Origin of the sequence: Photobacterium rosenbergii, from assembly GCF_033022775.1 — a bacterium.
Classification (GTDB): Bacteria; Pseudomonadota; Gammaproteobacteria; order Enterobacterales; family Vibrionaceae; genus Photobacterium; species Photobacterium rosenbergii_A.
In genome coordinates this window covers 1-57671 of the sequence record NZ_JAWJZI010000018.1, presented here as the reverse complement: position 1 = coordinate 57671, position 57671 = coordinate 1, and the positions used below count along the sequence as shown (strand labels likewise).

The 57671-nt window shown below is 53.4% G+C and carries 51 protein-coding genes, 2 tRNA genes and 2 riboswitches (1 of these 55 running past the window's edge); of the genes, 20 read left to right on the top strand and 33 right to left on the bottom strand.

The features are described from left to right. A protein-coding gene (locus R2X38_RS23170) for an EAL and HDOD domain-containing protein (protein ID WP_317524725.1) crosses the window boundary here: on the bottom strand, positions 1-1044 show its 5' portion. The gene continues 207 nt to the left of window position 1, outside the view; the window shows 1044 of its 1251 coding nt (coding positions 1-1044); its start codon is at positions 1042-1044; its stop codon lies off the left edge, out of view. Between the two features lie 80 nt (positions 1045-1124). Then, complete coding sequence (rhtB, locus tag R2X38_RS23165) at positions 1125-1742, bottom strand: homoserine/homoserine lactone efflux protein (RefSeq protein WP_317524723.1); 618 nt, start codon at positions 1740-1742, stop codon at positions 1125-1127. A 147-nt stretch (positions 1743-1889) separates the two neighbouring features. Between rhtB and R2X38_RS23160 the strand changes: the two genes are divergently transcribed. Then, positions 1890-2891 carry an alpha/beta fold hydrolase gene (locus R2X38_RS23160; protein WP_317524722.1) on the top strand — a complete coding sequence of 334 codons (1002 nt, stop codon included), beginning with the start codon at positions 1890-1892 and terminating at the stop codon, positions 2889-2891. Positions 2892-2986: 95 nt separating this feature from the next. Further along, positions 2987-3787, top strand: a complete 801-nt coding sequence (locus R2X38_RS23155) for a Cof-type HAD-IIB family hydrolase (protein ID WP_317524721.1) — start codon at positions 2987-2989, stop codon at positions 3785-3787. A 96-nt stretch (positions 3788-3883) separates the two neighbouring features. Here R2X38_RS23155 and R2X38_RS23150 read toward each other — a convergent pair whose 3' ends face one another. Beyond that, complete coding sequence (locus tag R2X38_RS23150; protein ID WP_317524720.1) at positions 3884-4342, bottom strand: EVE domain-containing protein; 459 nt, start codon at positions 4340-4342, stop codon at positions 3884-3886. Positions 4343-4410: 68 nt separating this feature from the next. On the opposite strand from R2X38_RS23150, the gene R2X38_RS23145 reads away from it, so the two are divergent. From R2X38_RS23145 to R2X38_RS23130, 4 genes are all read left to right on the top strand, one after another. After that, positions 4411-5454: a hypothetical protein gene (locus tag R2X38_RS23145; protein ID WP_317524719.1), complete on the top strand. Its 1044-nt coding sequence runs from the start codon at positions 4411-4413 to the stop codon at positions 5452-5454. Positions 5455-5535: 81 nt separating this feature from the next. Continuing rightward, the gene (locus R2X38_RS23140) at positions 5536-6117 is read left to right on the top strand and encodes a tRNA-uridine aminocarboxypropyltransferase (protein WP_317524717.1); all 582 of its coding nucleotides are present in this window, start codon (positions 5536-5538) and stop codon (positions 6115-6117) included. Between the two features lie 93 nt (positions 6118-6210). Beyond that, the gene (locus R2X38_RS23135; protein WP_317524746.1) at positions 6211-7641 is read left to right on the top strand and encodes a coniferyl aldehyde dehydrogenase; all 1431 of its coding nucleotides are present in this window, start codon (positions 6211-6213) and stop codon (positions 7639-7641) included. A gap of 19 nt (positions 7642-7660) precedes the next feature. Further along, on the top strand, positions 7661-8230 hold the full coding sequence (locus tag R2X38_RS23130) for a TetR/AcrR family transcriptional regulator (protein ID WP_317524716.1): 570 nt from the start codon (positions 7661-7663) through the stop codon (positions 8228-8230). A 73-nt stretch (positions 8231-8303) separates the two neighbouring features. Here the strand turns inward: R2X38_RS23130 and R2X38_RS23125 are convergent, their stop codons facing one another. The 5 genes from R2X38_RS23125 to ftnA all read right to left on the bottom strand — a co-directional run bounded on the left by R2X38_RS23125 (position 8304) and on the right by ftnA (position 12647). Next, positions 8304-8843 carry a DUF3332 domain-containing protein gene (locus R2X38_RS23125; RefSeq protein ID WP_317524714.1) on the bottom strand — a complete coding sequence of 180 codons (540 nt, stop codon included), beginning with the start codon at positions 8841-8843 and terminating at the stop codon, positions 8304-8306. A gap of 270 nt (positions 8844-9113) precedes the next feature. Further along, positions 9114-10301: an NAD(P)/FAD-dependent oxidoreductase gene (locus tag R2X38_RS23120; RefSeq protein ID WP_317524713.1), complete on the bottom strand. Its 1188-nt coding sequence runs from the start codon at positions 10299-10301 to the stop codon at positions 9114-9116. Positions 10302-10467: 166 nt separating this feature from the next. Next, on the bottom strand, positions 10468-11595 hold the full coding sequence (locus R2X38_RS23115) for a mechanosensitive ion channel family protein (protein WP_317524712.1): 1128 nt from the start codon (positions 11593-11595) through the stop codon (positions 10468-10470). A 107-nt stretch (positions 11596-11702) separates the two neighbouring features. Next, positions 11703-12041 carry a universal stress protein UspB gene (uspB, locus tag R2X38_RS23110; RefSeq protein ID WP_317524745.1) on the bottom strand — a complete coding sequence of 113 codons (339 nt, stop codon included), beginning with the start codon at positions 12039-12041 and terminating at the stop codon, positions 11703-11705. Positions 12042-12119: 78 nt separating this feature from the next. After that, the gene (gene ftnA, locus R2X38_RS23105; RefSeq protein ID WP_317524711.1) at positions 12120-12647 is read right to left on the bottom strand and encodes a non-heme ferritin; all 528 of its coding nucleotides are present in this window, start codon (positions 12645-12647) and stop codon (positions 12120-12122) included. A gap of 297 nt (positions 12648-12944) precedes the next feature. Here ftnA and R2X38_RS23100 point away from each other — a divergent pair, with 297 nt between their 5' ends. After that, a complete protein-coding gene (locus tag R2X38_RS23100) occupies positions 12945-13367 on the top strand; it encodes a universal stress protein (protein WP_317524710.1) in 423 nt (140 codons plus the stop codon). A gap of 170 nt (positions 13368-13537) precedes the next feature. Beyond that, positions 13538-14413 (top strand): carboxylate/amino acid/amine transporter, encoded by an 876-nt coding sequence (locus R2X38_RS23095; protein ID WP_317524744.1) that lies wholly within the window; start codon positions 13538-13540, stop codon positions 14411-14413. A gap of 223 nt (positions 14414-14636) precedes the next feature. Here the strand turns inward: R2X38_RS23095 and fre are convergent, their stop codons facing one another. The 6 genes from fre to trxA form a co-directional block, all read right to left on the bottom strand. Then, positions 14637-15347 (bottom strand): NAD(P)H-flavin reductase, encoded by a 711-nt coding sequence (gene fre / locus R2X38_RS23090; RefSeq protein ID WP_317524709.1) that lies wholly within the window; start codon positions 15345-15347, stop codon positions 14637-14639. A 9-nt stretch (positions 15348-15356) separates the two neighbouring features. After that, the gene (locus tag R2X38_RS23085; RefSeq protein WP_107298894.1) at positions 15357-15620 is read right to left on the bottom strand and encodes a 2Fe-2S iron-sulfur cluster-binding protein; all 264 of its coding nucleotides are present in this window, start codon (positions 15618-15620) and stop codon (positions 15357-15359) included. A gap of 78 nt (positions 15621-15698) precedes the next feature. Then, complete coding sequence (gene ubiD / locus R2X38_RS23080; protein WP_317524708.1) at positions 15699-17555, bottom strand: 4-hydroxy-3-polyprenylbenzoate decarboxylase; 1857 nt, start codon at positions 17553-17555, stop codon at positions 15699-15701. 178 nt (positions 17556-17733) lie between these two features. Further along, a complete protein-coding gene (locus R2X38_RS23075) occupies positions 17734-18777 on the bottom strand; it encodes a hypothetical protein (protein WP_317524707.1) in 1044 nt (347 codons plus the stop codon). Between the two features lie 225 nt (positions 18778-19002). After that, positions 19003-20268, bottom strand: coding sequence for a transcription termination factor Rho (gene rho, locus R2X38_RS23070; RefSeq protein WP_317524705.1), 1266 nt, complete (start codon positions 20266-20268; stop codon positions 19003-19005). Positions 20269-20464: 196 nt separating this feature from the next. Then, positions 20465-20791 (bottom strand): thioredoxin TrxA, encoded by a 327-nt coding sequence (trxA, locus tag R2X38_RS23065; RefSeq protein WP_107298891.1) that lies wholly within the window; start codon positions 20789-20791, stop codon positions 20465-20467. A gap of 113 nt (positions 20792-20904) precedes the next feature. Here trxA and rhlB point away from each other — a divergent pair, with 113 nt between their 5' ends. After that, the gene (gene rhlB / locus R2X38_RS23060; protein WP_317524704.1) at positions 20905-22209 is read left to right on the top strand and encodes an ATP-dependent RNA helicase RhlB; all 1305 of its coding nucleotides are present in this window, start codon (positions 20905-20907) and stop codon (positions 22207-22209) included. Between the two features lie 17 nt (positions 22210-22226). After that, positions 22227-23717, top strand: coding sequence for a guanosine-5'-triphosphate,3'-diphosphate diphosphatase (gene gppA, locus R2X38_RS23055; RefSeq protein ID WP_317524703.1), 1491 nt, complete (start codon positions 22227-22229; stop codon positions 23715-23717). A 69-nt stretch (positions 23718-23786) separates the two neighbouring features. Here gppA and prlC read toward each other — a convergent pair whose 3' ends face one another. Beyond that, entirely contained in the window at positions 23787-25829 is a 2043-nt protein-coding gene (gene prlC / locus R2X38_RS23050; protein WP_317524702.1) for an oligopeptidase A, read from the bottom strand. A gap of 210 nt (positions 25830-26039) precedes the next feature. Between prlC and R2X38_RS23045 the strand changes: the two genes are divergently transcribed. From R2X38_RS23045 to R2X38_RS23030, 4 genes are all read left to right on the top strand, one after another. Continuing rightward, entirely contained in the window at positions 26040-26879 is an 840-nt protein-coding gene (locus R2X38_RS23045; protein WP_317524701.1) for a 23S rRNA (adenine(2030)-N(6))-methyltransferase RlmJ, read from the top strand. A gap of 176 nt (positions 26880-27055) precedes the next feature. Next, complete coding sequence (gene gorA / locus R2X38_RS23040) at positions 27056-28411, top strand: glutathione-disulfide reductase (RefSeq protein ID WP_317524700.1); 1356 nt, start codon at positions 27056-27058, stop codon at positions 28409-28411. A gap of 300 nt (positions 28412-28711) precedes the next feature. Beyond that, positions 28712-30076, top strand: coding sequence for a YjiH family protein (locus tag R2X38_RS23035; protein ID WP_317524699.1), 1365 nt, complete (start codon positions 28712-28714; stop codon positions 30074-30076). A gap of 317 nt (positions 30077-30393) precedes the next feature. Next, positions 30394-32142, top strand: coding sequence for a hypothetical protein (locus R2X38_RS23030; RefSeq protein WP_317524698.1), 1749 nt, complete (start codon positions 30394-30396; stop codon positions 32140-32142). Positions 32143-32229: 87 nt separating this feature from the next. Here the strand turns inward: R2X38_RS23030 and tatC are convergent, their stop codons facing one another. The 7 genes from tatC to rmuC all read right to left on the bottom strand — a co-directional run bounded on the left by tatC (position 32230) and on the right by rmuC (position 38316). Continuing rightward, positions 32230-32982, bottom strand: a complete 753-nt coding sequence (gene tatC, locus R2X38_RS23025) for a Sec-independent protein translocase subunit TatC (RefSeq protein WP_107301567.1) — start codon at positions 32980-32982, stop codon at positions 32230-32232. Between the two features lie 11 nt (positions 32983-32993). Continuing rightward, complete coding sequence (tatB, locus tag R2X38_RS23020; RefSeq protein ID WP_107301568.1) at positions 32994-33335, bottom strand: Sec-independent protein translocase protein TatB; 342 nt, start codon at positions 33333-33335, stop codon at positions 32994-32996. A 3-nt stretch (positions 33336-33338) separates the two neighbouring features. Then, positions 33339-33593 (bottom strand): Sec-independent protein translocase subunit TatA, encoded by a 255-nt coding sequence (gene tatA / locus R2X38_RS23015; RefSeq protein ID WP_317524697.1) that lies wholly within the window; start codon positions 33591-33593, stop codon positions 33339-33341. 68 nt (positions 33594-33661) lie between these two features. Next, entirely contained in the window at positions 33662-35296 is a 1635-nt protein-coding gene (gene ubiB / locus R2X38_RS23010) for a ubiquinone biosynthesis regulatory protein kinase UbiB (protein WP_317524743.1), read from the bottom strand. After that, the gene (locus tag R2X38_RS23005; protein ID WP_317524696.1) at positions 35296-35907 is read right to left on the bottom strand and encodes an SCP2 domain-containing protein; all 612 of its coding nucleotides are present in this window, start codon (positions 35905-35907) and stop codon (positions 35296-35298) included. The genes ubiB and R2X38_RS23005 overlap by 1 nt, the downstream gene beginning before the upstream one ends. A gap of 7 nt (positions 35908-35914) precedes the next feature. After that, a complete protein-coding gene (ubiE, locus tag R2X38_RS23000) occupies positions 35915-36670 on the bottom strand; it encodes a bifunctional demethylmenaquinone methyltransferase/2-methoxy-6-polyprenyl-1,4-benzoquinol methylase UbiE (RefSeq protein WP_317524695.1) in 756 nt (251 codons plus the stop codon). 98 nt (positions 36671-36768) lie between these two features. Then, a complete protein-coding gene (gene rmuC, locus R2X38_RS22995) occupies positions 36769-38316 on the bottom strand; it encodes a DNA recombination protein RmuC (RefSeq protein WP_411185810.1) in 1548 nt (515 codons plus the stop codon). Positions 38317-38568: 252 nt separating this feature from the next. Between rmuC and R2X38_RS22990 the strand changes: the two genes are divergently transcribed. Continuing rightward, a complete protein-coding gene (locus R2X38_RS22990) occupies positions 38569-39468 on the top strand; it encodes a DMT family transporter (RefSeq protein WP_317524694.1) in 900 nt (299 codons plus the stop codon). Between the two features lie 109 nt (positions 39469-39577). Here R2X38_RS22990 and R2X38_RS22985 read toward each other — a convergent pair whose 3' ends face one another. Continuing rightward, the gene (locus R2X38_RS22985; RefSeq protein WP_317524693.1) at positions 39578-40234 is read right to left on the bottom strand and encodes a GntR family transcriptional regulator; all 657 of its coding nucleotides are present in this window, start codon (positions 40232-40234) and stop codon (positions 39578-39580) included. Positions 40235-40376: 142 nt separating this feature from the next. Between R2X38_RS22985 and R2X38_RS22980 the strand changes: the two genes are divergently transcribed. The 3 genes from R2X38_RS22980 to R2X38_RS22970 are packed head-to-tail and all read left to right on the top strand — an operon-like array spanning position 40377 to position 44502. Beyond that, positions 40377-41732 (top strand): FAD-dependent oxidoreductase, encoded by a 1356-nt coding sequence (locus tag R2X38_RS22980; protein WP_317524691.1) that lies wholly within the window; start codon positions 40377-40379, stop codon positions 41730-41732. Between the two features lie 10 nt (positions 41733-41742). After that, positions 41743-42867, top strand: a complete 1125-nt coding sequence (locus R2X38_RS22975) for a mandelate racemase/muconate lactonizing enzyme family protein (RefSeq protein ID WP_317524690.1) — start codon at positions 41743-41745, stop codon at positions 42865-42867. A 24-nt stretch (positions 42868-42891) separates the two neighbouring features. Further along, on the top strand, positions 42892-44502 hold the full coding sequence (locus R2X38_RS22970; RefSeq protein WP_317524689.1) for a BCCT family transporter: 1611 nt from the start codon (positions 42892-42894) through the stop codon (positions 44500-44502). Between the two features lie 180 nt (positions 44503-44682). Here R2X38_RS22970 and R2X38_RS22965 read toward each other — a convergent pair whose 3' ends face one another. Continuing rightward, complete coding sequence (locus tag R2X38_RS22965) at positions 44683-45879, bottom strand: multidrug effflux MFS transporter (protein WP_317524688.1); 1197 nt, start codon at positions 45877-45879, stop codon at positions 44683-44685. 122 nt (positions 45880-46001) lie between these two features. On the opposite strand from R2X38_RS22965, the gene R2X38_RS22960 reads away from it, so the two are divergent. Together R2X38_RS22960 and R2X38_RS22955 are read left to right on the top strand one after the other, a co-directional pair. After that, positions 46002-46949 carry a LysR family transcriptional regulator gene (locus R2X38_RS22960; protein WP_317524687.1) on the top strand — a complete coding sequence of 316 codons (948 nt, stop codon included), beginning with the start codon at positions 46002-46004 and terminating at the stop codon, positions 46947-46949. 155 nt (positions 46950-47104) lie between these two features. Continuing rightward, positions 47105-48892, top strand: coding sequence for an aminopeptidase P family protein (locus tag R2X38_RS22955; RefSeq protein ID WP_317524686.1), 1788 nt, complete (start codon positions 47105-47107; stop codon positions 48890-48892). A gap of 94 nt (positions 48893-48986) precedes the next feature. Here R2X38_RS22955 and thiH read toward each other — a convergent pair whose 3' ends face one another. The 9 genes from thiH to R2X38_RS22910 form a co-directional block, all read right to left on the bottom strand. Continuing rightward, positions 48987-50099, bottom strand: a complete 1113-nt coding sequence (thiH, locus tag R2X38_RS22950) for a 2-iminoacetate synthase ThiH (RefSeq protein WP_317524685.1) — start codon at positions 50097-50099, stop codon at positions 48987-48989. Between the two features lie 10 nt (positions 50100-50109). Next, positions 50110-50880 (bottom strand): thiazole synthase, encoded by a 771-nt coding sequence (locus R2X38_RS22945; RefSeq protein WP_317524684.1) that lies wholly within the window; start codon positions 50878-50880, stop codon positions 50110-50112. Further along, positions 50881-51099, bottom strand: coding sequence for a sulfur carrier protein ThiS (gene thiS, locus R2X38_RS22940; RefSeq protein WP_317524683.1), 219 nt, complete (start codon positions 51097-51099; stop codon positions 50881-50883). A gap of 7 nt (positions 51100-51106) precedes the next feature. Beyond that, positions 51107-51868, bottom strand: coding sequence for a molybdopterin-synthase adenylyltransferase MoeB (locus R2X38_RS22935; protein WP_317524682.1), 762 nt, complete (start codon positions 51866-51868; stop codon positions 51107-51109). A 10-nt stretch (positions 51869-51878) separates the two neighbouring features. Beyond that, positions 51879-53108 (bottom strand): thiamine phosphate synthase, encoded by a 1230-nt coding sequence (gene thiE, locus R2X38_RS22930; protein WP_317524681.1) that lies wholly within the window; start codon positions 53106-53108, stop codon positions 51879-51881. Continuing rightward, positions 53108-55030 carry a phosphomethylpyrimidine synthase ThiC gene (thiC, locus tag R2X38_RS22925; protein ID WP_317524680.1) on the bottom strand — a complete coding sequence of 641 codons (1923 nt, stop codon included), beginning with the start codon at positions 55028-55030 and terminating at the stop codon, positions 53108-53110. Before thiC ends, thiE begins: the two co-directional genes overlap by 1 nt. A gap of 118 nt (positions 55031-55148) precedes the next feature. After that, a riboswitch (TPP riboswitch) is annotated at positions 55149-55246 on the bottom strand. A gap of 110 nt (positions 55247-55356) precedes the next feature. Continuing rightward, complete coding sequence (locus R2X38_RS22920) at positions 55357-56724, bottom strand: voltage-gated chloride channel family protein (RefSeq protein ID WP_317524679.1); 1368 nt, start codon at positions 56722-56724, stop codon at positions 55357-55359. Between the two features lie 83 nt (positions 56725-56807). Next, positions 56808-56871, bottom strand: a riboswitch (Fluoride riboswitch). Positions 56872-57144: 273 nt separating this feature from the next. Then, positions 57145-57221: transfer RNA gene (locus tag R2X38_RS22915), tRNA-Trp, on the bottom strand. 266 nt (positions 57222-57487) lie between these two features. Next, positions 57488-57564: transfer RNA gene (locus R2X38_RS22910), tRNA-Trp, on the bottom strand. Between the last annotated feature and the right edge of the window lie 107 nt (positions 57565-57671).

The window sequence follows — 57671 nt, the reverse complement described above, 5'->3', positions numbered from 1 at the left end:
CAGGGCCTGGCGGATCTCCGCCTGCAACGGCAATTGGTTCAACAGCTCGTCCAGTGGCTGATCGAGCAAGGCATCAATCAAGGACAGCAACCCGGTCATGAACGCGGGTTTGGCTTCTATCCCCTTGCTGCTGGCTGCCGCGAGAATCTCGCACATCCTGCCACGCTGCAGCGACAGGGCATACAGCTCATGGGGCTTATCAAACGAAGCCTGTGCCGTGGCCACGGCACTGACAAACACTTTGAGCTTTTCCTCTCCGAGGTAAACCAGCGCCTGCCTGAATTCACTGATCGGCACCTTGAGCCGGTCAACCGCGGTATTGACATAGCGCAGCAGCAGGTAGGACAGCGACAGATCCGAGGCGATGATCTGCTCGACCCGCTCAAAATCAACCGACTCCTGGCAAACCTCCTGCAACAGACGCAAGGTTGATAACCGCTCCGGTTTCAAATTGCGGTTTTTGAGCAGCTCGGGACGGCTGAAATAATAGCCTTGGAAGAAGTGGAATCCGGCCTCGTGTGCCCGAGTGTAATCGGAGTGGGTCTCGACTTTCTCGGCCAGAAACATCAGCTTCTTGTCGCGGTTGCTGGCAATAAACTCACACGCCGCTTCAATCCCTATCTTGAGCAGATCGAGCTTGATAATATGGACGAAAGGCAGAAAGCGCTGCCAGCGGGGATCCATATTGAAATCATCGAGCGCAATCATATACCCCAACCGGTTCAGATGACGGATTGCCAGCAGTAGCTCATCATTCGGCTCGCAGGTCTCCAGTACTTCGATCACCACCTGCTTTTTCGGCAGCAGGGTCGGTAACAGGCGGATCAAGCTTCGATGGGGAAAATTGATAAAGCAGCGTTTGCCCGGTTGCGCCATGCCATCGCTATCGGCCATAAAGCTATTGACCATCAAGCGGCAGGTCGCTTTGTTCTCGTCTATATCCGCGGGGAAGGCATTGCTCTCACCGTCACGGAACAGCAACTCATAGCCGGCCGTTTTCTGGTGACGATTGAAGATAGGCTGGCGTGCAACGTAGGAATACATAAAACAGAAAGACTCTCCACAGCAGAGGACAAATACCGCACTGCCTCAGTGGCTGCCACATACAGGCAGCCTTAGTAACCTCAGGCCTTGGCCGTCGCCAACAACGCCCCGCAGCCGATAAACATCGAGCCAAACACGCGGTTTAGGGCTGCCATTATTCTGGCCGAGCGGATATAACCCGCCAGCTGGGAAGCCAGAACGACATACCCCAGCATGACCAATGTATCAACCGCTACCGTGGTGATCCCCAGTACCAGCAACTGAGCCATTTGCGGCTGGGAAGGATCGATAAACTGAGGAAACAGGGCCACCAGAAAGACCACCGTCTTGGGATTGGTCAGGTTGACCAGCACGGCCTGGCGGCATAATTGGCGGGCGGGTACCTGCGGGCTATCGCCGGCGATCTGGAATTGTCCCCGATCACGCCACTTTTGTACTCCAAGCCAGATAAGGTAGCCGACGCCGACCCATTTGATCACCGTAAACGCCGTCGCCGACTGGGCGATCAGAGCGCCAAGGCCAACGCCCACCAGCACGATGTAGACGCCGAGGCCGATTTGCAGCCCGGCAATCGATGCCAGCGACTTGCGCCAACCATAGGTCATTCCGTTACTGATGGAATTTACCGTTCCCGATCCCGGCGCGATGCTAAATACAATTGCTGTCGCCAGGTAAGCCAACCAGATTTCAAGCTCCACAGACCTGCTTCCTTTTCGCTATTCTACCAAAAGCATGGCGCTAGCCGCATAAAAACGCTACACGTTAACAGCTGTTCACACCTTCTGGCAACAGCTGGGATGACATTGGGTTATACTTGCCCCAGATACTGTTAACCGAGATGATGAATGACTGTCCAGCCACCACCTTATTTTGATCTGTCCCAGGAAAACCACTTTGACGAAACCATGGCCGGCCCCGCTGCCGCACTTTGGCAACAACGCCAAGAAGGGATGTTCCAGGGCGTCAACAACATCAACATAGGCTGGGTCTCATTTACCGGCAATAATCCGGACAGGGCCATTATTGTAGTCAACGGCCGGGTCGAGAGCTATTGGAAATACCAGGAGCTTTTCTATGATCTGGTGCGCCAGGGCTATGATGTGTTCTCGCTCGACCACCGCGGCCAGGGGATCTCCGATCGCCTCGCCGAAGACACTGAACTCGGCCATGTCGGCCACTTCGACGACTACGTCAGCGATCTGGACACCTTCATCGAATCCGTGGTCAAACCTAAAGGCTACCAACAGCTGTTTATGCTCGGCCACTCGATGGGCGGCACCATTACCAGCCTTTACCTGGCCCGCCATCCGGACACCATAGATCGGGCCGTACTCAGTGCGCCGATGCACGGTATCAATATCAGCAAATGGATGCGGCCGATTGCCTCACCCCTCGCCCGGGTAATGGAACAACTACAGCGTCAGCCGAGCTATGCCCCGGGGCAGGTTCCCTACTATCCCAAACCGTTCAACAACAATCCGCTGACCCAGAGCAAGGTGCGCTACCAGTGGTTCAGGGATCTCTACGAGCATAAACCGGAATTGAAGATCGGCGGCCCAAGTGCGCGCTGGGTCTGGCAGGGACTCGCCGCCGCCAAAAGCTGCCTCAGCGAAGCGGGTAATATCACGACGCCGCTGCTGCTGCTCCAGGCCAGCGAGGACACCATCATCGATAACGCAGCCCAGCAGCAGTTCCACCAAGCCATGCAGCAGGCCAACCGCGACTGCCAGTTCAAGGTCATTACGGGTGCCCGTCACGAGCTGTTGTTCGAAGCCGATACCTTCCGCACCCCGGCGTTGGCCTCGACACTCGAGCACTTCCGGAAAGCGGAAATACCCAACGCATAAATTAGCCTCTTTTCTCTCGGGGGAACTGGTTTAAAATTGCACTGTTTCCCCAATGCCATCGGCATTGGGCCTCTGTTCCTACCGCGAGAGGTTTCATGTACAAAATTATTGCATCGGATCTGGACGGCACCCTGCTGACGCCAGACCATAAAATTGCCCCATTTACCAAAGATACCCTCAACCAGCTCCACCACCAGGGCAAAGACTTTATCTTCGCCACCGGTCGCCACCACATTGATGTGGCAGGGCTGCGCGAGCAACTGGGGATCCCGGCTTACATGATCACCTCCAATGGCGCACGGGTGCACAACTGCAAGAACGAAGTGATCTACAAGCAGGACGTCCAACCCGAGGTTATCTCCGGCATTATTGCCATGACCAAACAGGATCCGGAGCTGAGAATCCATATCTACCGCAACGATGACTGGTTGTTGAACCAGGAAGATCCCAGCTTGCGTGAATTCCACGATACCTTCAGCTACCAACTGTTCGATGTTGACAACCCACCGCTGGAAGGCATTGCCAAGGTTTTCTTCACCCGCGACGACCGCGACCACGACAAATTGGTCGAGTGGGAAGACAAGATCAACGACCAGTTCGGCGACAAGGCCAATGTGGCCTTCTCGACCCCATGGTGCCTTGAAGTCATGGATGCCAATGTGTCCAAGGGCCATGCCCTCGAAGCGGTGGCCAAAGAGAAAGGTTACGCCCTGGCTGACTGCATTGCCTTCGGTGACGGGATGAATGATGTTGAAATGCTGACCATGGCAGGCAAGGGCCTGGTGATGGGCACCTCTCATGCCAAGGTCAAGGCCGCCCTGCCCGAAAACGAAGTGATCGGCAGCTGCAGCGATGAGGCGGTGGCGCACTACCTAAGCGACCAGTTGCTAAAATAAGCCACTGAAGTAAAAGGCTAAAGTAAGCGTTTTGCAGAGAATGCACAAAAAAGGAAGCAACGGCTTCCTTTTTTAATATCTTTTGCCAATCAGAGATTAAAACTGCCCGGTCATCTGCAGGATTTCCTGCCACTGCGCCTCGGTTACCGGCATGATACTGAGCCGGTTGCCGCGCTTGACCAGCGGCATCTCAGCCAGGGCCGGGTTGGCTTTCATCCGCTTCAATGACACCAGGCGCAAATGACGACGGTACTCGATATCGACCATGATCCAGCGCGGGTTGTCCGGGTCTGATTTCGGGTCGAAATAAGGCCCTTCGGGATCGAACTGGAAGTGATCCGGATACGCTTCGCGCACCACCTCGGCAATGCCCACCACGCCAACATCCTTGCAGGAGGAGTGGTAAATCAGGACCTGATCCCCTAGCTTTATGTCATCACGCATCATATTTCGTGCCTGATAATTCCTGACGCCTTCCCAGCAGGAAACTTTTTGCTGCTTGAGCGTGTCTATCGAAAAGGTGTCCGGCTCTGTCTTGAATAACCAATACGCCATTCTGATACTCTTTTATTTATCTGGTATAACTGACTTTATACCCCAGCCTATCACAACGAGGGATCCCGATGATACGCCGACAACTTCCCCTTGCTCCTATTGCAGCCTTACTGTTGCTGGCAGGGTGTGCCAGTGACCCGTCTTCAGCCCCGACACCGGAAGAAGAAGCGCTCACCACACCGGAGGTAACCACCAGCAGCGGCAAGGTACAAGCCTTTATGCTGCGCGGCCAGGTGATCCTCGGCCACGAAAGCCGCAGTATCCAACCGTGCGGCAGCAACCAGCAGTACTGGCTGCATTTGCCGGCCGGCGCTCTCCCGGCTGCCAACGCGGTCGCCCCCCGTGGCTACGACCCGATCTACGGGGAATTTATCGGCTACCTAGAGCCTGCCCCTGAAGAGGGCTTTGCCGCCGATTATGACGCGCGGTTCAATGTGAGGCAGATCAACCTGCTTTCGGCCGAAATGCGCCAGGGCTGCCAGCAACCACCTCGTAAGACCCGGGCCTTCGGCAATGAACCCGGCTGGAGTATCGAAGTTACAGGAGACACTGTCTCCCTCAACCGGATCAGCTACCCGACCGAGCAGCAAACCATCACCAGCCGTGATATCCGCTCCGGACAACAGATCTACAAAGGGCGTGATTTCACCCTGACCATGACCCAGGCCCAGTGCAACGACACCATGAGCGATGCCCTGTTCGGCTGGCAATCAACCCTCACTTGGCAAGGCATCGAATACACCGGCTGTGCCACCCTCGGGGCAACGGATGTCACCCAGCATTGGGTCGGCAGTTACCAGGGCCACAGCGAGCTGGGTACAACAGTGCTGACGACCACGTTGAACCTGCTGCCGGATCACTCGGCAGTGACCGAATACAGTTACAGCGACGGCCAACCGGGCCTGCAAGAAAAAGGCTTCTGGCAGCAGGCCGGCGACGGCAAGGTGAAGGTGACAATGGCCCAGTACCAAGGCCGGAGGCTGATCAGCGAAAGGTTATTTACCCGTGGGGATGGCCAGCTCACCACCCGGCAGGAAGTTATCAATGGCGAGACTTACGAGCTGGGCGAAAGCGGCCTGACCCTGGATAAACAAAGCCCTATTCAGGACTAGGTATCAAAATGGAAAGCCTTCCATTTTTGCGCCGGGTTATGCCACACTGCGTGGCATAACCCACAGGCCTGACCCAGTACCATGACGACACCCTGCCCGCGCTGCGGCTTTAAGCACAACTGCATATGCCATGCCGAGCCTGCTCTGAGCTGCCCGCACGCCTTTATCCTGCTTACCCACCCCAAGGAAATGGGCAAAGATACCAATACCGGCCAGCTGATGGAGCGCAGCCTGCCACATTGCCAGCGCCAGATGTGGGATCGGGTCAACCCTCCACAAGCGCTGCTGGATTTGCTGGACGATCCGCAATACCAACCCTGGTTGCTGTTCCCCGGCGATGACACTATGCCTGCCAAGCCGTTCCGGAACGAACCGGACAAAATACCCTTGTTCATCCTGCTCGATGCCACCTGGCAGGAAGCCCGCAAGATGATCCGGCGCAGTCCCTGGCTGGCTACCTTGCCTCGGCTAGAATTAACCCCGAACGCCGATTCGTCTTACGCTCTGCGCCGCAACCAGCAACCGGGCAACCTGTGTACCTGCGAAGCCGGGATCGCCTTGCTGGAAACTGCAGGTTTCCATCAGGAAGCCAGCCAGCTTCAGCACTATTTCAACCGCTTTATCGATGTGTTCCATGCCGAGAAAAGCGGCCACAAGAAATAAAGCACAAAATACCAGCTCACAGACAGGTAAAGTCCTCTATACTAAGACCGACTGACTAGTCGGTTTTAAACATAGGGAGACCAACCGATGACCGTGGCCGAAAATATCCAGATCCAGCCAGAATACTGCACAGAGATGGATCGCATGCTTCACACCCAGCAAGTCGCGTTTTTAGAAGCGCCCATGCCTTCGCTTGACGAGCGCAAAAAGGCATTAACCGCTCTAAAGCAAGCTATCAAGCAGCATCGGGAGGCACTCTGCCAAGCCCTCGCGGATGACTATGGCCAGCGTCATCGCCAAGACTCCCTCGTAGCCGATATCGTTCCCTGTATCAACAACATTAACTACAGCCTGAAAAGGCTCAAGCGCTGGATGAAGCCTTCGCGCCGCCACGCCGGGTTGATGCTTTCCCCAGCCAAAGTAACGGTTCACTATCAACCTGTGGGCGTGGTAGGTATCGTGGTACCGTGGAACTTCCCGGTGATGCTCAGCCTCGGGCCGCTGATCTCCGCCCTAGCGGCAGGCAACCGGGCAATGATCAAGCTCAGTGAGTTCACCCCAGCGACCAACAAGGTGCTACGCAGCCTGATCGAAGATACATTCCAGCCCGAGCAGGTCGCCGTTTTCGAAGGCGAAGCCGATGCCGCCGCCCATTTCACCCAGTTGCCGTTTGACCACCTACTGTTTACCGGATCCACCGCTGTCGGCCACCACGTCATGCGGGCAGCCGCCAGCAACCTGACCCCGGTCACGTTGGAGCTGGGTGGCAAGTCGCCGGTGATCATTGCCGAAGATATGCCCATCGACTTAGCCGTAGAGCGTATCTTGTTCGGCAAATGCATGAACGCCGGCCAGATCTGTGTCGCACCGGACTATATTCTGGTGCCCAAAGGCCAAACCAAGACCTTTATCGACAGCTTTATCGCGCAGTTCAACCGCCATTATCCCAATGGCGTCGACAATCCCGACTTTGCCTCGGTGATCAACCCTCGCCAGTACCAGCGCCTATGCCAGTGGCTGGATGAAGCCAAGCAGCTTGGTGCCGAAGTCTTCCCGTGCCACGACAATGCCTGCAGCGATGACCGCCACCGCCTGATCCCCCACCTGCTCAGCAACGTTCCGGAACAAGCGACGCTGATGAATGAGGAAATTTTTGGCCCACTGCTCCCAGTTATCGAGTATGACCAGATAGCGGATGCCATCCGCTTCATCCAGCAGCGCCCGCGCCCGTTGGCTCTGTACCTGATGAGCCAGGATCCGGCTGTCCAGCAGCAAGTCCGGGATTGCACCATTTCGGGCGGTATGGCTATCAATGAGACCCTGCTCCAGGTGGCAGCCGACGATGCGCCGTTTGGTGGCATAGGTCCATCGGGTATGGGGCACTACCATGGCAAGGAGGGCTTCCTGACGTTCTCCAAGGCAAAAACCGTCCTGACCCAGCACAAATACGCTACCACCGGGCTGATCAAGCCGCCGTATAACCGCTGGTGGCAGAAACTGATGCTCGGCTTCTTCATGCGCTGAGCCCAGTTCAAGGAAAACCATGAAAAGACAACAATTGCTCGATACCGCCCTGACCCTGTTTGTCACCAATGGGGTACAGGCCACATCAACCGCCAGCATTGCCCGCGAGGCCGGTGTCGCGACCGGCACTCTATTCCACCACTTTCCCAGCAAGCAGGATCTGGTCGATACCCTCTACCTCGAGGCCAAACAGGATCTGGCCCAGACTCTCGCTACCCCACCTGACAACGGCTCATTGCAAGAGCAACTACAGCTACTGTGGGGCAAGGCACTGGCCTGGGCCACCGCCCACCCCAACCAACTCAAACTGATGCTGCAGCTCAATCACGATCCGGCCTATACCATTAGCCGCCATCAAGATCTGATGCTGACCACCATGGGGTTTATTGGCGACCGGGTCGAGCAAGCCCAGCAACAGGGTCTGCTGGCCCCCTTGCCGATGCCATTAGTACTAAGCTTTTTCCGCCAGCACTTTCTCAGTACCGCCCAATTGTTTATCGAACAACCCGAGCTTGCTCAGCAGCCACACTACCAACAAGGGGCTTTCCATATCCTCTGGCAGGGCCTGCAGCCAGCCAAACCTGAATGAGCAACAGGCAACACGCATAAAAAACGGGAGCCAACTGGCTCCCGCTTTACTTTCGTGCAGTCCGAAGAGGCTACTATGCCTGATTGCTGGCGTACTGGCTCAACTCATCAATGCCGACTGCAGCAACAAACTCACCGTCTAGGTAGAAGTTCACATCGTCGCCGGCACGCTCACCGCGCAGCACTGCCTGCTCACCGCTCTGGTAAACCACGTTCATCTCCAGCGTGCGCTCGTCAATCTGACGGAAGCTCGCCGCAAAGATGTCGCTGTTCTGCACGCTGGCCAAAGGCACAGTCGTCAGCGATGAGTCAAGCTGACCATTTACTTTGAAAATCGCATCAACAGGGGTGTCTGCTACCGCCGGAGATTTGCCGGTGATCGGGTTCTTGCCGGTCCAGAACTCAATGGTGTTGAAGATGAACAGATCCGCCGTCGCCGCAATACCGTACACAGGACCAAGCAGGACAAACAGGCCGGCACGGCCGTAACGGTTATCTACCGCACTCAGGTTGGCTTTTGTTACCAATTGAGAGGTACCCATTTGACCAATACAACCAGAAAGTGACGTCGCAAGAAGGGTCATTACGATCGCTTTTGATGCGATTTTTTTCATTTAAGCTCTACTCCGCTAAGAGATGATGATAATCATAAAAAAGTGCGCGGATTATAGGCATTTTTAGGCAACTTGCTAGCAAAAAAAGCAAAAAAATGTCGCCAACTTGCAGACGTGAAATCAGGGTAAGAATGGGGTAAATAAATGGTTAACCATCAATAGGCCACAGAATCATAAAAACCTAAAACAATTGATGGGATAATCAATCGAGGAGCTACACAGCGGTGCTCTTCACCGCTGTGTTTTGGCTATTAGAACGGCATATTGGGATCAGGCATACTGACCGGCAACAAAGCCCGAGCTCCATGCCCATTGGAAGTTATAACCACCCAGCCAACCGCTGACATCCATCACCTCGCCGACAAAGTACAGCCCCGGAACCTGTTTCGCTTCCATGGTTTTCGATGACAGACCATCGGTATCAACCCCACCCAGTGTTACCTCGGCGGTGCGGTAGCCTTCGGTGCCGTTAGGCGCAATGGTCCACTTATGGAAATAGTTGGCCATCGCCGTAATATCTTTCGGGTTGAACTGCTTGAGCGGCTTATCGACCAAATCACCCCGCTCGATCAGCACTTCAATCAATCGCTTCGGCAACAAACGGGACAGCGAGTTTTTCAGGCTCTGGTTCGGGTGCTTATCGCGCATCGCATTGAGGGTCTCTTCCAGATCAAGATCCGGCAGCAAATCCACCGTGACTTTCTGGCCCGGCGTCCAGTAAGAGGAGATCTGCAAGACCACAGGGCCCGACAGGCCGCGGTGGGTAAACAGCAGATTCTCGCGGAACGTGGTACCGTCTTCGGCTTCCACCACCGCCGGGATCGCAATGCCCGACAACTCGGCGAAGGCTTCCTTATCTTCCTTGTGCAAGGTGAAAGGCACCAAGCCAGCCGTGGTTGGCACCATCTTCAGACCAAATTGCTCGGCAATCTGATAACCAAACGGGGTGGCACCCAGCTTTGGCATCGACAGGCCGCCGGTTGCGACCACCAACGATTCACACTCGACTTGTTCGGTATTGAGCTTGAGGCTAAAGCCGCTCTCGGTCTTGGCAATATCATGGACATCCACCTGGTAGCGTTGCTGTACCGTCGGCAGATCGCACTCGGCCAGCAGCATGGCTACGATCTCTTTGGCAGAATCTTCACAGAACAGCTGGCCATGATCACGCTCTTCGAAGGCAATACCGTGCTTGGCGATCATCGCGATGAAGTCCCAGTTGGTGTATTGCGACAGGGCCGATTTAACGAAGTGCGGGTTACGGCAGACATAGTTATTGGCGGCCACGTCGTAATTGGTAAAGTTACAGCGGCCACCACCGGAGATCAGGATCTTGCGTCCCGGCTTCTTGCCATGGTCAACCACCAGCACAGAGCGCCCGCGTTTGCCTGCCTCAGCCGCACACATCAAGCCTGCGGCCCCTGCGCCAATAATTACTACATCGAACTTATCTGCCATATCTCTACCGTTAACGACCCGAGCCAAACGAACAAAAAAGGGATGCGGTAACCTGTGCTGGTCTGCATCCCTTATCAACGCGGCTATTCTACCCACCTACATCACGAATAGAAATAGGAAAAATATGCGAATATTGACCACCCGGCCCATATCCTAGCCACAAGATCTAAGCGGTCAACCTCGCCTGCTCCCCTCTCCCACTAACACGCTCTAACTGGGTATGATCACCCTGGAGACTCTCCTCCATGCGAATGGTCGTTGTCGGGAAAGCAAAATCAGCCCCGTGGCGATGGACAATCTTCACTACCTCCAGCATTACATCCTGCTGGATAGCCTTGTACTCCACCCATCCGGTGGTTTTGGTAAAGGTATAAATCAGGATGTCCAGCGAGGACGGGCCATAGTTATCAAAGCTGACAATCAGGGTCTGGCGGGTATCGACATCCGGATGGGACGACAGCATGGCCTTGATGTCCTCAACGACATTATCGATCACCCCGGCATCCTGGTAGCGCAGGCCTATTTTCTGCTTGATACGACGGTTGAGCATGCGGGAAGGGTTTTCCACCACGATAGAACTGAATACGGAGTTGGGGATATACAGCGGGCGCTTGTCGAAAGTACGGATCACCGTCATGCGGAAGCCTATCTTCTCGACCACGCCTTCGATTTCCCGATCCGGGCTGCGGATCCAGTCGCCGAGTTTAAACGGCTTGTCGAAGTAAATCATGATTGCGCCGAAGAAATTGGCCAGCAGATCTTTGGCCGCCATACCGACAATCAAGCCCCCCACACCACCGAAGGTCAACACCCCGGACAAACTCAGGCCAAGGTTCTGCATCATGGCCAAGCCACCGACGACCAGCACAACCAGACGCAGGACTTTCGACACGGCGTTGATACTGGTGACGTCCTTGGCGGTCAGGCATATCGCATTTTCGGCATTGGTGATAAGGCGCAGCAATACCCAGGTAAACGTCCAAACCAGCATCAGATGCCTGACATTGGCCAGAAAATCACTGGAGTAGTCCGAGGTATTGTCGATAATCACCCCGAGGGAAAATGCTGCCGGCCACAGCCAGATCAGCCAGCTGACCGGTCTTCTTATCGCACCGATTAGCGCATCATCCCACACTAGACGGGTTTTCTCCGCCGCCACCGACAGATGCCGGGTTACCAGCAGCCATGCCCCCCACAGACACGCGCTGAGCAGCAGGAGCAAGCCGACATTAGACATCCAGTCCTGGCTAACGCCTCTTTCCAACGCATTCCACCACTGATAAATATGATTCATAACAACCACCTAGAACAAACACGGTGGGTAAATTAGTTTCATATTTATACGTTGGCAATATTAATGAGTAATTTTATGCCTCTAGTGCTGGTTTTATCGGCTGTTTGTTATAAACCGAGGTACGCCACCACAAAGATGGAGACAAAGAACACCATCAAGTAAGTACTGGCAAGGATAAACAACCGCCGCACCTTGGAGCACTTTTCCATGAATACCGGATCATGGTGGTTATGGTACTGATGGCTGCGGATATAGTGAAATAACCGGATTTGTTTGGTGACATTGCCCTGAGATGAGAAAAAACCTCGGCCGTCGACCTGCTGGTAGAGAAGAGGATCGCATTCGCGCATGACCGCCAGCAAAGTACGCAAGGTACTGACATAGCGGGAAACATTCACCACAGCGACCAAAAAAAGTGCGAGTAAGATTGCGTCACCACTCATAATATAGCCCCCGAACAACGTGACTGATCAGCTGGCCATACTCTGGTGAGAAGGGGGCATGGCGACATGCCCCTCAGCTAATTAGCCAGCTGGTGTATCCATAACTGATGTCGATCCAGCTTTCGCCATTTGGGCGAGATCTTTGTCGAGGAAGAACAAGGCTTTGCCGTCTTCGCCAACCAGCTCGATCTTGTCAAGAATGCCTTTGAACAGTTTTTCTTCTTCGTGCTGCTCTGCCACATACCACTGCAAGAAGTTAAACGTTGAGTAGTCCTGGGTAGTAAATGCAACATGTGCCAACTTGTTGATCTTATCGGTGATCAGCTGCTCGTGTTCGTAAGTTTCACGGAACACGTCACCCAGAGATGCAAACTCGTGCTTTGGTGCTTCGATGGCGCCAAGGATTGGCAATGCACCGGTTTCACTGACGTAAGTGAAAAGTCGCTGCATGTGCTCCATCTCTTCAACGGCATGTTTGCGCAGAAACTCTGCCGCACCTTCAAAGCCCTTGTCTTCGCACCAAGCACTCATCTGCAGGTACAGGTTGGAAGAGAAGAACTCTAAGTTAATTTGCTCGTTGAGTTTATCGACCATTGCTTGAGCTAACATCGCACTACTCCTTTCTATTCTAGTGTATACCAATCTCATCGGGTGGTATGAAAACGCTGTTGTCACCATTGTCACAATGCAAAAGTGAGAATGCAACTCATCGTGCCCAGCGGCAAACAATCTATGACATGTTTTCGTCAGTCCAGCGAATTAAGTTAAAAAGTTTCAATAATTCAACTAATTCCACTGCTAAAATTATTTCGTAAAACAGCAGAACAAGTTGCGATCCCGGTAATATTTTTTCCTAAAATTAGGTGCTAGCATGAAGCAAAGCCCCTAAGTCAAGGAGTGAAAACTATGGCTTACAAACATATTCTGGTTGCTATCGACCTGTCCGATGACAGCCACGTTATCGTCGGCAAGGCCGCCGAGCTCGCCAAGGCACTGGACGCCAAATTGTCGCTCATCCACATCGACGTCAACTATGCCGAACTGTATACCGGCCTGATTGATATCAACCTGTCCGATGCCCAAAACCGCATGGCCGACGAGGCCCAAAAACAGCTTCAGTCACTGGCTGACAAGGCCAATTACCCAGTGTCCCATACCTTGGTCGGCAGTGGTGATCTCAGCGAGGAGATCTGCCACGCTATCGATGACATGAATATCGAACTGGTCGTTTGCGGTCACCACCAGGACTTCTGGAGCAAAATCCTCAGCTCGGCCAAGCAGCTGATCAACCGCTCGCCGGTCGATATGCTGATGATCCCACTCAAGTAATTAAAGCGTAAACCTTCCTAGTTACGCCGGTCAGGCACGGTCCGATCACCGTGCCTGACACTCTGCCGACCACAGATCCGATGTCGGTATCCACACCAATTGGCTGTATTTACCCTGCCCTTTTTTCGCTACACTTGCCCCATCATTCAAACCACTACCCTGAAACCACTATGGGATACTTATCCGCTGTTACCCTGCTCTGGGCTTTTTCCTTTAGCCTGATCGGGGTCTACCTAGCCGGCCAGGTCGATGCCTGGTTCTCGGTCCTGACCCGTGTCAGCCTGGCAGCACTGCTGTTTCTGCCATTCCTACGCCGCCAGCACTTGCACCGCTCGCTGGCACTCAAGATAATGCTGGTCGGCGCTTTCCAGCTCGGCATCATGTACTGTTTTTACTACCAGTCATTCCTCTACTTGAGCGTGCCGGAAGTCCTGCTGTTTACTATTTTCACCCCGATCTATGTCACCCTGATCTACGACATGCTGCACCGCCGCTTCTCGGCCTGGTACCTGGCAACAGCAGCCATCGCCGTTTTGGGCGCGGCAGTGATCAAATTCGAGGGGATCAATGAAGACTTTATTACCGGCTTTTTGATTGTCCAGGGTGCCAACCTGAGCTTTGCCATCGGCCAGGTCGGCTACAAGCGCATCATGGAGCAGGAGCTGCAAACCATCCCGCAGCACACGGTGTTCGGCCTATTCTATCTCGGGGCGGTGTGTGTCGCGCTGCCGATGTTCCTGCTATTTGGTAACACCGAGCAGCTACCGACAACCAGTACCCAGTGGGGCATCCTGATCTACCTCGGCACTATCGCTTCAGGTCTTGGCTACTTCCTCTGGAACAAGGGGGCGACACTGGTCAATGCCGGCGCGCTTGCCATTATGAACAATGCGCTGGTGCCAGCAGGTCTTATCGTCAATATCCTGATCTGGAACCGGGATGTCGATGTAGTCAGACTATCAATCGGTGGGGTGATTATTGTCGCGTCCCTGTGGTTCAACGAAACCTGGGTCAAACGCAAGGTGGAGTTGGCAAGAGCAGCATAAGCGATACTGCCGTTTCGGATACAGCAGTTTTAGATACAGCAAAGGCGAACCTTTTGGGTTCGCCTTTTGACTATTGGTTCTGTGGTTCTGTGGTTCTGTGGTTCTGGGTTCTGGGTTCTGGGTTCTGGGTTCTGGGTTCTGCAAGTTCAAACATCAAACCCAGATTCAAAGCTCTTCATATTTCCCAGTGCCAAGGACCAGCTCTTCCTAGGGCCGCTTCTTATCAAATAAACGAAAACGCATCGGCAAACATACGCTCGCACTCGGCCCCTTTCTCGGCCGAGAACAGCTCGCGGGCGGCACCGGCCATTTCGAACCGGCCGCAGATATAGATGTCGTAAGCCGACAGGCTGACGAAATCATCGCTCACCGCTTCCAGCACATTGCCAGTTTTGCCCTGCCAGCCTTCCGGCGCCGTTTCGACGACCGGGACATAGGTCAGGTTGGCGTGCTGCTCGGCCAAGGCCATGAGCTCATCGTTGGCATAGAGCTGGCATTCATCACGGCCGCCCCAGTAAACGAAGATCGGCTGGCTGATACCGCGGCTCAGGCAGTTGTCCAGGATACTACGCACGTACGAGAACCCGGTACCACCAGCAATCAGCAGCAAGGGCTTGTCGCTATCTTCACGCACCCAGGCTTCGCCGTGCGGCGCTTCGATGTCGATCGCAGTGCCGTCCTCAAGCGCCGCTTTCATGCGCTCAACCACCTCGATAGCATACGGGTTATGCTCGGCAGCACCGATATGCAGCTCCAGCTCGCCTTCGCGGCACGGGCTGCTGGCAATAGAAAACGGACGCTTGTCCTTCTCGCCCATCACGGCCAAAAGGTACTGGCCCGCCTTGAATTCAATGTGTTGCTCCGGGCGCAGCAGGATACGAAAAGTATTACAGGCTAACGGCTCGACGGATGTTACTTCGCATTTGATGGACATTCTCTTCCTCTAATCTAGCTGGAGTACCAAATCACTGTTTGCCATTGCCTGACACGCAAAAATCCAGCCTTCGGCCTGCTCCTTCTCGGTGAGCATAGGCTCGAGCTGATAGCGGATCTCACCCTGCTGCTTGCGGCACATACACATAGCACAGGCGCCGACCTGGCAGCGGTTGGGAAAAGCAATGCCTGCGTTGAGCGCAGCCTCAAGCAACGTTTGTTCACCATCGGTGGCAAACGTCACATCATGGGGCAGCAGGCGGACTTGGTACATATTTAATTTCTCACGCCCGGCATTGGTACCGGGCCTTGGTTAATGGTTCTGGTTATCGAGTTCGACTTTCTAACAAGGTTAACCCAGGATCCCCAGTTCATCCCAGATGGCATCCACTTTGGCAACCACCTCTGGCGACTTGACGATTGGCGTTCCCCACTCCCGACTTGCTTCGCCCGGCAGTTTGTTGGTGGCATCAAGGCCAACCCTGGCACCATGCTCTTCACTTTGGTTAACCACCAGGGTATCACGGCTCGGATCCATCCGGGTGGTCACCGCCCAAATCACATCATTCCAATCGCGGGCATCAACATCACCGTCACAGACAATAATGAACTTGGTATCTGCCCTGCCTGACAGCGCAGTCCAGATACTTTCCATCACCTGCACTGCCTGGCCTTCTCGGTCTTTATCGATTGTCACAATCGCCACGCCAGCGCACTCTGCCGTTGACGGCAGGTAGCAATCAATCACCGCCGGAAGCTGCTTGATTTCCCGCTCCAAGGCGTGGTGATCCGGCTCGGCTAGGGGGCGGGGATAAGCCACAGCATTAGCAGTTTCCGCATCCCACTTAGCTGTTGCATCCAATCCCATTTTGGAGCCAAGCCCCACCACCGGAGATGCAAAGTCGAGCGAGTCAATCGGGGTTTGATCGATAAACAAGGTGTCACGAACCGGATCCATATCGCGGGACATCGCAGCCACCACACTGCCCCAATCTCGGGTATCGACATCGTCATCCACCACAATGACAAACTTGGTGTACATGAACTGGCGCAGGAAAGACCACACGCCCATCATTACCCGCTTGGCATGGCCCGGGTACTGCTTCTTCATCGAAACCACAGCCATACGGTAGGAACAGCCTTCCGGCGGCAGGTAAAAATCAACAATCTCCGGGAACTGCTTTTGCAAAATAGGTACGAACACTTCGTTCAATGCCACCCCGAGCACAGCCGGCTCATCGGGTGGACGGCCGGTATAGGTACTGTGGTAGATAGGCGCCTTGCGCATGGTCACATGGGTAATAGTGAACACATGGTGGCGCTCGACCTCATTGTAGTAGCCGGTATGGTCGCCATACGGCCCCTCGTCGGCAAACTCGTTCGGATCGATATAGCCTTCAAGCACAATCTCCGCACTGGCCGGCACTTCCAAATCATTGCTCAAGCTCTTGACCACTTCGCTTTTGCGACCCCGTAGCAAGCCGGCAAAGGCATACTCAGACAAGGTATCGGGGATCGGGGTGACCGCACCCAGGATAGTCGCCGGATCGGCGCCGAACGCCACGCTCACCGGAAAAGGCTGGCCCGGATTGGTTTCCATCCAGTCGCGCAGATCCAGCGCGCCGCCACGGTGAGCCAGCCAGCGCATAATGATTTTGTTTTTGCCAATTTTCTGCTGACGGTAAATCCCAAGGTTCTGGCGCTTTTTGTTCGGCCCCTTGGTAATGGTCAGGCCCCAGGTCAGCAGCGGTGCCACATCGTCGGGCCAGCAGCTCATCACCGGAATTTTATCCAGGTCGACCTCATCGCCGTGCCAGACAATGTCCTGGCACGGCGCACTGCGCAGCCGCTTGACCGGCATATTCAGCACCTGCTTGAACACCGGAAGCTTATCCAGCGCTTCGCGGAAACCTTTCGGCGGCTCGGGCTCTTTGAGGTAAGCCAGCAATTTACCCACTTCCCGCAACTCGCGCACATCGGTCCGCCCCATTCCCATTGCCACCCGGCCCGGAGTACCGAACAGATTCGCCAGTACCGGGACGTCATAGCCCACCGGGTTTTCGAACAACAGTGCCGGACCACCGGCCCGCAGGGTACGATCACAGATTTCGGTGATCTCCTGATCCGGGTCAACAGGCTGCTTGATGCGCTTGAGCTCGCCCTGTTGCTCCAGATAGTCAATAAACTCTCGCAGATCCTTGAACTTCATCGGTTTCGCGGTTACCTATCCTAAATACACCAGCACCCGGAGCTGATCCCAGCCACCGGGTACATATAATCATTCTCAAAACATTATAACGACTTGTTAACGGTAGGACAGCGGAAAATCCGACCACTGCGATCCACCCCGTGCCGGACAGGAAGACTCGATAAGCAGCCGGGCTAGATTAAGGTAACTTGGCGACGGCCGAACGGAAGTTCTTCTGCAAAACCTGACTGCGGCTGACCGACGCAAGTTGCTCGAGCCAGTCAAGATAGCCGCTGCGGGCAAGCTCGGTCGCCACCAGTTCGCCGTCGTCGACTTCGCTTAGCTTATCACTGAGAAAATCCCTGGCCGCCACAGGTAATGGCTTGAGGGTGATCAGTGCGCGGTAGGCCTGGAGCTTCAAGGACGGGTTAATCGTCGCCGCCATCAGCTGCTTGGTGGCATCCGGCTGCGGCGCAATACCAGCCAAGCGATTAAGCTCAGCCAAACTGTATTGATCGCTGCGACGACGCCACAGCAGATGGTAGACGCCTTCATCGCCCGAGGCGGCGGCAATGGCGGCAATCACCGCATTGTCCGGCAGCCACAACAACTTGCTGTCCGACGTAAATTGCTCGGCCAAGATATCGACAGCAGGCTGCGACAGCTCTGGCAGCTGGGCAAGGAAGATATCGCGGCGGGTCGCCTGGGCTTGGATATCCCCGGCCAGCCAATCAGATAGCAGCAGCGTACCATCCTCGGCTTGCTCTGCCATTTGCAGGGCCAGCAACTGCTGCTGCCAGCGGATCACCAAACTGCGGGCCTTGGCACCGTAATGGAAGGCCGATTTGGTCACCAGGTAGCCATCCCCTTGCTCGACCACATTGAACACCGGCATACGGGCTGCCTGAGCCTCAAGCCAATCGGCTTTGGCCTGATCCAGGCCATTGGGTTTCTCCGCGTAGTCGATGGCATAGTCAATCATCAGGCTGCGCACGGCTTCTTGCTGCAGGGGTGGCAGCGGGGACAAATGCGATTCCAACAGCGCAAAGTCACTGTTGTCGTAATAATGACGCAGGGCTGATAGCCGGTTTTTGACCTGTTGGGAAGCGTGGACTTGTTCAACGTCCTGTTGGGAGATTTCGGTTGGCTGAATGGCAATCTGAGCCTTGTTCTGGGCCGTCGCCTGGGCCGCTATCACCCCTACAGCCAGCAAACCTATCTGCATGCACTTTCCTAGTCGCATGTCACCTCCTTGGTGAAAAAAGATATGTCAGTTATCAGGATCATCCTGATCCAAAGTCACAAGTTGATAACAAACACAGTATATCGATTTATCGGGGGCAATTACCAGCAAAGCTGCAATTGAACAATGATCAATTAAGATTACCAGTGTAACAAAAATAAAAAACGCCACAAACTGTGGCGTTTTTCAAAACTGTGAGTCAAGCAGCAATTCTGCTGACAGACATTATGACTTCTGGCGACGCATCGCGTCGAAGAACTCGTCGTTGGTCTTGGTCATCGATAGCTTGTCGATGAGGAACTCCATGCTATCGGTCTCACCCATTGGGTGAACAATCTTGCGCAGGATCCACATTTTCTGCAACTCGTCAGTTTTCGCCAGTAGCTCTTCACGACGGGTACCAGAGCGATTGAAGTCAATCGCCGGGAAGACACGCTTTTCAGCGATCTTACGAGAAAGGTGCAGTTCCATGTTACCTGTACCCTTGAACTCTTCGTAGATAACTTCATCCATCTTAGAACCGGTATCAACCAATGCTGTTGCGATGATAGTCAGGCTACCGCCCTCTTCGACGTTACGAGCCGCACCGAAGAAACGCTTCGGACGGTGCAGGGCGTTGGCATCCACACCACCGGTCAGTACCTTGCCCGATGACGGGATCACGGTGTTGTAAGCACGTGCCAGACGAGTAATGGAGTCAAGCAGGATCACAACGTCTTTCTTGTGCTCTACCAGACGCTTGGCTTTCTCGATCACCATCTCAGCTACCTGTACGTGACGTGATGCTGGCTCATCGAAGGTAGAGGCAACCACTTCACCCTTAACCAGACGCTGCATCTCGGTTACTTCTTCCGGACGTTCGTCGATCAGCAATACCATCAACTCACACTCAGGGTGGTTGTAAGCAATGCTCTGGGCAATGTTCTGCAGCAACATGGTTTTACCCGCTTTCGGCGGAGCAACAATCAAACCACGCTGGCCTTTACCGATTGGCGATGCCAAGTCCAGTACACGGGCCGTGATGTCTTCAGTCGAACCGTTACCACGCTCCATACGCATACGCTCGTTGGCGTGCAGCGGCGTCAGGTTTTCAAACAGGATCTTGTTACGCGCGTTATCTGGCTTATCGTAGTTAACCTCGTTAACCTTCAGCAGGGCAAAGTAACGCTCGCCGTCTTTTGGCGGGCGGATCTTGCCGGCAATTGTGTCACCAGTGCGAAGGTTGAAACGGCGGATTTGGCTAGGAGAAACGTAGATATCATCAGGACCGGCGAGGTAAGAACTGTCTGCAGAGCGGAGGAAGCCGAAGCCATCTTGAAGGATTTCTAGAACACCATCGCCAAAAATGTCCTCACCACTTTTCGCATGCTGTTTGAGAATGGCAAAGATGATGTCTTGTTTTCTCAAACGCGCCAGGTTTTCCAGTCCTAAGCTTTCGCCAAGCGCAACCAACTTAGAAATAGGCTGGTTCTTCAGTTCAGTAAGATTCATAGTGGTGGGTTTCTTGTCAGTCAAAATTGGGGTTCTATGTTAATTGAGATAAAGCTGACCAATGGGGCTGGTCAAGGAATGAACAAAATTACAATTTACGTGCAATAAGTTAGCACTAAAGATCTCATCCGTCTAGCATAGACGCAAGTCAAACCATGCACAACGAGAAATTGTGCACGGTTCGAGACAGAGTCGCTTACAGGTTCGCGTCTAGGAACTCTTTAAGCTGGCTCTTTGACAGGGCACCCACTTTGGTTGCCGCTACACCGCCGTCTTTGAACAACAGCAGTGTCGGGATACCACGGATACCGAATTTCGGTGGTGTCGCTGCATTCTGGTCGATATTCAATTTACCGATAGTCAGCTTGCCTTCGTACTCGTCCGCGATTTCGTCAAGAATTGGGGCAATCATTTTGCATGGACCACACCATTCAGCCCAAAAATCGACTAGTACCGGGCCTGCAGCAGTAATGACATCGCTTTCGAAACTTGCGTCTGTCAGCTGCACAATCTTGTCGCTCATCTTCCACTCCAATGGTTGATTTTGTTAGCTGATTTGATTTTAACCAGCAAATCGATGCCCTATTTGAATGGAATCCGTTTCGTATTGCAACCCTAAGCTGATATTCTATACGAATGAAGACGACTCACATCACAGAGCAAAAATTTGCCGACCTGGGTTTAGAACCTCGGGTTTTACAAGGATTGGAAGCCAAAGGTTTCCATAATTGTACGCCGATCCAGGCGCTGGCATTGCCGGTAGTGCTCTCCGGCCGTGACATTGCTGGTCAGGCTCAAACAGGCACAGGGAAAACCCTGGCTTTCCTGACTGCGACTTTTAACTACCTGCTGCTAAACCCAGCAAAAGAGGATCGTAAACAAAACCATCCTCGTGCCATTATTATGGCACCGACTCGTGAACTGGCGATCCAAATTTACAACGATGCCAAGCCTTTACTCGAAAGCACCGGCCTGACAGCGGGTCTTGCCTACGGTGGTGAAGCCTACGAGAAACAGCAGAAGAAACTCGAAGCTGGCGTGGATATCCTGATCGGTACCTGTGGCCGTATCATCGATTTCTACAAGCAGCGCGTGATTGATCTGCGTTCTATCCAAGCCGTGGTGCTGGATGAAGCTGACCGTATGTTCGACCTTGGCTTTATCAAGGATATCCGTTTCTTGTTCCGCCGTATGCCTGCACCGCAGGAACGCTTGAACATGCTGTTCTCAGCAACGCTGTCTTACCGCGTGAAAGAGCTGGCGTTCGAGCACATGAATTCACCTGAAAGCGTGATTGTCGAGCCAGAGCAGAAAACCGGCCACCGCATCCAGGAAGAGCTGTTCTACCCATCGAACCAAGAAAAGATGCGTTTGCTGCAGAGCTTGATCGAAGAAGAATGGCCAGACCGCGCGATCATCTTTGCCAATACCAAGCACCGCTGTGAAGACATCTGGGCTCACCTGGCAGCAGACAAGCACCGTGTCGGCCTGCTAACCGGTGATGTTCCGCAGAAGAAGCGTGTTCGCATTCTGGAGCAATTCACCCAAGGTGAAGTCGATATCCTTGTCGCAACCGATGTGGCAGCTCGTGGCTTGCACATCCCTCAGGTGACGCACGTATTCAACTACGATCTGCCTGACGACGCCGAAGACTATGTACACCGTATCGGTCGTACCGGTCGTGCTGGTGCCAGCGGCCATTCGATCAGCTTTGCCTGTGAACAATACGCCATTAACCTGCCGGCTATCGAAACCTACATCGAACATGCTATTCCGCTGTCTAAATACGACTCGGAAGCCCTGTTAGATGATCTGCCGCCGCCAATCAGCGTACCGCGCTCACCACGCCAAGGTGGCAACCGCCGCAGCAGTGGTTCACAGCGCCAGGGACAGTCGCGCCAGCGTAACCGTCGCCGTCCGCAGCAGAACAAACAGCAGTAAAAAAGATAGATATGCCTATGGAAAGAACAGTATCACCCTTGTACGCCGCCATTGATCTTGGCTCCAACAGCTTCCACATGTGGATTGTCCGGGAGGTCGCAGGCACCGTCCAGACCCTGGCCAAGATCAAACGTAAAGTCCGCCTGGCAGCTGGCCTCAACAGCGCGAACGAGCTGAGTATTGAGGCAATGCAACGGGGGTGGGACTGCCTCAGCCTGTTTGCCGAGCGCCTGCAGGATATTCCGGCAAGCAATATCCGTATTGTCGGTACGGCCGCATTGCGCACCGCCGTCAATGCCGAGGCCTTTCTTTCCAAAGCCGAGACGATTCTCGGCTACCCGGTCGATATCATTCCTGGCGAAGAAGAAGCCCGGATCATCTACCAGGGTGTTGCCCACACCTCTGGTGGTTGTGGCAAGCGCCTGGTGGTCGATATCGGCGGGGCCAGCACCGAAGTCATTATTGGTGAGGGATTTGATGCCAGCGCCCTGACCAGCCTCAAGATTGGCTGTGTTACCTGGCTTGAGCGCTATTTCAAAGACCGCTACCTCACCGAAGCCAACTTCGATGCCGCGATCGCGGCTGCCAAAGCGGCCATTGCCCCGATTGTCGAGCAATACCAGACACTGGGCTGGCAAACCTGTGTCGGGGCCAGCGGTACCGTCCAGGCCCTACAGGAAATCATGCTGGCCCAGGGGATGGATGAAATCATCACCCTGCAGAAGCTCAAGCGGATGCAGCGCCAGGCCATGCAGTACGAACGCCTGGAAGATCTCGATATCGAGGGGCTGACCCTGGAGCGTGCGCTGGTATTCCCGAGCGGCCTGTCTATCCTGATCGCGATTTTCGAATCATTGGGTATCGAATCCATGACCCTGGCCGGCGGCGCCCTGCGCGAAGGCATGGTATACGAGATGATGAGCCAGATGCGCCACAACGATGTCCGTGAGCGCACCCTGCTGAGCCTGCAGACCCGCTTTCAGCTCGACAGCATCCATGCCGGCAATGTCAGCGACACTGCCCGTGCTCTGTTGGCCAGCTGCCTATCGGAGTGGAGTCTGGAGCCACAAGCGCACTATTTGCTTGATGCCAGTACCGCCCTGCATGAAATCGGCACCATGATCGAGTTCAAGAAGAGCGGTGAGCACGCGGCCTACCTGATCCACCATAGTGATCTACCCGGATTCACCCGTGCCCAGAAACACCTGATCGGTGAACTGCTACGCCGCTACCGCGAGAGCCTGACCAGCCTGCCGGAGCAACACGCCCTGTCGGCACACAGTGCAACCCGTCTGCTGCGTTTGTTGCGCTTGGCAGTGATCCTGTGTCACCGCCGTGACAGCAGCCACCAGCCGCCGTTCACCCTGCTGGCCAATGACAACGCTCTTAGCCTGTCACTGCCTGCTAGCTGGCTGGCAGCCAACCCGCTGACCGATGCAGAACTGCAGCAAGAAGCCACCCGCCAAAGCGACATGGGCTGGCCACTGGCTATCATCGCCAGCGAGTAACACGCACCACCTATAAAAAAGCACCCCGCGGGGTGCTTTTTACTTTCTTGCGGTCTGCCTTCGCAGCAATTAGCCGGTTATACCACTGTGGCGCAGCAAAGCATCGATCTGCGGCTCGCGGCCACGGAAGCGCTTGAACAAGTCCATTGGCTCCTCGCTACCGCCACGCTCAAGGATACAGTCGAGGAAGTCTGCACCGGTTTCGGTATTGAAGATCCCCTCCTCCTCGAAACGCGAGTACGCATCCGACGACAGTACTTCGGCCCATAGGTAACTGTAGTAACCTGCGCTGTAGCCACCGGCAAAGATATGGCTGAAGCTGTGCGGGAAGCGGCCGAAATCAGGGCTTGGTACTACCGATACGCGGGACTTGATATCCGCCAGTGTTTCCAGCACCTTGGCACCTACTTCAGGATCGTATTCGGTGTACAGGGTGAAGTCGAACAAACCGAACTCAAGCTGACGTAGGATCCCCATCGCCGACTGGAAGTTCTTGGCAGCCAGCATCTTGTCCAGCATCTCTTTTGGCAGCGGCTCGCCAGTCTCGTAATGACCAGAAATGAATGCCAGTGCCTCTTCTTCCCAGCACCAGTTTTCCAGGAACTGACTCGGCAACTCAACCGCATCCCAAGGCACACCGTTGATGCCCGATACCGCAGGGACTTCGATCTGGGTCAGCATGTGGTGGATGCCATGGCCGGTTTCGTGGAATAGGGTGACCACCTCGTCATGGGTAAACAGCGCAGGCTTATCGCCCACCGGCTTGTTGAAGTTACAGGTCAGGTAAGCCACTGGTAGCTGCATAGTGCCATCCTGACGGGTACGACGGACCATACATTCGTCCATCCATGCCCCACCACGCTTGTGCTCGCGGGCATACAAATCTAGGTAGAAACTACCACGCAGCTCGCCTTGCGCATCGAAGATGTCGTAGAACTTCACCGACTCGTGCCAGGTATCAACACCCTCACGTTCTTTAACGTCCATACCGAACACACGCTTGAGCACTTCGAACAGGCCAGCAACCACTTTCTGCTCCGGGAAATACGGACGTAACTGCTCATCAGAAATGCTGTAGCGGTGATGCTTGAGCTTCTCGGCATAGAAGGCAAAATCCCAAGGCTCCAGGTCTTCGGCGCCAAACTCGGTGCTAGCATACTCACGCAGCTCAGCCACTTCACGCTCGCCCTGCGGCTTGGCGCGGCTAGCCAGATCGTTCAAGAAACCCAGTACCTGCTCGGTGGATTCCGCCATCTTGGTCGCCAGTGATTTCTCGCTGTAGGTGTTGAAGCCCAGCAGGCGGGCAATCTCGTGGGTCAGCTTGAGCTTTTCGGCAATAATTTCACTGTTGTCCCACTTGCCGGCATTCGGGCCACGGTCTGAAGCTCGGGTGACAAACGCTTCGTACATTTCCTGGCGCAGCTCGCGGTTTTCGCAGTAAGTCATTACCGGCAGGTAAGATGGAATATCCAGGGTAAACAAATACCCCTCTTTCTCCTTCGCCTCTGCTGCTGCCTTTGCCGCCTGCAAGGCCGACTCAGGTAAACCGCCCAGCTCGGCTTCGTCAGCTACCAGCTTGCTCCAGCCCATGGTGGCATCGAGAACGTTGTTACTGAAGGTGGAAGACAGCTCGGACAGGCGCTTGCTGATCTCACCGTAGCGGTGCTGTTCTTTGGCTGGCAGGCCAATGCCAGAAAGTTCAAACTCTTTCAGTGCATCGGTGATCGATTTTTGCTGTGCCTGGCTCAGCTCGGCAAAGCTATCATCGGCCTTGATCGCCTTGAAGGCATCATACAGACCCTTATGCTGACCAACCCAGGTGCCGTAATCCGATAGCATCGGCAGGCAGCTCTCGTAAGCTTCACGCAGCTCGTTGCTGTTCTTCACAGCATTAAGGTGGCCGACTGGCGACCAGATACGGCTCAAGCGATCGTCCGTTTCAGCCAGTGGTACGCAGATAGTTTCCCAGCTTGGTGCGGTATCAGCTGCCAGCACCTGCTCCACAGCCGCTCGGCAGTCGGCAATGGCCTGCTCGACGGCAGGTTTGACATGCTCCGGCTGGATTAGCGAAAACGGAGGCAGGCCCGTCATCGAAAGTAATGGGTTAGTCATGCGCAATTCCTTAAATTAGTTGTCCATTATTAAATGCGTCTTGAACAGCGTAAATTCAATCCTTTCATCGCACTAAATCGTAACGCAGCACTCTAATTTTAACCTAGATTTAACACCCCAAGCATGAAAGTCATCACGGTTGCTGGCTATTCCCTGCCAATTGGCGATAATACTGACCCAATTTATCCCTAGCCTGTCGAGATCCCAGCCATGCTGAGCTACCGCCATAGTTTCCATGCCGGCAACCATGCCGATGTGGTCAAGCACATCGTCCAGAGCCTGATCCTGGATGCCCTGAAACAAAAGGACAAACCCTTCGTTTACCACGACACCCATTCCGGTGTCGGCCGTTACGATCTTCAGGATGAGCGCAGTGAGAAAACCGGCGAGTTCAAGCAAGGTATTGCCCGGATCTGGCAGCGTGACGATATCCCGGCCGAAATCGCCAGCTATATCGACGCCATCAAAGTACTGAACGACGGTGACGAGCTGCGCTACTATCCGGGCTCGCCGAAAGTCGCCCGTGCCCAGATCCGCGACCAGGATCGTATGGTCTTGACCGAGCTGCACCCGAGCGACTTCCCGCTGCTGCTGCAGGAATTCCGTGGCGACCGCCAGGTTCGCATCTACAAAGAAGATGCCTTCGCCCGCCTCAAGGGTAGCCTGCCACCGAAAGAGCGCCGCGGCGTGGTCCTGATCGACCCTCCGTACGAACTCAAGCACGAGTACATGGATGTGGTCAAGGCAATCAAAGAGAGCCACAAGCGCTGGGCGACCGGTACCTATGCTATCTGGTATCCGGTGGTGTACCGCGAGAATATCGACAAGATGCTCAAGGGGCTGGAAGATTTGGGGATCCGTAAAATTCTGCAAATCGAACTGGGTGTTGAACCCGATACCGAGGAGCGCGGCATGACCGCGTCGGGCATGATTGTGATCAACCCGCCGTGGAAACTGGAAAGCCAGATGCAGGCGATTTTGCCATGGCTCAAAGAGGCCATCGCCCCTAACCACGGCCACTACAAAGTGGAGTGGATCGTTCCGGAATAAGCGGCGATTTGGCGCTAACAGCTTGTAAGGCGGGGTTTTCCCGCCTTTTTTATGGCCGTTATTTTTTGTTCCAACTTTCTCGAACTCCCCCTCTCGTAACTCTTCCCATTCTTGATTACACTAGGGCAAGCACAGCAGGAGCTGTTACCAAATCAAAACAATATTGGAGTAAAGTCATGGCAAAGCATTTTGATTACATCTGTATCGGCGGCGGCAGTGGCGGTATTGCTTCGGCAAACCGTGCGGCAATGTACGGTGCCAAGGTGGCACTGGTCGAAGCCAAGGCATTGGGTGGTACCTGTGTCAACGTCGGTTGCGTGCCGAAGAAAGTGATGTGGCACGGCGCCCAAATTGCTGAAGCTATGCACCTTTACGCCAAAGACTACGGCTTTGACGTAGATGTAAAAGGCTTTGACTGGAGCAAGCTGGTCGAAAGCCGCGAAGCCTACATCAGCCGTATCCACACCGCTTACGACAACGTGCTGGGCAACAACAAGATTGAAGTAATCAACGGTTTCGCCAAGTTCGTAGACGAAAAGACTATCGAAGTAAACGGCGAGCACTACACTGCCGACCACATCCTGATCGCCGTGGGTGGCGAGCCAACTATCCCGAACGTACCGGGTGCCGAGCACGGTATCGATTCTAACGGTTTCTTCGAGCTTAACGAGCAGCCTAAGCGTACGGCGGTTGTTGGCGCAGGCTACATCGCAGTAGAAATTGCAGGCGTACTGAGCGCGCTGGGTACCGATACCCACCTGTTCGTGCGCAAGGAGTCGCCACTTCGCAGCTTCGACCCAATGATCATCGAGACCTTGGTTGAAGTGATGGACAAAGAAGGCCCAACACTGCACACCCACAGCGTACCGAAAGAAGTGATTAAGGAAGCTGACGGCTCAGTGACTCTGCATTTCGAAAACGGCGAGTCGCACAACACCGATGTACTTATCTGGGCTATCGGTCGTAACCCAACGACTGACAAGATCAACCTGGCAGCGACTGGTGTTGAAACCAACGATCGCGGCTACATCAAGGTTGACGAGTACCAGCGTACCAATGTCGACGGCATCTACTGTGTTGGTGACATCATGGAAGGTGGTATCGAACTAACACCTGTGGCTGTTAAAGCTGGCCGCCAGCTGTCTGAGCGCCTGTTCAACAACAAGCCAGACGCCAAGATGGACTACAAATTGGTTCCAACAGTCGTATTCAGCCACCCACCAATCGGTACTATCGGCCTGAGCGAGCCTGAAGCTATCGCCCAGTACGGCGAGGAAAACGTCAAGGTTTACAAGTCTGGCTTTACCGCGATGTACACCGCAGTAACTTCACACCGCCAACCATGCAAGATGAAACTGGTTTGTGCCGGCCCTGACGAGAAAGTGGTTGGCCTGCACGGCATCGGCTACACCGTTGACGAGATGATCCAGGGCTTCGGCGTAGCGATGAAGATGGGCGCAACCAAAGCAGACTTCGACTCTGTAGTGGCTATCCACCCAACGGGCTCTGAAGAGTTCGTGACTATGCGTTAATAGCGCTAAATGGCATTAAGAAGGAGCGGTTATCGCTCCTTTTTTATTGCCTTTTTGCTGTGCCCTGGATTGCAGAACATGCAACAGCCATCAAAGCACACACAGGATCCTAAACCATAAATATCATACAATAACGAATAATAATGAATAAAAGCGCAGATATTGGCGAAAATAATTCCATTTCTAGGTGAAAAACTGTAATCTTTCCCGACCTGATTATGGAAGATCAGTGAATATTTATTCCACAGAGAATAAAAGCATTTATTTACTCTTAGCTTATCAATCAGTTAAAGGCCAAATATGCAGGATCAGGTTATTTCCCAAAACGGTAAAAAGAGCCCATGGCTCATGTTCCTCCTACCGTCGCTCCTCGGTGTCTTCCTTTTCATGGCACCTATCAGTTACCAGGATTCACTGACAATTCCTATCGCTATTCTGGCCAAATCGGTTCAGGCATTGTTCGATGGCATGCTGCCAGCCATGGTGACCTTCGTGATCGCCCTAACCGGTGTCGCCTCGATAGCCACTAAGCTATTGAAGCCAAAAGCAGTGCTAGAGAGCAGCTTTTTGAGCGGCCTGCTTAACCCGTCTTTGCCTTGGTTCGTGGTCCAGCAGTTGGGCGCGATTTTTGTCGTGATGACCTATTTCGGCATCGGCCCTGAAATGATCCACCATGGTGATACCGGTGGCCTAGTTCTGAATGATCTATTGCCGGTGCTCTTTTCTGTCTTCCTTTTTGCCGGTTTGCTGCTGCCATTGCTGCTTAACTTCGGCCTACTGGAGTTTGTCGGTGCCCTGTTCACCCGCGTGATGCGCCCGCTATTCAACCTACCGGGTCGCTCAGCGGTAAACTGTATTGCCTCATGGCTGGGCGACGGTAGTGTCGGCGTACTGATGACCAGCAAGCAGTACGAAAGCAAAATCTACACCGAGCGTGAAGCGGCGGTGATCGGTACCACTTTCACGGCGGTCTCTATTACTTTCAGCCTAGTGGTCATTGCCCAGGTGAACCTGGAGCACATGTTTGCCCCGTTCTACCTGACCGTGTGCCTGGCAGGCTTGGCAGCGGCGGTAATTGTCCCTCGCCTACCACCGCTATCGTGGAAGAAAGACCGCTACATCGACGGCCAGCCGCTAGAAGGCGATATCGAAGCCCTACCTGAAGGCAAAACCGTGATTGGTTTTGGCCTGGAGCAAGCGCTGGAGAAAGCTTCTCAGGTGAAAAGCCTGCGCAGCATGGTTGCAGAAGGCGTGAAGAACGCGATTGATATGATCTTCGGCGTACTGCCTGTGGTAATGGCAATTGGTACCATTGCCCTTGTGATTGCCGAGAACACGCCGGTATTCAGCCTGCTGGGCCAGCCATTTATACCGTTCCTTGAACTACTGCGAATTCCTGAAGCCGCAGCGGCCTCCGAGACTATCGTGGTCGGTTTTGCCGATATGTTCCTGCCTTCTATCTTGGCATCGGGCATTGAGAGCGATTTGACCCGCTTTGTGATTGCGGCAATGTCGGTGACCCAGCTGATCTACATGTCGGAAATCGGTGCGCTGCTGATCGGCAGTAAAATCCCGGTCAAACCGTGGGAGCTGTTCATGATCTTCATCCTACGTACCCTGGTGACTCTGCCAGTGATTGCGATGATGGCGCACATCTTCTTCTAGCAGAAAGCCATTTCGAACCCATAAAGCCAGCGCATTTGCCGCTGGCTTTTTTGTTTCCACCTCCCACCACCAACCTTCATCACTTCGCATCAATAAATTTCACCTAAACATCTAATTTAATTAACAAAAGCAGTCACTGAGCAAATCTAACCCTTTTGTGTAAGCAATTATGTGCTGCCAATCACATATAATACGCTAAGAAATTGATGTTAAAAGAATTTCACTCTATATATCGCTGCACTCATAAATGTTTGAGTAACCAATAAAACTAAAACAACGAACCATCAATATTCATTTTTGCATTACAAGGAAAACCAATGCATTTCAAATACTCAGCTATTGCAGCTTCGATGATTGCCGCCCTATCGCTAACAGGCTGTGGCAGTGATTCTTCAAGCAATAACTCTGGCAATGGCCAACCTCCTGTTGCCGTTCAGTCCCAAGGCGCTTTCATTGATGCCGCAGTAGAAGGTCTCTATTACGTCACTCAGCCAAGTGGTAAAACAGGTTATACTGATGCCGAAGGTACTTATAATTTCGACGAAAAAGATGAAAGCATCACCTTCTATCTTGGTGGAGAGAACGGTCTACGCATCGGTACCTCCTCGATCCGCGATATCATTTCACCTTTCGAGGCAACAGGTAACTACCAAAAAGCACTTAACCTAGCCCGTATCCTACAAACCATGGATGATGCGAGCGATAACGCCATTACACTCCCTGACACCATCAAGTCACCGAGCGCAGGAATGATTGCAGCATTACAAAATGTCATGCTACATGATTTAGACTCTGCTGATAGTCTGAAGAAAGCTCTGGGTAAAACAGAGTGGATTAGCGAAGATAAAGCTCTCGACCACCTAAATAACTCTCTGGCTGGCCTTGAACGCGGTAGCAAAGAAGTTCTGACTGATTGGCAAAAAGGTTCGGGCAAATACCTAAGAACTATCGAGAGCACACTGTCAGCCCAAAATGCAGGAAGTAGTAACGAGCAACTATTTGTCCACGCCGACAAACTACTTGAAGAAGAGTTGTTTGATACCACCCGCGGCTTCCGTCACATGACAGTGAAATTGGACGATACAAACCTTGTGCTATTAAAGGGCTCCAATGACACAACCATCAGCAGCGGCTTTGCAACCAGCTACCTCGCGTGTTTGGATAAGGAAGGGGTCTCTGCAAATTATGTAGCAGCGGAAAATAACAACCACGCGACTTGTAATGGCACCGAGATGGACTTCATGGGGGATGAGTTTGATTATGCAAAATTCAGCCTTGCCAATGCTTTTGACTACAGCATCCTTTACAAAAAAGAGGAACTTGCACAAGACGAAAGCTACCCTTGGTCAATGCTTGAAAGTGATGGTGAAGGGCCAATGTTCAACTGTCTAGCTAACCAAAGTTGTTCTGAATCCTCTTTGACTGGATTCTCTATTACCGAGCGCGATGACAGTGATGATGAAGATGGCTCCGAGATTCAACAGAACGTTCTGTCTCACAGCTATGATGCTATTACAGGTGTTTACACTGAAGTGAGGCAACGTACTATGCTTAACGGGCAATATAAAGGCCGAGTATCTAACAGCATCAACTTCAACTACATCGTTGAAAGCCCAACAGCTGAGCGCTACGTGGATTTCAAAGGTACGTGGAAGGCAGTCGCCACTCGCGAAGGGTGTGATGGCGTAGCGGTTTCAACCCTAGTCTTCGATGACAATGGCCTAGCTTCTATGACTGGTGAAGAGTTCTCGGGACAGTGCGAACGTTCTTCTCTCGATGAAAAGAACGTTTCCTATGACACTCTCTCAGCCATGGATTACTGGTGGTTCGCGACCAATGGCCAAGGCAATGACAGTAAAGCTACACTGACCCAGCTAAACAGCACCATCCGCTGGTGTGATAAGGACGAGGACAACCAGACTGAAGGCTGCCAGCCAGCTGATATCAAAATCAACCGCTGGGAATACGCACCAGCAGGTAAGAACTGGGATCAAGGTGTCTTGAACCGCCGTACACTGGACAGCAACGGCAACATCAAATCAACGATTTCAATGCACAAGCTGTAATTAGCTAATCCCCACGAGGGGAGCATAAAATAAAAAAACCGGCCTCGGCCGGTTTTTTCTTGCCTGCGATACAGGCTATCGAATGACTTACTGCTCTTCGGCCGCATCGTCTTCTTCTTGCTCGCGGACGTAGAAGCGCGAGAAGAACAAGCCGACCTCAAACAGCAAACACATCGGGATGGCCAGCAGGGTTTGCGAGATCATATCTGGCGGTGTCAGCATCATACCGACCACGAAGGCACCAACAATGATGTAAGGCCTTTTGGTACGCAGGCTTTCCGGATCCGTCGCCCCTGTCCAGCACAGCAAGATAATGGCCACCGGGATTTCAAACGCAATACCGAATGCCAAGAACAATGCTAGGACAAAGTCCAGGTAGCTGGCGATATCCGTTGCGACCGTGATCCCTTCCGGTGCTGTTTTAGTGAAGAAGCTAAATACCAGTGGAAATACCACAAAGTAAGCAAAAGCCACACCCGCATAGAACAGCAGCGAGCTGGAAAACAGCAGCGGCATGATCAGCTTGCGCTCATGCTTGTACAGCCCCGGTGCCACAAAGGCCCAAACCTGATACAAGATCATCGGCACAGCAATAAACACCGAGGTCACCAAGGTGAGCTTAATTGGCGTAAAGAATGGCGATGCTACATCCGTTGCAATCATGCTCGCGCCTTCTGGCAGACGTTCTACCAAAGGCGCTGAGATGAAGGCATAGATGTCGTTAGCAAACCACACCAGGCCAAGAAAAACCACAATGACACTCAGGATGGAACGCAACAGCCGGTTACGCAGCTCAAGCAAGTGGCTGAATAACGGTTGCGTATCTTCAACAGTAGACATAGTGACTTATATTAATCCTGCTTTTGAGAGGTCGTCGCCGAGGACTGCTCGTCTTTTTTGTCGCCATAAGGACGCTGCACATCGGAGGCTGCTTTCTTCAGCTCCTCAACAGTATCCCTCAGCTCTGGCGAGAGATCTTTCATCCCCATTTGCTCGGCTTTTTTCAAGTTTTCCTGAAGTTCCTGGATCTTAAGTTCCTGGTTCAGTTCATCTTTGACCGAGTTCGCCATATTACGTGCAGCCCCAATCCAGCGCGATACACTACGTATCGCGACGGGTAGGCGTTCCGGCCCCAGTACAACCAATCCCACCACGGAGATCAGTATTAGTTCCCAGAACCCGATATCAAACACGTGTTAAACCTGCTCTTTGTCTTTCTGGCTCTTCTGAGCCTGATCACCCTGCTGTTCAGCCAGTTTCTTCTGGTCGAAGTCTGCATCAGCTGCCGCGTCTTTCTTCTCAGTTGAAGAATCTTCGTCGCTGATCGCCTTCTTGAAACCTTTCACGGCAGAGCCCAAGTCACCGCCCAGTGTACGCAACTTCTTGGTTCCGAACAGCAGAACAATGATTAGTGCAATGATTAGCAATTGCCAGATACTGATACCACCCATGCTTGTTTTACCTCAGCTAATTGTGGTTAATAACGAATCGTTTATGTGTTGGCTGCATACTTTACCGTCTATTTCCGGCAAACACGCCACCCAAGTAACCAAAACGTGACCCCCATTGCAGCACTGATCGCCGAATAGTTTTCAATATGATTACTAAAAAGTATGGCAGAACATACAACCAGAGTTGCACCAATGCCAAAGTAGAACCTTGCCTGGCCCTGGTAACGTCGACTCTCCATGAAGTTGTCATAAAGTTTATCGATACGTTGGTTCAGTGCATTGCCTTGGCGCAAACTATCATAAAGTAATTCCGGTAGCTCCGGTAATTTCTCCGCCCAGAATGGCGCCCGGGTTTTCACCCCGTCAATCACGGCCTGTGGGCCGACCTGACGAGACATCCAGTCTTCCAGGAAAGGTTTAGCGGTATCCCACAAATCAAGCTGCGGGTACAGCTGACGTCCCAATCCTTCGACATATAATAAGGTTTTCTGCAGCAATACCAACTGCGGTTGCACTTCCATATTGAAGCGGCGCGCGGTATTGAACAGGTTAAGCAGCACATGGCCAAACGAGATCTCGGCCAGCGGCTTTTCGAAAATCGGCTCGCACACGGTGCGGATCGCGAATTCAAACTCATCGATGTTGGTATCTTCCGGCACCCAGCCAGAATCTACGTGTAACTCGGCGACCTTGCGGTAGTCCCGGTTGAAAAACGCCAGTAGGTTTTCGGCCAGGTAGCGCTTGTCTTCGCGGTTCAGGCTACCGACAATGCCACAGTCGAGTGCGATCCACTGCGGGTTTTCCGGATTTTCCCGTGCGACAAAAATATTGCCCGGGTGCATGTCAGCATGGAAGAAGCTGTCCCGGAACACCTGAGTGAAGAAAATCGTCACCGCATTTTCCGACAGCAACTTCATGTCTGTACCGTTGGCCACCAGCGCATCGATATCCGACACCTGAATGCCGTAGATGCGCTCCATCACCAGCAGGTTTTCCCGGCTAAGGTCGGTATACACCTCGGGCACATACAGCATATGGCTGTCTTCGAAATTACGTCTGAGCTGGATGCCATTAGCGGCCTCGCGCATCAGGTTCAGCTCGTCGAGCAAGGTTTTCTCATACTCACGGACAACCTCTACCGGGCGCAGGCGACGTGCATCCGGCAGTACTTTGGCCAACAAACCCGCCATGCGGTACATCAGGGTTATGTCGGCCTTGATCACCGGCAGGATGTCAGGGCGGATCACCTTGAGTACCACTTCCTTGCCGGTTTCCTTCAAGGTCGCGGTATGCACCTGGGCAATCGACGCCGATGCCAGTGGCACCTCGTCAAAATCATCAAACCACGTCTCGAGCGGGCCGCCCAAGGCTTTTTCCATCTGCTGTTTGGCTAAGCGGCCATCGAATGGCGCGACCTGATCCTGCAACAGCGCCAACTGGTCGGCGATATGCGGCGGGAACAGATCACGGCGGGTCGACATCATCTGGCCGAACTTGATCCATACCGGACCCAGCTCCTGCAACGCCAAGCGCAGACGCTCTCCCAAAGGCTTTTCCGGATGTTCGTTGCGCAGCCAGAACAATGACTTACGCATTGCCTTTGGCAATTTGAGCCGAGGGTCTTCCGGCAGCAGCTCATCCAGCCCATAACGGAGCTGAACAGCGGTAATTTGGTATAAACGCTTAACTTCTGACAACACCATCATCGAGGCGCTTGCTCCATAAGGCGATTCAGGCGGGCTTCACAGCGTGCTACATCCATCTTCAGATCATCGACCTGATCGGCAAAATAGGCAATTTCCAACGCCTGCGGTGCCAAGCGCCACTCTTCGGTGATCACTTCAGCCAAGTCGCGTTGGCGTTTGGCCACTCCCTGCTGGAAAAAGCGTGCGCCTTGTTTGGCACCGCTCACCAAGGTGTGGGCAACTATATCACCGGTATATTGCGATAGTTTTTCTTCGACATCCGGTTTCAACCCACTGAGCAGCGCTGAAAACTGCTGGGCCAGCTGGATATCACCGTCCAGCGACAGCTTGTCGGCCTTGATCAGTTGAGTCAGGTTGGCTTGCTGACGGAGCTCAGGCAACACAGACAAGTTCAGGGCAAGCTGGCAGTCCACCTCGCCTTCATAGGCTCCCAGCACATCGATCTGCTGGCTGAAGACAAAATACAACTGCTTGCCGAACTCATTGATGGTTACGCCGATCACCTTACCTTTCAAACGGGCAAGTCGACGCTGGCTGTCTTCATCATCTTTCAGCAGAGCATTTAGCGAGGTCTCGATCGCCCCGGTTACAAACGCGTCAACAGGCATGGGTTCCTCAGAATTTGTAGCCACGGTGCAGGGCAACAATGCCACCGGTCAGGTTGTAGTAGTTGGTTTGCTCGAAGCCGGCATCCTGCATCATCCCTTCAAGGGTTTCCTGATCCGGGTGCATGCGAATGGATTCCGCTAGGTAGCGGTAACTTTCGGCATCGTTAGCAATCACCTCGCCCATTTTCGGCAACAGGTGGAAAGAATAAGCGTCATAGACTTTAGACAGCGGCTCGATAATCGGCTTGGAAAATTCCAATACCAACAGGCGGCCACCCGGCTTCAGCACGCGATACATCGAACGCAGCGCCTTGTCCTTGTCGGTCACGTTACGCAGACAGAAGCTGATGGTAATACAGTCAAAGTAATCATCAGGGAACGGTAGCTCTTCGGCGTTCGCCTGGACATAGCCGACGTTGCCGACAATGCCGCTGTCACGCAGTTTGCTACGGCCAACCTTGAGCATCGAGTTGTTGATATCTGCCAAGATCACCTGACCGTCATCACCGACAATGCGCGAGAACTTGGCTGTCAGGTCGCCGGTACCACCACCGAGGTCAAGGACCTTGTGACCACGGCGAACACCGCTGCAATCTATGGTGAAGCGCTTCCACACGCGATGGACTCCCATCGACATCAAGTCATTCATAATGTCGTACTTGGCTGCTACCGAGTGAAATACTTCAGCAACCATTTCTGCCTTGTCTTCCTTGGCTACAGTCCGGTAGCCAAAATGGGTCGTCTCTAGTGTGGTGTCCGTCATGCTACTTCCGTCATGGTTAACATTTTATTTCGCCCTAGTGTACTTGATGGTTGAGCTTTGCTCAAAGCACAACCTGCATCTAAGTCCACAGCGCACAATTACGCTGTCGGGCTATCCTCACCAATTGCGGCCAACGCGCCCTCAGGTAAAGCATTATCATCCGCCGCCCCCAGCATCGCCCGCTCGGTCAACAATGGGCTGATATCGCGCTTAACCTCAACGCCCAACTGGCGAAAGCCCTCGGCCTGACGGATCACGTTGCCGCGCCCTGTCACCAGCTTGTTCATGGCACCCTGGTAGCTCTGGTTGGCCTTCTCCAGCGACGCACCCATGGCTTCCATATCAGTAACAAACAGGCGCAGCTTGTCATACAGCTTGCTAGCCCGCTCGGCGATTTGCTTGGCATTCTGATTCTGGCGCTCGTTGCGCCATAGGTTGTTGATTGTACGCAGCGCCACCAGCAAGGTGGTCGGACTTACCAACATGATGTTCTGATCCATCGCATCACGGATCAAGCTCGGGTCAGCTTCGATAACCGCCTGGAACGCCGGCTCGACCGGAATAAACATCAGTACATAATCGAGGCTCTCGACCCCGTGCAGCTGATGGTAGTCCTTGCGGCTCAGGCCGCGAATGTGACTACGAACCGAGGCAACATGCTCACCCAGAGCCAGCTCCTGTTCGGCCACCGTGTCGGCATTGAAGAAACGCTCGTAGGCAACCAGCGACACCTTGGCGTCGATCACCACATCCTTGCTCTGCGGCAGATGCACCACCACATCGGGCTGGTAGCGCTTGCCCTTGTCATTCTCGAGGCTAACCTGGGTTTGGTACTCGTGGCCCTCCCGCAGGCCGGACTCGTTCAGCACCCGGGCCAGAACCACTTCCCCCCAGTTGCCCTGTGCCTTGTTGTCGCCCTTGAGGGCTTGGGTCAGGTTGACTGCTTCCCGGGCCATCTGCTCGTTGAGCTGCTTGAGGTTATTGATCTCATGGACCAGGGTGTGACGCTCGCGCGCTTCCTGGGTAAAATTGTCGTTGACCTGTTTGCGGAACCCCTCAAGCTGCTCGCGCAGTGGCCCGAGCAGACCTTCCATGCTGATCCGGTTCTGCTGGTCAACGGTGCGGGTCTTATGCTCAAACATCTTGTTAGCTAGGCTCTCGAACTGCACCCGCAGCCTTTCTTCGGCATTTTCCAACAGGGCAATTTTGTCATCCGCCGCTTTCTGCTCTTCAAAATGGCGGGCTTCCTGCTCGCGCAAATCCGCTTCAAGACCAGCGTTGGCCATCCGGCTATTTTCCAGCTGCTCGGTCAAGTACTGCTTTTCGTTCCTGAGCGCTTCGAAATGGCGCATCTTCTCCAGCGCGGCAGCCAATCGGCCATGCATCTGACGCAACTCGGCAGTCAGCCTATCGCGCTCGACATCCATTTCGTCGAGCTCCTGGTTGCGCTCATCAATCTGGCTTTGGAAGTGCTGCATTTTACTCTGGGCCAATTTCAACTCGGCTTCTGCTTGCTGGCGCAACAGCGCCATTTGCTGCTGCCAGCGGTTTTTCACCAGCCATGCCACGATACCCCCTGCCGCCACAGCGCCGGATAACCCCGTCACCATCGCCAAGCCATATCCCGACATCCACTCATTCATCATGCTTTGTTCCTGACTCTTTGATTAACCAGCAATTGATCTGCTTTTGCCAATAAGGCTAAGAGGATACTGGATAAATGTCCAGTTCCGATAGCACAGAAAACCACACCACAACTCTTCTACACGCATCCCAGAATGAAGCTCACATTCCTTACAGCAATTTTCTGGTCGGCTTCCGTGCAATCGAATACACTGACGCCCTAACCTTATACTCCCTGCTGCCTTGCCTGCGCAGCTATTGATTATGGATGAACAATGAACGAACGTTACGCGCTCGGGTATGGCTTGGCAGCCGTCCTGCTGTGGTCGACCGTGGCCACCGCTTTTAAGATCACCCTCGATTTCTTCACCCCGATCCAGATGCTGGTTGCCGCCAGTGTGGTATCCGCCCTCGCCCTGGCTGGTATTGCGCTCTACCAGGGCAAGCTGCACCTGTTGGGTCGGACCTTCATGGCAAGGCCGCTCTACTACTTGCTGCTGGGGCTGATCAACCCGTTTGCCTACTACCTGGTGCTATTCAAAGCCTACGAGTTGCTGCCCGCTTCTCAAGCCCAGCCGCTTAACTACAGCTGGGCGATCACCCTGACACTGATGGCAGCGGTTTTTCTCGGCCAGAAAATCCGCAAACAAGACTGGGCTGCCTGTGCGCTGGGCTACCTTGGCGTGGTGGTGATTGCGACCAAGGGTGATGTGATGGCATTGCAGTTCGATAACCCAACCGGCGTCGCGCTGGCGCTGCTATCGACCCTGCTGTGGGCGATGTACTGGATCCTCAACACCAAGAACCAGGCCGATGCGGTATTGGGCGTTTTGCTTGGCTTTTTGGTATCGCTGCCATTCTCTATCGGTTTGAGCCTTTACACCGGTGGCTGGACGGCAATCCCTTGGCAAGGCTGGGCGGCGGTGAGCTATGTCGGGTTGTTCGAAATGGGGGTAACGTTCGTGCTGTGGATCAATGCGCTCAAGTTGACCCGTAACACCGCACGGATCAGCAACCTGATCTTTATCTCCCCGTTCATCTCGCTAATGCTACTGGCGACGATTATCGGTGAGGAAATCCACAGCTCAACGCTGGTCGGCTTGGTATTGATTGTCTGCGGACTGGTGATCCAGCAATGGAAAGGCAAAAAGCAACGCGCGGAAACAGCGGCTTAAACACACCGTTTTTACCAAATGTAATCCAAGGAGAGTCTATCAACCTCTCCTCGTTATCGCCGCACCGGCGACTTCACACGGATGTTGCAGGCTCACTGGCGAGCATCCGTTAACGCGATTTGATGCTGCGATACGCAAAGTCTGTTAGGTAGTCATTAAGACGGTGTGATGCCGCAACCGCTTCCTCGGCATCAGTGTGGATCACCGCGCGCAATACCGATGCATGCAATGACGAAGCTTCTGTTAGATCCGAGTGCTCATTCTTGAACGCAAACCAGAAGCGGCGCGACAACCCCTGCAATGGAGCCATAGCCAATTGCAGGTATTCATTGTCCGCCGCTTTCACAAGCAGGCGGTGAATATTCTTCAGCAACACAGCATATTGCACATCGTCCTTTTGCTCGGCGCATACCTCAAGCTGCTCGGCCAGCTGCTGCATACGCTGCTTTTCTTCAGTTGATGCCCTTGAGGCGGCATAGCGAACACACAAGGCTTCGATATCGCGGCGCACTTCCAAAATCTTCAACTGGCTTTCGATTGAGATAAGCGGGATCTGAATACCACGGCGCGGGTGGATTTCCACCATACGCTCGTAAGACAACCGCTGTAATGCTTCCCGTACCGGTGTGCGCCCCAAATCCAAAGACTCGGCAAGTTGCTTTTCGCTCACCATAGTGCCTGGCTCTAATTCTCTAAAAATAATCTTTTTTTCCAACTCGTTATAGGCAATGTCGGTTTTGTTAATGGCTTCTTTTATTGCTGTCATTGATTTCTTCCGTCCAATTCCATTAGTGAGCAGACTCACAATTAGCTGATCTGAATTGTACCACAGGAAAGACTAGGTATATATTACAAACACACAACTGATATATCAGTTGGACATCAGTAGTTCATCAGAGAGTAAAAGCATGAAGAATTGGCAAACCGTCAACCGTTTCGATCAACTTCCAGATCTTCCGATCCTTGCCGAGATCGACGTACTGGTTATCGGTGGAGGTGCAGCAGGTGTCGCAGCCGCATGTACTGCCGGTAACATGGGGAAAAATACTTGGCTTATTGAAAAGTATGGCTTTTGCGGCGGTGCTGCTGTTGCGGGCTTGTCTGGCACAATCTGCGGCATGTATATGGCGAGCGACAATCCAGACGCAAAACCGGAGCAAGTGGTGTTCGGCTTTACTGAAAAATTCCGCCAGGCACTGGAAGACAAAGGTGGCGTCACCGGCCCACAGCGTTACGGCAAGACCTTCACCGTAACCCACGACCCGTTGATGTGGCGCGAAGTGGCTGACGACATGCTAGAAGATGCTGGCGTCAATGTCCTGTTCCACACAGCGGTCACTGGCGTGATCATGGAAGGCGATGAGTTTAAAGGCGTGGTGCTGGAATCAAACGCGGGCCAAAGCATCATCCTCGCCAAGCAATTTATCGATGCTTCCGGTGATGCTGCCGGTATTGCCCGAGCCGGATTCGAGTACTACTTTGGTGACGAAGGCCGGATCCAGAATCCAACAATGTTCTTCCGTATTGCCGGTGTCGATCTAGACCAATACCTTGAATACTACGGCGAAGACACTATCTGCCCACCCAAGGTCACCGAAAATATCTTGGCAGCCAATGCATCGGGTGACTACGACCTACCTCGTCATAAAATCTGGATATTCCCGACCACCCGAGATGGCGAACTGATGGTGAACGCCACCCGTCTAGCCGGCCAAGACGGCCGGATGCTCAATGTGATCGATCCTGTGGATTTTACCGAGGCTGAAGTGTTTGGCCGTCGCCAGGTACGCGATTACGCCCGCTTCCTCAACAACTTTGTACCGGGTTGTGAAAATGCCTATGTGGTCGATACCGGTGTTGAGGTCGGGATCCGCCAAACCCGCTCAATCGTCGGGGTAGAGACCCTGACCAATGACGATGTTGTCACCTGCCGGAAACGTCAAGACGGGATCTGCCGCACGCCTTGGCCTATCGAGCTTCATTCCGGTGATAAACCTAAATTACATTGGCTGCTGAATGATTACTACGACGTCCCATTCAGCGCACTTATACCAGCGGTTGGCGAAAACATTATTGTAGCTGGCCGCAGCCTAAGCGCCGAGCACGAGGCTTTGGCTTCGGCACGAGTTACCGCTCAGTGCTTCGAATACGGCCATGCGGCTGGTGTTGCCGTGGTGAAGGCTATTGATGAAAACAAGCGTATCCGCGATCTGGACAGCCAGGCGATCCGTACTGTCATGATTGAAAATGGCAGCGCACTTTAAGGAGTTAGAAATGAAAGATACTGTAATTAAGCGTGTAGAACTTTACGCCGTTGCCGATCGCGATGCCCCACCGATCCCTTGGGCTGATAACCAAGAGCCACTGCTCTATACCAACAACATTGTCCGTATCATCTGTAACGACGGCACGGAGGGTGTTGGTGCCACCATCAGCTACACCGAGAACGATTTTGACCGCTGCATCATCGAAGCAATGCGCACTATCGTCCCAGGGCTTATCGGCAAGAACCCACTGATGACCGAGGAGTTGTACGCCTGGCTGCAAGCCCGCTGTACTTGGGGTGGCCTACCGGCGAAATCCCCAATAGATATTGCGGCTTGGGATATCAAAGCCAAAAAAGCCAATATGCCGCTTTACATGCTGCTAGGTGGTGCCCGCCATAAAATGCTGTCTTACGCATCGACGCCGATGTTCGACACGATTGAAGAGTACTTCCCGTATGTCGATGACTGCATCGAGCATGGCTTCACGGCAATAAAGCTGCACTGCTACTGCGTGTACGAAAAAGACGTTGCATTGGTCAACGCCATCCAAGAGCGCTATGGCAACACCAGCATTCGCTTCATGCTTGATACCGCAACCTTCTACACGCCGGAACAAGCCATGCGTATGGCAAAACTGCTTGAAAAGCACAATTGGGAATGGCTAGAAGCACCAGTATCCGACTATGACTACAACACCTACAAACGCCTAGTCGACAAAACAGATCTCGAGATTTCCAGCCATGGCAACTGCCTACTTACCCTACAGGAAGTGACCTATGCGCTGGGCAACAACTTTTGGTCTGATGTTCGCCAGGACGCCACAGTGTGCGGCGGCATCACCCCTCTGAACAAGTGCTTTGCAATTGCTGAAGGCCACTCAAAGAACCTCGAAATACAGAGCATGGGCTACACCATCACCCAAGCAGCCAACCTGCATGTGGCACTGGCCCACTACAACTGCAAGTACTTCGAACAGTTCTACCCTTACGAAAGCTTCGAGCTCGCCTCGAACACTCAGATCCGTACAGACAAGGAAGGGTATGTACACGCCCCCGAGGGCAACGGACTAGGCGTCGAAATGGATTGGGATGCCGTCAAAGCAGCCTCCATCGCCAGTTATACCTTTGAATAATTAAAACTATATAGGCGTTAGAAGATGAAACTAAAAACCTCTGAACTCGACTTGAAGCTGACCTTTAGCAGCTTCACTGCCGTACTCCTGCTGGGAGTACTGGCAGTGCTCTACCCCGAATCGGTAAAAAGCACCATGGGCAGTATGCTCGACTTTACCGTCATTAACCTTGGCTCTGGCTTCCTATGGTACACATTGCTTGCCACCGCTATCCTGCTGTACTTGGCATTCTCGAAATACGGCACCATCCGTCTTGGCGGCGACAAACCAAAATTCAGTAAATTCCAGCTGTTTGCCATGGCATTATCGGCAGGCATGGGCGCCAGTACCATGTACTGGGGCTTCATCGAGAGTACTTATTACTTCATGGACCCACAGTTCGGTATCGTCGACCGAGCACTAGCCATGGAGTATGCCTCAGCCTATAACATGTTCCACTGGGGAGCGGCTGGCTGGTTCTGCTATCTGATCGTTGCGATTCCATTCAGTATCGTGTTCTACCTCAAGAAAAACCGCCGTATGAGCCTCAGTGGCGTGGTCAACAGCCTGTTCGACGATCGGCTACCAGTATGGGTGCAGAAACTGATCGACCTACTGTTCATTATCACCACCCTGGCAGCAACGGCACTGACCCTTGGCCTAGGTATTCCGATGATTTCCTCTAACCTAAGCGCACTGACTGGGATCCCTGACAACTTGTTCTTAGGTATTGGCGTTATCCTTGCCCTATCTGTAGTGTTCTCGCTGAGTTCATATATCGGTATCGAAAAAGGCATGGCGCGCCTGAGTAGCGCGACCATTTATATCTGTGCCGGCTTTATTGGTTTGATCTTCATCATCGGCCCATCTGCGCTGATCATGAACAACACCACCAACGGCCTGGGCATCATGCTGAGCGAATACCTCCGTATGAGCACCAATACCGACCCGTTTGGCACCACCCTTTTCCCACAGTACTGGACCGTTTTCTTCCTCGCTAACTGGATCTCTTATTCACCGGGTGTTGGCGTATTCATCACCAAGATTTCTCAAGGCCACCGTGTACGAGACGTAGTATTGATCCTTGTTGGTGCAGGTACATTGGGTAGTGCTGTGATCTTCGGTGTATGCGGCACTTACACCATGAACTTCATCAATACAGAGGTTATTGACGGCGTAAGTCTGATCCAAGCCAACCAGCCAACCGAACTTGTACGTGAAGTGTTCAACCAGAGCCCGATCCCGGCCATCCTGACAGCGGTTTACTTGGTTACCATGGTGCTATTTACCGTGACAACACTTGACGGTACCTCTTATTCCTTGGCTGGCATTGCGACCAAACGCCTGGATAAAAACGCCAACGTATCACCGCTATTCCGCTTATTCTGGTGCTTGTTGCTAACCGTGCTACCGATCATCTTCCTACTGATCAACGCTGACCTGAATATCTTAAAGTCGTTCCCAGTCCTGATCATTGTGGTGATGGTGCCAATCTTTACCGTGACGGCAATAAAAGCAGTGAAATATATTCAGGGTGAATTCGGCCATCTTGAACCGAGTAAAATCGAACAGCACTCGATTGATATGCTAAAAGATGAGCCTGCAATTCGAGAGCAAGGTGGCAAAGACGATAGGCTCGAAGTGCAACCGGCATAACTTTTGCCATCAAAACACCTAACCCAAAAAGCCAGACGAAAACATCTTCTGGCTTTTGTATCTGGTGATTTCACCCAAACATAAAAAAAGCCTGCCACTATGTGGCAGGCAAACTAGCGAGTAAGGGTTGTCGAGACCCTGCGCCTTAAAAGGGACGGCGTCTTTTTATTATCGAGATTATTAGGCGGCAATCGGTGCGTGCCAGCGGCGGCCCATTTTCGTCCACAGCAGGAACAGGCCAGGGATCAGCAGCCACATCTGCAATACCATCAAGTCCGGCGAGCTCAAACCCAAACGCTGGGTCAGGCTAACCATGGCACCGGCACCACTCATCTGGAACAGGCCCAGCAGTGCCGCTGCGGTACCGGCACGGTCACCAAACGGAGCCAGCGCTTTGCCCGCCGCCGAGCCAAGCACAAAGGCAAAGCCGAACGAAGACATGAAAATCGGCACCATGAAGGCCCAAGCTTCGGCAATATGGCCCACCAGCAGCATCAACACACCTGCCAGCACCAAGATCACCAGGCCGGTATTCAGCGTCTTGCGCGAGCCGAAGCGGTCGATATATTTCGGCGCAACCATACACGCCAAAATATTCAATGCGGCATTGATACCAAACCACAAAGTGAACTGGTTCATACTCTGGCCAAGTTCGACCATCAGCCATGCAGGTGCAGAGGTTACGTAAGCCAGAATCACAGCCATTGCTAGCATGCACAGGCTGGCATGGTACAAGAAAGTTGGCTCCCTAAGGACAGACCAGTAGCGCGACAGGCTTATCGCCGAGCCCGACACATCGGTATCCGCCGGACGGGTCTCGCGGAAAAGCAGCAAGATAAACAGGCCTGCCACCAGAGCAAAACCAGCCATGAAACTGAAGTTTGCGCGCCAGCCAAACTGGTGGGTCAACCAAGTGCCCAAGAGTGGAGCCAATGCCGGGATAAAGCAGATCGCACCATTGAGGTAGCTGATCATCCGGCCGCTTTTCTCCGGGCCGAAGCTATCGCGAACCGCGGCAAAAGCGGCAACCGAGGTCGCGCAGGCACCGAAGCCCTGCAGCAGACGGGCAACCAACAGCATATCAAGGGATTGGGCCACATAGGCCAAGGCAGCACTTGCACCGTAAATCGCGATACCACCAAGGGCGATCGGGCGACGGCCGATACGGTCAGCCAAAGGGCCGGCCAACAGTTGGCCAAGGCCAAGGCTGAACATAAACCAGGTCACGGTATCCTGAACCCGGGTCAAATCGACCGCAAAGGTCTCCGCCATCGCCGGTAGCGCTGGCAGGTAAATATCAATGGCTAGCGGGCTGAACAGCACCAGGGTCACCATCAAGGCCACCAGCCGTTTATCCGCAGAGTGTTTCGGTTGCATAGTATTATCCTGTTGAGCAATGGCGGCAGTTTACGGCTTTCGAGATATGAATAGAAATGGTATATATTCAACACCGATTTTCCATTTAGGAATATCATGGCCTTTATCGGGAGAAAGGTGCCGTGTCATTTGAAAAACTTGCCAGGTTGGATCTCAACCTATTGGTCTGCCTCCATGTTCTGCTCGAGGAAGGCAGCGTTACCCTGGCCGCCAAACGGCTGTGCCTGAGCCAGTCAGCCGTCAGCAAAAGCCTCAATAGGCTGCGTGAACAATTCGACGATCCTTTGTTTGTCCGTACAGCCCATGGCATGAAGCCCACCCCACGCGCCATGGCCTTGATGCCAATGCTTGAACAACTGCTGAGGGATATCGAGCACCTGACAGCCCCGGCCAGTTTCGTGCCCCAAACCAGTGACCGCCATTTCCGCATGGCGCTGGTCGAAAGCGCCTACCCGCTGTTCCTGCCGCAGTTCCTAGGGGATATCTTCGCCGAAGGCCCGAATATCATCCTCGACACCCAGGCATGGGAGCCCAATACCTTCGACAAGCTGATCAACGGCGAAATCGACTTCGGGATCACTGGCAAGGATCTCAACCCCAAGGATGCGATGATGACTCTAATGCCGCCAAAGGGGATCGTATTTACCGAACTTTGCCGCGATAGCCAATGCTGCCTGGTGCGCAAGGGCCACCCTATCCTGACGCAGACTTGGGACGAGGCATGTTACCTCCAGCAGCGCCATATCCAGGTGCGCTGTGGCAATGATGACCGCTGGCTTCTCGACTACAAGCTGGCCGAGCGCGGACTTCAACGGGATATCGCCATGTATGTCCCGGACTTCAACAGCGCTGCTAGCCTGTGCACCCATACCGACTTGGTGTTTACTGCCCCGAGCCATTTTGCCTCATACATCAGTGCCCAGTTGGATTTGGCAGTGTTGCCGCTGCCATCAGCACTTCCTCCTATGGCCTACACCCTTTTCTGGCATCAACATCAAGAAAAAGACCCTGGTCATAGCTGGTTACGACAAATTATCACCTCGCGCTGCCGTGATTTGTCTGTTAGCTAATTGCAGCTATTAGGCAAAAGCGCTAATTTAGGGAGATCAGCCTGAAAAGCCAATATTTCCTGCCAACCGTAAGCAACAGGCAGGGTTATTTGTTATTCAGGCTGCCCTTATAGCCGTCACACGGACGGTGACTCAGTGAAAGGAAAAATAAACACATGCAAGCAGTTATCTCGCAACGCGTCGCGCAGATCCGCCAGTGGCTGGAAGCAAACCAGCTCGACGCCCTATTGATCCCGCACGAAGATGAATACCTGGGCGAATATATTCCTGCCCACAACGAGCGCCTGCACTGGGCGACCGGCTTCACCGGCTCCGCCGGTATGGCAGTGATCGCCCGTGACAAAGCAGCCATGTTCGTCGATGGTCGCTACGTGGTCCAGGTGCGCAAGCAAGTACCGGGCGATGTTTACGAATACCGCCACCTGATCGACGAGCCGCCGATGCAGTGGGCACTGGACAACCTAGCAAAAAGCAGCAAAGTGGCGATTGACCCGCGCCTTCACAGCGCAGCATGGCTGGCCCGCACCCAGGCGCAAGTAGCAGGCGAGCTGGAGCTCGTCAGCATTAGTAACAACCCAATCGAGCAATTCTGGGCAGATCGTCCAGAAGCGACCTTGTCTCAGGCCAAGCTAATGGGATTGGATTTCGTCGGCCAGAGCAGCAGCGACAAGCGTGAGCTCATTGCAGCCGAGTTGACCAAGCAAAAAGCCGATGCAGTGCTGCTTACCCAGCTCGACAGCATTGCCTGGCTACTGAATATCCGCGGCAGCGATGTACCAAGCCTGCCGGTCCTGCTGTCTACCGCCCTGCTTCATGCCGATCAAAGCGTTGATTTCTACATTGACCCAAGCCGCTTGCCAGCAGGCTTTGCCGACCATGTTGGCGAAGGTGTCCGCGTCAATTCACCGGAAGCTCTGGAAGCCGGCCTGAAGCAGCTATCAGGCAAAACCGTATTGGTTGACCCAGCCACCAGTAACGCCTGGGCCAGCCAGACTCTACGCGATGCAAATGCCACGCTACTAGAAGCAGCCGACCCTTGCTTGTTACCGAAAGCGGCCAAAAACCCTACGGAAATTGCCGGTATGAAAGCCTGCCATATCCGTGATGGCGTAGCCGTCAGCAAATTCCTGGCGTGGATCGATAGCCAAGTTGCCCAAGGTAACCTGCTTGATGAAGGTACCCTGTCAGACAAGCTATGGCAGTTCCGCAGCGAAGACAGCAGCTGCACTGATGTCAGCTTCGACACCATTTCCGCAGCTGCCGGCAATGCGGCGATGTGCCACTACAACCACAACAACCAGCCTGAGCCTAGCGTGCTGGAAATGGACAACGTCTACTTAGTGGATTCAGGCGGCCAGTACCCAGATGGCACCACCGATATCACCCGTACTATCGCTATCGGCGAGCCGGGCGATGAAGTGAAGAAAACCTTCACTTTGGTGCTTAAAGGCCACATTGGCTTGGCTTCTGCCCGTTTCCCGAAAGGTACCACTGGCTCACAGCTTGATGCCCTTGCCCGCCAGCACCTATGGGCACACGGCTTTGATTACGACCACGGTACCGGCCATGGCGTCGGCCACTTCCTAAGTGTTCACGAAGGCCCGCAGCGCATTGCGAAAGTACACAACCCAACGGCCCTGCTGCCGGGCATGGTGCTGTCGAACGAGCCAGGTTACTACCGTGCAGATGCCTTCGGGATCCGTATCGAAAACCTGGAGCTGGTTGTCGAAGTAGAAACGGCAGGCGATATGACAGTCATGGGCTTCGAGTCTCTGACCCGCGCGCCTATCGACCGTCGCCTGGTTGACTTGTCCCTGATGACAGATGCCGAGCTAAACTGGCTCAACAACTACCATCAGACGGTGTTCGACGTACTGAGCCCGTCGCTGCAGGGTGATGATCTGGCTTGGCTTAAGCTGGCAACTGCGCCACTAGCACGCTGATCGCCAGAACCTCTGTTCACCAATAGCATAAAGAAAACGCCCGCACAGATATGCTGTGCGGGCGTTTTTTCTTTTCATCACCTTATCTTAGTAGTTAGCCCGAATAGGCGTGGTGCCAGTCTTTCCAAACGACCTCAAAACCACGCTGCTTGACCGCAGCAGCTACATCGGTAGCCGGTCGCTCATCGCTGATCGCAAACTGCTCGAGCTCCGGCTCATCATCGGCATAACCACCCGGCTGAGTCTTGGACTCCGCCGACATAGTGGTGATCCCCAGCGGCAGCACATTATCACGGAACTGCGCTGACTCACGGGTCGACAGCGACAGCTCTACTTCAGGGTTAAGCAAGCGGTAGGCACAGATCAGCTGCACCAACTGACGGTCATCCATCACTGATTTTGGCTGCAGTCCACCTTCACATGGACGCAGACGCGGGAAGGAGATCGAATAGCGGGTCTGCCAGTAGGTACGCTCAAGGTAATCCAGATGTGCGGCGACAAAGAAACAATCAGTGCGCCACTCCTCAAGACCAATCAATGCACCAATACCGATCTTGTCGATACCTGCCTTGGCCAGACGATCCGGTGTTTCCAGCCGGTGCTCAAAGTCCATCTTGTTGCCACGCAAGTGGTGCTGGGCATAAGTCGGGGCACTGTAGGTTTCCTGGTACACCATGACCGCATCCAAACCAAGGGTTTTCAGCTCGGCATACTCGTCCTGATCCAGCGGTTGGACTTCCATTGCCAGATAACTGAAGTGGGACTTGATCGCCGGCAGCGCCTTGCGGAAATATTCCATCCCGACCTTGCGCTCGTGCTCGCCGGTCACCAGCAGGATACTGTCGAACTGCTTGGCCTTGATGGCCTCACACTCACGTTCAATCTCGGCCATGTCCAAGGTACGGCGCTTGATGCGGTTTTCCATCGAAAAACCACAGTAGGTACACGCATTGGCACACAGATTAGACAGGTATAGCGGAATATAAAACGACACCGTATGGCCGAAGCGCTTGCGGGTCAACGCGGCCGACTGCTGTGCCATCTGCTCGAGATAAGACTCTGCCGCTGGCGAGATCAGGGCTTTGAAATCTTCCAGATCACGCTTGGGTTTACGCAGCGCCCGCTCGACATCTGCCTCGGTTTTGCCATAGATGGACAGCCGGATATCATCCCAATCCAGCTGCTTCCACTCATCAACGAAACTCATCGCAAGCTCCTTAGGCCGGCTGATCCAAGAACGCCGTCAGCGGGCTGGAGGCGATGGCATGGTTAACCGTTCCCGCCAAACCAGCTTCATACGCCATACGGCCACTTTCAACCGCCAACTTGAAGGCACGGCCCATGGCAACAGGATCGGCCGCCGCCGCAATGGCGGTATTCACCAATACTGCGTCCGCTCCCATCTCCATCGCTTCAGCAGCATGGGATGGTGCACCAATACCCGCATCAACAATCACTGGCACCTTGGCCTGGTCGATGATGATTTCGAGGAAGTCACGCGAAGCTAAGCCTTTGTTGGAGCCAATCGGTGCACCCAACGGCATCACCGCCGCACAGCCCACCTCTTCCAAGCGCTTACACAGCACAGGATCGGCATGGCAGTATGGCAGCACGATGAAACCTTCGCGAACCAGCTCTTCTGCAGCCGCCAATGTCTCGATCGGATCAGGCATCAAATACTTCGGATCTGGGTGGATTTCCAGCTTAAGCCAATTCGTACCAAGTGCTTCTCGGGCAAGCTTGGCGGCAAATACCGCTTCCTTGGCATTCTTGGCGCCAGACGTATTTGGTAGCAGGTTTACCCCGGCATCAATCAACGGCGCAAGGATATCGTCATCACGGTTTTCAATATCTACGCGCTTAAGTGCCATGGTCACCAGCTCGGAGCCCGAGGCAATAATCGATTCAGCCATAGCATGGCGGTTGGCATACTTACCGGTACCAGTAAACAGGCGTGACGAGAACGTCTTATCAGCGATAGTTAGCATTTATCCTCCTGCAATCGCTTGGAACAGGGCGATGCGATCGCCGGCGCTCAGTACAGTCGTTTCCCACTCGCTGCGGGCAACAATATCTTCATTCAAGGCTACAGCTGTGGCCTGTAGCGGCATCTCGAGTTGCGTCAACAATGCGCTGAGAGACTGGCCTTCTGGCACTTCTACCGGTTTATCATTGACCCGCACCTGGATCAGAGTCGCAGTCGTCATAGTGGTTCTATTCTCCCGTCCCGCAAACCGGGCACGATCTATCTGTTGGAAGTTGAAAGGCTTGCCAGCCCATCGTCAGACCATCGAACTGGCGTAGCGTGCCAAAGCCCACCTCACCAGCACCGGTCAGTAGTTTTATAGTTTCTAATGCTTGCAAATTGCCGATAGTACCGACCACCGGCCCGGCAATACCGGAATTACTGCAGTTCTGCGGCTCATCAACAGCTCCCGCCTGACGCGGGAACAAGCAGTGATAGCAAGGCCCTTTACCCTGACGGAAATCAAAGGCCATCAGCTGCCCTTGCCAACGAATTGCCGCGCCCGATATCAAAGGCTTATTGGCCTTGAAACAGGCATGATTGACGGCATATCGGGTTGCTAGGTTATCGGAGCAGTCAAGCACGATATCAGCCAGCGATACCTCCATTGCCAACCGCTGATCGGCCAGCCGAGCTTTTACTGCCCGGATACGGATATGCGGGTTTAACGCCTGCAACTGATCCGCTGCCATCTGTGCCTTGGCTTTACCCTGATCGCTATCGCGATAGATCACCTGGCGCTGCAGGTTTGAGCTATCGACCGTATCGTCATCGGCGATCACCAAATTGCCGATACCCGCCCCAGCAAGGTACAAAGCCGCAGCTGAGCCTAAACCGCCGGCCCCCACCAACAACACCTGAGCATTGGACAGTGACTGTTGGCCTGGCTCACCGATCTGCGGCAGCATGATCTGGCGGTTATAACGAAGAAATTCCTGATCACTGAGCATGGTTGCCATCCTATTCGGCCGGGTTGCGCACTAAGATATCTTCAAACGCCGCAATAGCCTTCGCCGGGTCATCGGCTTGGGTGACAGCACGGACAACCGCAACACTACTTACTCCTGTTCGCCAGACTCTCTCAGCACGGGACAAGTCGATGCCACCAATCGCGACTGTCGGGAACGCGTCACCAATCAGCTTTTGGTAAAGGGCCAAGCGGTTAAGTCCCTGCGGTTTAGATGGCATATCCTTAGTGGTTGTCGGGAAGATATGGCCCAAAGCGATATAGCTAGGAGCAAACTCCGCCGCACGTAGAATTTCGTAGTAGCCGTGAGTCGATAGCCCAAGACGCAGCCCAGCCTGCTGAATCGCTGCTAGGTCAGCGGTTTCCAGATCTTCCTGCCCAAGATGAACACCGTAAGCCTGGTTATCGATCGCCAGTTGCCAGTAATCATTCACAAATACCTGGGCACCATGCTGCTTACCGGCCTCAACGATCGTAGTGATTTGGGCAGGCAACGTAGGCTCAGAGGGATCTTTGATCCGCAGCTGGGTCGTTTTCACGCCCAAATCAAGCAAGCGGGTCACCCACTGGGCCGTATCGACAACCGGATACAGCGCCAACTTATCGCGCTCCACCGTGGCAAACGGCGAAACGGCCACTTCTTTACTGGCCCAGCCAAGTTCATCGCACTCAGGGTGGTTAGCCGTCAACGGACGCGGGAACAATGCGCGTGTCATCGGCCAGCCAGTTTCACCATAGCCATCAGCATGGCTCTCCAGGTAACCTCGGGCATGGGCGCGCGATAGCGTGACCGCATCTTCCAGCGGGTAATCCAAAGCCAATGCAGCCAGCAACATGGCGCGCTGTGGCTCACTTGCCCCGGCATGGTGGCAATACACCGCGCGGGCTTCACCAAGGTGATGCCAGATATCGACGCAGCCTTGCTCTGTCGGCAGGCCACAGACCACCAACGCCGGATTAGCCGCAACCTGCTGCTGCATCTCGGCCAGAGTCGGATAAGGGGCAATCCACTGATCGCGCACCTCCAAGCCCTGAGCCTCACTCTCGGACGGATTAAACGCCACCTTGAAGGTTGTCCCCTCAAGATGAATGTCTACCACCTCCGATCCACTCCAGTCCATACTGACCGCTTCACCGAGCTGGTATTTATCGGCCGCTGCCAACAACGGCTCGATATGCATCAGTAATGGCGCCAAGTGATCGGGTAAACACAACGCGTTCATTAACTTTCCTCTTTGATTGGGTGATATAACTCACTCCCCTTGGCCCGGAATTCATCGGCTTTTTGCTGCATGCCCTCAAGGGGGTCATCCAGCATCTGCACGGCCAGCTCGCCGTCTTTCTCCAGTCCGCTGGCATACTCACGGACTTCTTGCGAGATCTTCATCGAACAGAATTTTGGTCCACACATCGAGCAGAAATGGGCGATCTTTCCGGACTCCTGAGGAAGGGTTTCATCATGGTAGGCTCGAGCCGTTTCAGGGTCTAAAGCCAGGTTAAATTGATCTTCCCAGCGGAATTCAAAGCGCGCCTTTGACAAGGCATTGTCTCGCACTTGAGCACCGGGATGGCCTTTGGCTAAGTCTGCCGCATGGGCACACAGCTTGTACGTGATCAGCCCCACCTTTACATCTTCTTTGTTAGGTAGGCCCAAATGTTCTTTCGGTGTGACATAACACAACATGGCACAGCCATACCAACCAATCATGGCAGCACCAATGCCGGACGTAATATGATCATAGCCGGGTGCAATATCTGTGGTTAGTGGACCAAGGGTATAAAACGGCGCTTCATGGCAGTGCTTGAGCTGCTCTTCCATGTTTTCCTTAATCATGTGCATCGGCACATGCCCCGGCCCTTCAATCATTACCTGGACATCATATTCCCAAGCAATCTTGGTCAGTTCACCCAAGGTACGCAATTCACTGAACTGCGCTTCATCGTTGGCATCAGCCACCGAGCCCGGACGCAGGCCATCACCCAGAGACAAGGCAATATCGTACTGGGCACAGATTTCACAAATCTCCCGGAAGTGCTCGTACAGGAAACTTTCTTTGTGGTGCGCCAAACACCACTTGGCCATGATTGAGCCACCGCGCGAGACAATCCCGGTGACCCTTTTCGCTGTCATCGGAACATAGCAAAGCAAAACACCAGCATGGATAGTAAAGTAATCAACGCCTTGTTCAGCTTGCTCGAGCAAGGTGTCACGGAACACTTCCCAGTTGAGGTTCTCAGCAATACCATTGACCTTCTCCAAAGCCTGATACATAGGTACAGTACCAATCGGCACCGGACTGTTGCGGATGATCCATTCACGGGTTTCGTGAATATTACGGCCGGTTGAGAGATCCATGACGGTATCGCCGCCCCAGCGGGTCGACCACACCAGCTTTTCCACTTCCTCTTCAATCGATGAGCTAACTGACGAGTTGCCGATATTGGCGTTGACCTTAACTAGGAAGTTGCGGCCGATGATCATCGGCTCGGTTTCAGGGTGGTTGATATTCGATGGGATAATAGCCCGGCCTTCAGCAACTTCACGGCGGACAAAGTCAGGGGTAATTTCTTTTGGTAGGTTGGCACCAAACGCCATGCCCGGATGTTGCTGGTTAAGTACCTCATCACGGTATTTCGCCCGGCCCATGTTTTCACGGATGGCAATAAACTCCATCTCAGGTGTGATGATCCCCTGACGGGCATAATGCAATTGGGTAACATTTTTGCCTGGCTTGGCACGGCGGATGCGAGCCTGTTGCTCAAACCTCAGCTCATCAAGGGTGTCATCAGCTAAGCGCTCTTTGGAATACTGAGAACTCAGCTCGTCCAGCAGTTCAGTATCCCCCCGCTCCTCAATCCAATTTTCACGAAGCTTAGGTAAGCCGGCATAAATATCAGCTGGCTGCTCAGGATCGGTATAGAAGCCAGAGGTATCATAAACCCGTACCGGCTCATTGGGCTCAAACACAGGGGATTCTTTGGTACCACCAACTAGGCTATCACCCAGGGCAATCTCGCGCATCGGCACGCGGATATCTTCTCGGCTCCCGGTGACATAGACTTTCCGGGAGTTCGGGTAAGCCTGGGTGGTCAGTGAGTCGATAAATTGTTTCGCTTCCAGTCTCGCTTGTTTGCGATTCGACATAGCAATTTCCTTTTTGGTCCATAATAGGGAAGTTGCTTGGCGGATGGGTGCGTAAACAAGAGGCTATACGTAGGGTGTATAGTGTCGTCTGTTACTGCCACTGTGAATACAGTGATACAGAAGAGTCTCTCTTGTTCCCTTCGCAGGTATTAGCCTGATCAGGTTCTACGGATCCCGCAATGCGGTCTCAGCCAAATGGCACTCCGACAAGTTGAATTAGCAGTATATGAAAGGGGTTCCGCCTCGGCAAGGCAGAACCCACAGTTTTAATACTTATTTGGCAAAAACATTGCTACTTTTGCATAACACCATTAAGTGCGACAAATTTATTTGAAACGCTTCACAAGTGACTTGAGCAATGAAGAGTGGGTTTCCCTCAGTTCACCAAGCTTATGGGTGATCTTCGGCGCCCCTTCCAAATCAAAAAGCTTAGGTACGGCGACTCGCTGCGACGAGTAAATGCCGGTATGGCCACTGAAGTAGTAAGCGGTGTAGCATGCAATGGCAAAGTACAGCATGTGCTCTGCACCAAAAAGCTCGATCCCCATAATGGTACAAGCCAACGGTGTGTTGGTCGCAGCCGCAAACACAGCAAGAAAGCCAAGGGCGGCAAACAGATCGACCGGCGCGCCCAGCACCCATGCCATGGTATTGCCCAATGTCGCCCCAACGAAGAATAGCGGAGTCACCTCCCCGCCCTTGTAGCCAGCAGCAAGGGTAACTGCTGTCAGCAGCAATTTGAGTAACCAGCTATACCATTCGGCTCCCCCTTCCTGAAAGGCCGTCAAGATACTCACTCCCCCTTCACGGCTCGAATAGACGCCCAAGCCTATGTAATCGTAGTTACCAATCAGCTGAACCGCACCGATAACAATCAAGCCACCGACGACCACAATCAAATACGGGTTTTTGAGTGTCGCCTTGAAGATATCTTTAAAGGCGTGGGTCAGTTCACCGAACAGGTATCCCGCCAAACCAAAAGCCACGGCAGCAATCACAATCTTGACGATCATCAGCAAATCGACTTTGACCGCATGTTCGAACAGGGTAATGGTTTCGAGGAAGTCTATCCGGTAGTGGGTATGGTGGACTCCCCAAGCTGAACAAACGACATCTGCCAAGACGGCAGCAAACAAGGCAGGGATAATTGCATCATAGCGCAGGCGGCCTATCGCCAGCACTTCCAAAGCAAAGATGGCACCAGTGAGCGGCGTGCCGAATACGGCACCAAAACCTGCCGCTACACCGGCAATCAAAATCAACCGGGTATCCGCTTCATTGAGTTTGAACTTACGTGCCAGCCAGTGAGTCGACGCCCCGCCAATTTGTACAGCGGTGCCTTCACGCCCTGCTGAGCCACCAAACAGGTGGGTGATCACAGTAGTAATCAATACCAATGGCGCCATTCGGGCTGGAATACCGGCACCGGGCTCATGGATCTCATCCATGATGAGGTTGTTACCGCCTTCGGAGTTTTTCCCCAAGTTGCGGTAGCAATAAACGATCACGATACCGGCCAGTGGTAAAAGGTAGATAAGCCACGGGTTATCAATCCGGGTCGCAGTTGCCACACTGAGGATCCAAAGGAAAAAGGCATTGAGCGAGCCGACAATAACGGCAACGGGAATAATGAGTAGCGTCCAACGGAGGATCTGGACGAATATTTTAGGATTTGAACTTAATGGATGCGCCATACCATGTCTATCTTTATCTCGAATTACTCTCAAGGATAGATGCTATGGCAAATAACAAGCCCCACCATAGACGGATCTATCCTACTACAGCAGGAGTCATTATCTCGGTTGAGCGGTTAAAGGTGGAACTCCATCACCCGCCATGGCGGTTTCGCCAAGGCAATAAACAAATGCTACCGCTTATCCTTATTAACAACAAGAGAAAAAATAAATCAGCAAATGAAATAGCCCAACATCGCTTCACGAGACAACAAATGCAAAAAAGCCCCAGCATTTCTGCTAAGGCTTCGAAGGTGGCAGGGGGGACTGGGCCGGCATCCCGGAGATTCGAACTACTCCTAACACGCGCTGTTTTGCCATTAGCGGAATCCGAAGCAATAATACGAAAAAGGCCTAGTCTTTCGACTAGGCCTTAGAATATGGCAGGGGTGGAGAGATTCGAACTCCCAACACGCGGATTTGGAATCCGCTGCTCTGCCAATTGGAGCTACACCCCTAATGTGTTAATCATTCTACTGACAATTCTCCGGAGATCAAACTGATTTTCACTGACCGAGTCACAGTATTGATTAATAAAGAAAAGTTAACGCAATAACAAAAACTTAAATTTGGCACATACGAAAAAGGCTCCAGCATTTCTGCTAGAGCCTTGAAGATGGCAGGGGTGGAGGATTCGACCGGGCTGGCGCTCCAGCTCCCAACATTGCTTCGCAGAAGCAACAGATGTAAAAAAGCCCCAGTCTTTCGACTGAGGCTTTAAAGATGGCAGGGGTGGAGAGATTCGAACTCCCAACACGCGGATTTGGAATCCGCTGCTCTGCCAATTGGAGCTACACCCCTGTAGTTGTTTTAAAGACTTAACTTTGTCTGAATAAGTGGCGGAGCGGACGGGACTCGAACCCGCGACCCCCGGCGTGACAGGCCGGTATTCTAACCAACTGAACTAC

Coding starts and splice junctions, on each gene's coding strand:
- thiH (WP_317524685.1), bottom strand. CDS start 50,099: ATGAGTTTCGTTGATGAGTGGAAGCAGCTGGATTGGGATGATATCCGG.
- trxA (WP_107298891.1), bottom strand. CDS start 20,791: ATGAGCGACAAGATTGTGCAGCTGACAGACGCAAGTTTCGAAAGCGAT.
- R2X38_RS23140 (WP_317524717.1), top strand. CDS start 5,536: ATGACGACACCCTGCCCGCGCTGCGGCTTTAAGCACAACTGCATATGC.
- R2X38_RS22985 (WP_317524693.1), bottom strand. CDS start 40,234: ATGACAGCAATAAAAGAAGCCATTAACAAAACCGACATTGCCTATAAC.
- R2X38_RS23100 (WP_317524710.1), top strand. CDS start 12,945: ATGGCTTACAAACATATTCTGGTTGCTATCGACCTGTCCGATGACAGC.
- R2X38_RS23035 (WP_317524699.1), top strand. CDS start 28,712: ATGCAGGATCAGGTTATTTCCCAAAACGGTAAAAAGAGCCCATGGCTC.
- tatA (WP_317524697.1), bottom strand. CDS start 33,593: ATGGGTGGTATCAGTATCTGGCAATTGCTAATCATTGCACTAATCATT.
- rhlB (WP_317524704.1), top strand. CDS start 20,905: ATGAAGACGACTCACATCACAGAGCAAAAATTTGCCGACCTGGGTTTA.
- thiC (WP_317524680.1), bottom strand. CDS start 55,030: ATGTCGAATCGCAAACAAGCGAGACTGGAAGCGAAACAATTTATCGAC.
- R2X38_RS23145 (WP_317524719.1), top strand. CDS start 4,411: ATGATACGCCGACAACTTCCCCTTGCTCCTATTGCAGCCTTACTGTTG.
- R2X38_RS23120 (WP_317524713.1), bottom strand. CDS start 10,301: ATGGCAGATAAGTTCGATGTAGTAATTATTGGCGCAGGGGCCGCAGGC.
- ftnA (WP_317524711.1), bottom strand. CDS start 12,647: ATGTTAGCTCAAGCAATGGTCGATAAACTCAACGAGCAAATTAACTTA.
- tatC (WP_107301567.1), bottom strand. CDS start 32,982: ATGTCTACTGTTGAAGATACGCAACCGTTATTCAGCCACTTGCTTGAG.
- R2X38_RS23115 (WP_317524712.1), bottom strand. CDS start 11,595: ATGAATCATATTTATCAGTGGTGGAATGCGTTGGAAAGAGGCGTTAGC.
- prlC (WP_317524702.1), bottom strand. CDS start 25,829: ATGACTAACCCATTACTTTCGATGACGGGCCTGCCTCCGTTTTCGCTA.
- R2X38_RS23075 (WP_317524707.1), bottom strand. CDS start 18,777: ATGCGACTAGGAAAGTGCATGCAGATAGGTTTGCTGGCTGTAGGGGTG.
- R2X38_RS23030 (WP_317524698.1), top strand. CDS start 30,394: ATGCATTTCAAATACTCAGCTATTGCAGCTTCGATGATTGCCGCCCTA.
- thiE (WP_317524681.1), bottom strand. CDS start 53,108: ATGAACGCGTTGTGTTTACCCGATCACTTGGCGCCATTACTGATGCAT.
- ubiB (WP_317524743.1), bottom strand. CDS start 35,296: ATGGTGTTGTCAGAAGTTAAGCGTTTATACCAAATTACCGCTGTTCAG.
- R2X38_RS22955 (WP_317524686.1), top strand. CDS start 47,105: ATGCAAGCAGTTATCTCGCAACGCGTCGCGCAGATCCGCCAGTGGCTG.
- rho (WP_317524705.1), bottom strand. CDS start 20,268: ATGAATCTTACTGAACTGAAGAACCAGCCTATTTCTAAGTTGGTTGCG.
- R2X38_RS23130 (WP_317524716.1), top strand. CDS start 7,661: ATGAAAAGACAACAATTGCTCGATACCGCCCTGACCCTGTTTGTCACC.
- fre (WP_317524709.1), bottom strand. CDS start 15,347: ATGTCCATCAAATGCGAAGTAACATCCGTCGAGCCGTTAGCCTGTAAT.
- R2X38_RS22965 (WP_317524688.1), bottom strand. CDS start 45,879: ATGCAACCGAAACACTCTGCGGATAAACGGCTGGTGGCCTTGATGGTG.
- gppA (WP_317524703.1), top strand. CDS start 22,227: ATGGAAAGAACAGTATCACCCTTGTACGCCGCCATTGATCTTGGCTCC.
- R2X38_RS22935 (WP_317524682.1), bottom strand. CDS start 51,868: ATGCTCAGTGATCAGGAATTTCTTCGTTATAACCGCCAGATCATGCTG.
- R2X38_RS23160 (WP_317524722.1), top strand. CDS start 1,890: ATGACTGTCCAGCCACCACCTTATTTTGATCTGTCCCAGGAAAACCAC.
- R2X38_RS23095 (WP_317524744.1), top strand. CDS start 13,538: ATGGGATACTTATCCGCTGTTACCCTGCTCTGGGCTTTTTCCTTTAGC.
- R2X38_RS23085 (WP_107298894.1), bottom strand. CDS start 15,620: ATGTACCAAGTCCGCCTGCTGCCCCATGATGTGACGTTTGCCACCGAT.
- ubiE (WP_317524695.1), bottom strand. CDS start 36,670: ATGACGGACACCACACTAGAGACGACCCATTTTGGCTACCGGACTGTA.
- R2X38_RS23150 (WP_317524720.1), bottom strand. CDS start 4,342: ATGGCGTATTGGTTATTCAAGACAGAGCCGGACACCTTTTCGATAGAC.
- R2X38_RS23005 (WP_317524696.1), bottom strand. CDS start 35,907: ATGCCTGTTGACGCGTTTGTAACCGGGGCGATCGAGACCTCGCTAAAT.
- R2X38_RS23155 (WP_317524721.1), top strand. CDS start 2,987: ATGTACAAAATTATTGCATCGGATCTGGACGGCACCCTGCTGACGCCA.
- R2X38_RS22945 (WP_317524684.1), bottom strand. CDS start 50,880: ATGCTAACTATCGCTGATAAGACGTTCTCGTCACGCCTGTTTACTGGT.
- R2X38_RS22990 (WP_317524694.1), top strand. CDS start 38,569: ATGAACGAACGTTACGCGCTCGGGTATGGCTTGGCAGCCGTCCTGCTG.
- R2X38_RS22920 (WP_317524679.1), bottom strand. CDS start 56,724: ATGGCGCATCCATTAAGTTCAAATCCTAAAATATTCGTCCAGATCCTC.
- gorA (WP_317524700.1), top strand. CDS start 27,056: ATGGCAAAGCATTTTGATTACATCTGTATCGGCGGCGGCAGTGGCGGT.
- R2X38_RS22970 (WP_317524689.1), top strand. CDS start 42,892: ATGAAACTAAAAACCTCTGAACTCGACTTGAAGCTGACCTTTAGCAGC.
- R2X38_RS22975 (WP_317524690.1), top strand. CDS start 41,743: ATGAAAGATACTGTAATTAAGCGTGTAGAACTTTACGCCGTTGCCGAT.
- R2X38_RS22980 (WP_317524691.1), top strand. CDS start 40,377: ATGAAGAATTGGCAAACCGTCAACCGTTTCGATCAACTTCCAGATCTT.
- rmuC (WP_411185810.1), bottom strand. CDS start 38,316: ATGATGAATGAGTGGATGTCGGGATATGGCTTGGCGATGGTGACGGGG.
- thiS (WP_317524683.1), bottom strand. CDS start 51,099: ATGACGACTGCGACTCTGATCCAGGTGCGGGTCAATGATAAACCGGTA.
- R2X38_RS23045 (WP_317524701.1), top strand. CDS start 26,040: ATGCTGAGCTACCGCCATAGTTTCCATGCCGGCAACCATGCCGATGTG.
- ubiD (WP_317524708.1), bottom strand. CDS start 17,555: ATGAAGTTCAAGGATCTGCGAGAGTTTATTGACTATCTGGAGCAACAG.
- R2X38_RS23125 (WP_317524714.1), bottom strand. CDS start 8,843: ATGAAAAAAATCGCATCAAAAGCGATCGTAATGACCCTTCTTGCGACG.